The sequence below is a fragment of the Pseudomonas sp. NPDC087346 genome (assembly GCF_044744235.1).
Lineage (GTDB): Bacteria > Pseudomonadota > Gammaproteobacteria > Pseudomonadales > Pseudomonadaceae > Aquipseudomonas.
This window is the reverse complement of the sequence record NZ_JBIUXX010000019.1, coordinates 1-57,671: the sequence shown is the minus strand read 5'-3', so window position 1 is coordinate 57,671 and position 57,671 is coordinate 1. Positions and strand designations below refer to the sequence as shown.

48 protein-coding genes and 3 pseudogenes (1 of these 51 running past the window's edge) are annotated in these 57,671 nt (G+C 57.7%); 29 read left to right on the top strand and 22 right to left on the bottom strand.

All coding sequences use genetic code 11. The features are described from left to right. From aceK to ACIOZM_RS13890, 5 genes are all read left to right on the top strand, one after another. On the top strand, positions 1 to 651 hold the 3' end of the coding sequence (gene aceK / locus ACIOZM_RS13910) for a bifunctional isocitrate dehydrogenase kinase/phosphatase (RefSeq protein ID WP_401214587.1). Its footprint begins 1,071 nt before the window's first position; 651 of the gene's 1,722 nt are visible here — the last part of the coding sequence; the start codon falls outside the window, past its left edge; its stop codon occupies positions 649 to 651. Between the two features lie 164 nt (positions 652 to 815). Then, complete coding sequence (hrpA, locus tag ACIOZM_RS13905; RefSeq protein ID WP_401214584.1) at positions 816 to 4,727, top strand: ATP-dependent RNA helicase HrpA; 3,912 nt, start codon at positions 816 to 818, stop codon at positions 4,725 to 4,727. 328 nt (positions 4,728 to 5,055) lie between these two features. Beyond that, the gene (locus ACIOZM_RS13900; RefSeq protein ID WP_401214581.1) at positions 5,056 to 6,177 is read left to right on the top strand and encodes a beta-ketoacyl-ACP synthase III; all 1,122 of its coding nucleotides are present in this window, start codon (positions 5,056 to 5,058) and stop codon (positions 6,175 to 6,177) included. A 120-nt stretch (positions 6,178 to 6,297) separates the two neighbouring features. After that, on the top strand, positions 6,298 to 6,912 hold the full coding sequence (locus ACIOZM_RS13895) for an RNA polymerase sigma factor (RefSeq protein WP_401214578.1): 615 nt from the start codon (positions 6,298 to 6,300) through the stop codon (positions 6,910 to 6,912). After that, a complete protein-coding gene (locus ACIOZM_RS13890; RefSeq protein WP_401214575.1) occupies positions 6,906 to 7,142 on the top strand; it encodes an anti-sigma factor family protein in 237 nt (78 codons plus the stop codon). The genes ACIOZM_RS13895 and ACIOZM_RS13890 overlap by 7 nt, the downstream gene beginning before the upstream one ends. Before the next feature lie 92 nt (positions 7,143 to 7,234). Here the strand turns inward: ACIOZM_RS13890 and ACIOZM_RS13885 are convergent, their stop codons facing one another. Further along, positions 7,235 to 8,566 (bottom strand): putative porin, encoded by a 1,332-nt coding sequence (locus ACIOZM_RS13885; protein ID WP_401214572.1) that lies wholly within the window; start codon positions 8,564 to 8,566, stop codon positions 7,235 to 7,237. A gap of 282 nt (positions 8,567 to 8,848) precedes the next feature. Between ACIOZM_RS13885 and ACIOZM_RS13880 the strand changes: the two genes are divergently transcribed. Next, entirely contained in the window at positions 8,849 to 9,973 is a 1,125-nt protein-coding gene (locus ACIOZM_RS13880; protein ID WP_401214569.1) for a GNAT family N-acetyltransferase, read from the top strand. A gap of 102 nt (positions 9,974 to 10,075) precedes the next feature. Here the strand turns inward: ACIOZM_RS13880 and aqpZ are convergent, their stop codons facing one another. From aqpZ to ACIOZM_RS13855, 5 genes are all read right to left on the bottom strand, one after another. Continuing rightward, positions 10,076 to 10,777: an aquaporin Z gene (gene aqpZ / locus ACIOZM_RS13875; RefSeq protein WP_401214566.1), complete on the bottom strand. Its 702-nt coding sequence runs from the start codon at positions 10,775 to 10,777 to the stop codon at positions 10,076 to 10,078. Positions 10,778 to 11,067: 290 nt separating this feature from the next. Beyond that, positions 11,068 to 12,900, bottom strand: coding sequence for an ABC transporter ATP-binding protein (locus ACIOZM_RS13870; RefSeq protein ID WP_401214563.1), 1,833 nt, complete (start codon positions 12,898 to 12,900; stop codon positions 11,068 to 11,070). An 87-nt stretch (positions 12,901 to 12,987) separates the two neighbouring features. Next, entirely contained in the window at positions 12,988 to 13,551 is a 564-nt protein-coding gene (locus ACIOZM_RS13865; protein ID WP_401214560.1) for a peptidylprolyl isomerase, read from the bottom strand. 3 nt (positions 13,552 to 13,554) lie between these two features. Beyond that, positions 13,555 to 14,358 (bottom strand): alpha/beta fold hydrolase, encoded by an 804-nt coding sequence (locus ACIOZM_RS13860; RefSeq protein ID WP_401214558.1) that lies wholly within the window; start codon positions 14,356 to 14,358, stop codon positions 13,555 to 13,557. A 14-nt stretch (positions 14,359 to 14,372) separates the two neighbouring features. Next, entirely contained in the window at positions 14,373 to 15,296 is a 924-nt protein-coding gene (locus ACIOZM_RS13855) for a LysR family transcriptional regulator (protein ID WP_401214555.1), read from the bottom strand. A 49-nt stretch (positions 15,297 to 15,345) separates the two neighbouring features. On the opposite strand from ACIOZM_RS13855, the gene ACIOZM_RS13850 reads away from it, so the two are divergent. The 3 genes from ACIOZM_RS13850 to ACIOZM_RS13840 all read left to right on the top strand — a co-directional run bounded on the left by ACIOZM_RS13850 (position 15,346) and on the right by ACIOZM_RS13840 (position 17,706). Then, complete coding sequence (locus ACIOZM_RS13850) at positions 15,346 to 15,660, top strand: 3-phosphoglycerate kinase (RefSeq protein WP_401214552.1); 315 nt, start codon at positions 15,346 to 15,348, stop codon at positions 15,658 to 15,660. A gap of 229 nt (positions 15,661 to 15,889) precedes the next feature. Next, the gene (locus tag ACIOZM_RS13845) at positions 15,890 to 16,489 is read left to right on the top strand and encodes an FMN-dependent NADH-azoreductase (protein ID WP_401214549.1); all 600 of its coding nucleotides are present in this window, start codon (positions 15,890 to 15,892) and stop codon (positions 16,487 to 16,489) included. Between the two features lie 344 nt (positions 16,490 to 16,833). Continuing rightward, positions 16,834 to 17,706 carry a carboxylate/amino acid/amine transporter gene (locus ACIOZM_RS13840; RefSeq protein WP_401214547.1) on the top strand — a complete coding sequence of 291 codons (873 nt, stop codon included), beginning with the start codon at positions 16,834 to 16,836 and terminating at the stop codon, positions 17,704 to 17,706. Here ACIOZM_RS13840 and ACIOZM_RS13835 read toward each other — a convergent pair. Further along, positions 17,660 to 18,556 (bottom strand): LysR substrate-binding domain-containing protein, encoded by an 897-nt coding sequence (locus ACIOZM_RS13835; RefSeq protein ID WP_401214545.1) that lies wholly within the window; start codon positions 18,554 to 18,556, stop codon positions 17,660 to 17,662. The genes ACIOZM_RS13840 and ACIOZM_RS13835 overlap by 47 nt on opposite strands. A gap of 161 nt (positions 18,557 to 18,717) precedes the next feature. Here ACIOZM_RS13835 and ACIOZM_RS13830 point away from each other — a divergent pair, with 161 nt between their 5' ends. After that, positions 18,718 to 19,362, top strand: coding sequence for a hydrolase (locus ACIOZM_RS13830; protein WP_223516257.1), 645 nt, complete (start codon positions 18,718 to 18,720; stop codon positions 19,360 to 19,362). A gap of 126 nt (positions 19,363 to 19,488) precedes the next feature. On the opposite strand, the gene ACIOZM_RS13825 is transcribed toward ACIOZM_RS13830, so the two are convergent. Then, complete coding sequence (locus ACIOZM_RS13825; protein WP_401214542.1) at positions 19,489 to 20,787, bottom strand: mechanosensitive ion channel family protein; 1,299 nt, start codon at positions 20,785 to 20,787, stop codon at positions 19,489 to 19,491. A 191-nt stretch (positions 20,788 to 20,978) separates the two neighbouring features. Between ACIOZM_RS13825 and ACIOZM_RS13820 the strand changes: the two genes are divergently transcribed. Beyond that, a complete protein-coding gene (locus ACIOZM_RS13820; RefSeq protein ID WP_401214540.1) occupies positions 20,979 to 22,319 on the top strand; it encodes a DEAD/DEAH box helicase in 1,341 nt (446 codons plus the stop codon). 54 nt (positions 22,320 to 22,373) lie between these two features. On the opposite strand, the gene ACIOZM_RS13815 is transcribed toward ACIOZM_RS13820, so the two are convergent. The 4 genes from ACIOZM_RS13815 to ACIOZM_RS13800 all read right to left on the bottom strand — a co-directional run bounded on the left by ACIOZM_RS13815 (position 22,374) and on the right by ACIOZM_RS13800 (position 24,463). Then, positions 22,374 to 22,973, bottom strand: a complete 600-nt coding sequence (locus ACIOZM_RS13815; RefSeq protein WP_401214538.1) for a hypothetical protein — start codon at positions 22,971 to 22,973, stop codon at positions 22,374 to 22,376. A 12-nt stretch (positions 22,974 to 22,985) separates the two neighbouring features. Then, positions 22,986 to 23,567 carry a papain-like cysteine protease family protein gene (locus tag ACIOZM_RS13810; RefSeq protein ID WP_401214535.1) on the bottom strand — a complete coding sequence of 194 codons (582 nt, stop codon included), beginning with the start codon at positions 23,565 to 23,567 and terminating at the stop codon, positions 22,986 to 22,988. Positions 23,568 to 23,748: 181 nt separating this feature from the next. Then, positions 23,749 to 24,024, bottom strand: coding sequence for a hypothetical protein (locus tag ACIOZM_RS13805; protein WP_401214532.1), 276 nt, complete (start codon positions 24,022 to 24,024; stop codon positions 23,749 to 23,751). A 202-nt stretch (positions 24,025 to 24,226) separates the two neighbouring features. Continuing rightward, entirely contained in the window at positions 24,227 to 24,463 is a 237-nt protein-coding gene (locus tag ACIOZM_RS13800; protein ID WP_401214531.1) for a hypothetical protein, read from the bottom strand. Here ACIOZM_RS13800 and ACIOZM_RS13795 point away from each other — a divergent pair. The 7 genes and pseudogenes from ACIOZM_RS13795 (at position 24,462) to ACIOZM_RS13765 (ending at position 40,724) form a co-directional block, all read left to right on the top strand. Continuing rightward, positions 24,462 to 37,421 carry a hemagglutinin repeat-containing protein gene (locus ACIOZM_RS13795; RefSeq protein WP_401214529.1) on the top strand — a complete coding sequence of 4,320 codons (12,960 nt, stop codon included), beginning with the start codon at positions 24,462 to 24,464 and terminating at the stop codon, positions 37,419 to 37,421. The genes ACIOZM_RS13800 and ACIOZM_RS13795 overlap by 2 nt on opposite strands. Further along, a complete protein-coding gene (locus ACIOZM_RS13790) occupies positions 37,418 to 37,891 on the top strand; it encodes a hypothetical protein (protein WP_401214527.1) in 474 nt (157 codons plus the stop codon). The genes ACIOZM_RS13795 and ACIOZM_RS13790 overlap by 4 nt, the downstream gene beginning before the upstream one ends. A gap of 116 nt (positions 37,892 to 38,007) precedes the next feature. After that, entirely contained in the window at positions 38,008 to 38,190 is a 183-nt protein-coding gene (locus tag ACIOZM_RS13785) for a hypothetical protein (RefSeq protein WP_401214524.1), read from the top strand. Between the two features lie 15 nt (positions 38,191 to 38,205). Continuing rightward, a pseudogene (locus ACIOZM_RS13780) lies at positions 38,206 to 38,463 on the top strand (hypothetical protein); the annotation flags it as partial. Positions 38,464 to 38,878: 415 nt separating this feature from the next. After that, positions 38,879 to 39,304, top strand: coding sequence for a hypothetical protein (locus tag ACIOZM_RS13775; protein ID WP_401214521.1), 426 nt, complete (start codon positions 38,879 to 38,881; stop codon positions 39,302 to 39,304). A 289-nt stretch (positions 39,305 to 39,593) separates the two neighbouring features. After that, positions 39,594 to 40,013, top strand: coding sequence for a hypothetical protein (locus ACIOZM_RS13770; protein WP_401214518.1), 420 nt, complete (start codon positions 39,594 to 39,596; stop codon positions 40,011 to 40,013). 408 nt (positions 40,014 to 40,421) lie between these two features. Further along, positions 40,422 to 40,724, top strand: a complete 303-nt coding sequence (locus ACIOZM_RS13765) for a hypothetical protein (RefSeq protein ID WP_095050112.1) — start codon at positions 40,422 to 40,424, stop codon at positions 40,722 to 40,724. An 80-nt stretch (positions 40,725 to 40,804) separates the two neighbouring features. Here the strand turns inward: ACIOZM_RS13765 and ACIOZM_RS13760 are convergent. Continuing rightward, a pseudogene (locus ACIOZM_RS13760) lies at positions 40,805 to 41,254 on the bottom strand (DUF899 family protein); the annotation flags it as partial. 186 nt (positions 41,255 to 41,440) lie between these two features. Here ACIOZM_RS13760 and ACIOZM_RS13755 point away from each other — a divergent pair. Beyond that, the gene (locus tag ACIOZM_RS13755; protein ID WP_401214515.1) at positions 41,441 to 41,785 is read left to right on the top strand and encodes a DNA/RNA non-specific endonuclease; all 345 of its coding nucleotides are present in this window, start codon (positions 41,441 to 41,443) and stop codon (positions 41,783 to 41,785) included. Then, entirely contained in the window at positions 41,785 to 42,087 is a 303-nt protein-coding gene (locus tag ACIOZM_RS13750) for a hypothetical protein (RefSeq protein WP_401214513.1), read from the top strand. Before ACIOZM_RS13755 ends, ACIOZM_RS13750 begins: the two co-directional genes overlap by 1 nt. 79 nt (positions 42,088 to 42,166) lie before the next feature. Here ACIOZM_RS13750 and ACIOZM_RS13745 read toward each other — a convergent pair whose 3' ends face one another. Continuing rightward, on the bottom strand, positions 42,167 to 42,913 hold the full coding sequence (locus tag ACIOZM_RS13745) for a DUF899 domain-containing protein (protein ID WP_401214511.1): 747 nt from the start codon (positions 42,911 to 42,913) through the stop codon (positions 42,167 to 42,169). A gap of 174 nt (positions 42,914 to 43,087) precedes the next feature. Between ACIOZM_RS13745 and ACIOZM_RS13740 the strand changes: the two genes are divergently transcribed. Next, positions 43,088 to 43,480, top strand: a complete 393-nt coding sequence (locus ACIOZM_RS13740) for a transcriptional regulator (protein WP_401214508.1) — start codon at positions 43,088 to 43,090, stop codon at positions 43,478 to 43,480. 115 nt (positions 43,481 to 43,595) lie between these two features. Here the strand turns inward: ACIOZM_RS13740 and ACIOZM_RS13735 are convergent, their stop codons facing one another. The 3 genes from ACIOZM_RS13735 to ACIOZM_RS13725 all read right to left on the bottom strand — a co-directional run bounded on the left by ACIOZM_RS13735 (position 43,596) and on the right by ACIOZM_RS13725 (position 45,664). Further along, positions 43,596 to 44,465 (bottom strand): DUF6279 family lipoprotein, encoded by an 870-nt coding sequence (locus tag ACIOZM_RS13735; RefSeq protein WP_401214503.1) that lies wholly within the window; start codon positions 44,463 to 44,465, stop codon positions 43,596 to 43,598. A gap of 77 nt (positions 44,466 to 44,542) precedes the next feature. After that, on the bottom strand, positions 44,543 to 45,259 hold the full coding sequence (locus tag ACIOZM_RS13730) for a TorF family putative porin (protein WP_401214500.1): 717 nt from the start codon (positions 45,257 to 45,259) through the stop codon (positions 44,543 to 44,545). A 216-nt stretch (positions 45,260 to 45,475) separates the two neighbouring features. Next, on the bottom strand, positions 45,476 to 45,664 hold the full coding sequence (locus ACIOZM_RS13725) for a hypothetical protein (protein WP_016985943.1): 189 nt from the start codon (positions 45,662 to 45,664) through the stop codon (positions 45,476 to 45,478). Between the two features lie 350 nt (positions 45,665 to 46,014). Here ACIOZM_RS13725 and ACIOZM_RS13720 point away from each other — a divergent pair, with 350 nt between their 5' ends. The 3 genes from ACIOZM_RS13720 to ACIOZM_RS13710 all read left to right on the top strand — a co-directional run bounded on the left by ACIOZM_RS13720 (position 46,015) and on the right by ACIOZM_RS13710 (position 48,532). Beyond that, entirely contained in the window at positions 46,015 to 46,851 is an 837-nt protein-coding gene (locus tag ACIOZM_RS13720) for a S1 RNA-binding domain-containing protein (protein ID WP_401214497.1), read from the top strand. 45 nt (positions 46,852 to 46,896) lie between these two features. After that, positions 46,897 to 47,301, top strand: coding sequence for a DUF2177 family protein (locus ACIOZM_RS13715; protein ID WP_401214496.1), 405 nt, complete (start codon positions 46,897 to 46,899; stop codon positions 47,299 to 47,301). Between the two features lie 298 nt (positions 47,302 to 47,599). After that, positions 47,600 to 48,532, top strand: a complete 933-nt coding sequence (locus ACIOZM_RS13710) for a DMT family transporter (RefSeq protein WP_401214494.1) — start codon at positions 47,600 to 47,602, stop codon at positions 48,530 to 48,532. On the opposite strand, the gene ACIOZM_RS13705 is transcribed toward ACIOZM_RS13710, so the two are convergent. After that, a complete protein-coding gene (locus tag ACIOZM_RS13705) occupies positions 48,477 to 49,658 on the bottom strand; it encodes an MFS transporter (RefSeq protein ID WP_401214491.1) in 1,182 nt (393 codons plus the stop codon). The genes ACIOZM_RS13710 and ACIOZM_RS13705 overlap by 56 nt on opposite strands. Positions 49,659 to 49,762: 104 nt before the next feature. Between ACIOZM_RS13705 and ACIOZM_RS13700 the strand changes: the two genes are divergently transcribed. Beyond that, positions 49,763 to 50,656 carry a LysR substrate-binding domain-containing protein gene (locus ACIOZM_RS13700; RefSeq protein WP_401214490.1) on the top strand — a complete coding sequence of 298 codons (894 nt, stop codon included), beginning with the start codon at positions 49,763 to 49,765 and terminating at the stop codon, positions 50,654 to 50,656. 142 nt (positions 50,657 to 50,798) lie between these two features. Then, positions 50,799 to 50,927, top strand: a complete 129-nt coding sequence (locus ACIOZM_RS13695; RefSeq protein ID WP_256222727.1) for a PA1414 family protein — start codon at positions 50,799 to 50,801, stop codon at positions 50,925 to 50,927. A gap of 104 nt (positions 50,928 to 51,031) precedes the next feature. On the opposite strand, the gene ACIOZM_RS13690 is transcribed toward ACIOZM_RS13695, so the two are convergent. The 4 genes and pseudogenes from ACIOZM_RS13690 to ACIOZM_RS13675 form a co-directional block, all read right to left on the bottom strand. Then, positions 51,032 to 51,280 carry an acyl carrier protein gene (locus ACIOZM_RS13690; protein ID WP_401214486.1) on the bottom strand — a complete coding sequence of 83 codons (249 nt, stop codon included), beginning with the start codon at positions 51,278 to 51,280 and terminating at the stop codon, positions 51,032 to 51,034. 42 nt (positions 51,281 to 51,322) lie between these two features. Beyond that, positions 51,323 to 52,048, bottom strand: coding sequence for an MBL fold metallo-hydrolase (locus ACIOZM_RS13685; protein ID WP_401214484.1), 726 nt, complete (start codon positions 52,046 to 52,048; stop codon positions 51,323 to 51,325). 86 nt (positions 52,049 to 52,134) lie between these two features. Continuing rightward, the gene (locus ACIOZM_RS13680; protein WP_401214481.1) at positions 52,135 to 53,514 is read right to left on the bottom strand and encodes a sodium:solute symporter; all 1,380 of its coding nucleotides are present in this window, start codon (positions 53,512 to 53,514) and stop codon (positions 52,135 to 52,137) included. 151 nt (positions 53,515 to 53,665) lie between these two features. Beyond that, a pseudogene (locus tag ACIOZM_RS13675) lies at positions 53,666 to 55,087 on the bottom strand (purine-cytosine permease family protein); the annotation flags it as partial. 390 nt (positions 55,088 to 55,477) lie between these two features. Here ACIOZM_RS13675 and ACIOZM_RS13670 point away from each other — a divergent pair. The 3 genes from ACIOZM_RS13670 to lipB all read left to right on the top strand — a co-directional run bounded on the left by ACIOZM_RS13670 (position 55,478) and on the right by lipB (position 57,641). After that, complete coding sequence (locus tag ACIOZM_RS13670; RefSeq protein ID WP_401214478.1) at positions 55,478 to 56,635, top strand: D-alanyl-D-alanine carboxypeptidase family protein; 1,158 nt, start codon at positions 55,478 to 55,480, stop codon at positions 56,633 to 56,635. An 86-nt stretch (positions 56,636 to 56,721) separates the two neighbouring features. Next, complete coding sequence (locus ACIOZM_RS13665; RefSeq protein WP_401214476.1) at positions 56,722 to 56,997, top strand: DUF493 domain-containing protein; 276 nt, start codon at positions 56,722 to 56,724, stop codon at positions 56,995 to 56,997. Then, positions 56,997 to 57,641 carry a lipoyl(octanoyl) transferase LipB gene (gene lipB / locus ACIOZM_RS13660; RefSeq protein ID WP_401214474.1) on the top strand — a complete coding sequence of 215 codons (645 nt, stop codon included), beginning with the start codon at positions 56,997 to 56,999 and terminating at the stop codon, positions 57,639 to 57,641. Before ACIOZM_RS13665 ends, lipB begins: the two co-directional genes overlap by 1 nt. The last annotated feature ends 30 nt before the right edge of the window (positions 57,642 to 57,671 follow it).

The following is a 57,671-nucleotide window of genomic DNA, read 5'->3' as shown; positions in this document are numbered from 1 at the left end:
AAATACCGATTGGTGAAAAGCGTCGACCGGGTAGGGCGCATGGCCGATACCCAGGAGTTCGCCGATTTCCGTTTTCCGCTGAGCAAGTTCGATCCGGCGTGCTTGGAGGAATTGCTGGAAGTGGCGCCGTCCACGGTCTCGGTGGAGGGCGAAACCGTGTTGATCCGCCACTGCTGGACCGAGCGCCGGATGACCCCGCTCAACCTGTATCTGGAAAACGCCAACGAAGCCCAGGTGCGCGAAGCACTGGAGGATTACGGTCTGGCAATCAAACAACTGGCGGCGGCGAACATCTTTCCCGGCGACATGCTGCTGAAAAACTTCGGTGTCACCCGGCACGGGCGCGTGGTGTTCTATGACTACGACGAAATCTGCTTTCTGACTGAGGCCAACTTCCGCCACATCCCGACGCCACGTACCCCGGAAGATGAAATGGCTTCCGAGCCATGGTATTCAATCGGGCCGCTGGACGTGTTCCCGGAGGAGTTCCCACCGTTCCTGTTTGCCGACTCGGGGCAGCGCAAGTTGTTCGATCAGTTGCACGGCGAGTTGTACAACGCCGATTACTGGAAAAGCCTGCAAGAGGCGATTCGCGCCGGAAAAATCATCGACGTCTTCCCGTATCGGCGCAAAGGGCTGGATAACGAATAACCCTGTAGGCGTTGCCGAAGGCTGCGATCCTTTGACTTTGTTTTTATAAAATCACATCAAAAGATCGCAGCCTGCGGCAGCTCCTACAGGGGAAGCAGGCCAATTCAGGGCAAATCTGCGACAATCGCCCCCCTGCGCCACTAGACGACTGAATTGCGTACCTGATGACCGACGAATCGCCCTCCATCGACAAACTGTTGAAAAACCTCGATCACGCCATGCTTGCCGACCGTCACCGGCTGCGGCGGCAGTTGCTTGAGCTGCGCAAGAAACCCGACGAGGCCAAACTGGCCCAATGGGTGGTGCGCATGCAGGCGTCCTGCGATCAGGTACTGGCGCGCAAGGCCAGCCTGCCGGTGATTCGTTACGACGACAGCCTGCCGATCGCCGCCAAACGCGACGAAATCAAGGCTGCGCTGGAAAAGCATCAGGTGCTGATCATCGCCGGCGAAACCGGCTCGGGTAAAACCACCCAGTTGCCAAAGATCTGCCTGGAAATCGGCCGTGGCCAACATGGTTTGATCGGTCATACCCAACCTCGACGGATTGCCGCACGCAGCGTTGCCAGCCGGGTTGCCGAAGAGCTCGGCACGCCGCTGGGTTCGCTGGTCGGCTATCAGGTGCGCTTCGAAGATCAGAGCGATTCCAACACCCTGATCAAACTGATGACCGACGGCATTCTGCTGGCGGAAACCCAGAACGACCGCTATCTCGAACGCTACGACACGATCATCGTCGACGAAGCCCACGAACGCAGCCTGAACATCGATTTCCTGCTCGGTTATCTGAAAACCCTGCTGCCGCGCCGTCCCGATCTGAAAGTCATCATCACTTCGGCGACCATCGATCTGGAGCGCTTTTCCAAGCACTTCGACGACGCGCCGATTGTTGAAGTGTCCGGGCGTACCTTTCCGGTCGATACCTGGTATCGGCCGCTGACGCTGGAGCAGGACGAAGAGGGCAACCGCGTCGAAGATGACCTGACCGTGGATCAGGCGATTCTCGCGACCCTCGACGAAATCGCCGATTTTGAACGCAGCGAACGACGCAGCCCCGGCGATGTGCTGGTATTCCTGCCCGGCGAACGAGAGATTCGCGACGCCGCCGACATGCTGCGCAAGGCGCAAATCAAACACACCGAAATTCTGCCGCTGTACGCCCGTTTGTCGCCGGCCGAGCAGCAGCGGATTTTCCAGTCGCACCCGGGCCGCCGCGTGGTTTTGGCGACCAACGTTGCCGAAACCTCGCTGACCGTGCCGGGTATCCGTTACGTGATCGACAGCGGTACGGCGCGCATCAGTCGTTACAGCTATCGCGCGAAAGTGCAGCGCTTGCCCATCGAAGCGATTTCCCAGGCCAGCGCCAATCAGCGTAAAGGTCGCTGCGGCCGGGTCGAGCCGGGCATCTGCATTCGTTTATATAGCGAAGAAGATTTCATCGGTCGGCCGGAATTCACCGACCCGGAAATTCTGCGTACCAACCTCGCGGCAGTTATTTTGCAGATGCTGCATTTGCGCCTCGGCGAGATCACCGCATTCCCGTTTATCGAACCGCCGGACGGCAAGGCGATCAGCGACGGTTTTAACCTGCTGCAAGAGTTGTCGGCGGTTGATCGCAACAGCCAGTTGACCCCGCTCGGCCGCCAACTGGCGCGTCTGCCGGTGGACCCGCGCATGGGCCGCATGCTGCTGGAAGCGGCGAAGCTCGGCAGTTTGCAGGAAGTGTTGATCGTCGCCAGTGCGATGTCGATTCAGGACCCGCGCGAGCGTCCGCCGGAGCGGCAACAAGCCGCTGATCAGGCCCACGCACAATGGAAGGATATCGACTCGGACTTCGCCGGGCTGGTCAATCTGTGGCGCGGTTTTGAAGAACAGCGCCAGGCGCTGACCGCCAGTCCACTGCGCAACTGGTGCCGCAAGAATTTCCTCAATTACCTGCGTCTGCGCGAGTGGCGGGATTCCCATCGCCAGTTGAGCCTGATCTGCCGCGACATGCAGTTGAGCATCAATAAAGAGCCGGCGGATTATCCGAAACTGCACAAAGCGGTGCTGGTCGGTCTGCTCAGCCAGATCGGTCAGAAAACCGAGGACGGCGATTACCTCGGCGCCCGTCAGCGGCGTTTCTGGATTCATCCGTCATCGGGCATCGGCAAGAAGCGCCCGCAATGGATCATGGCCGCCGAACTGGTGGAAACCACCAAGCTGTATGCGCGGATGGTCGCCAAGATTGACGCCGACTGGATCGAGCCGCTGGCCGGGCATCTGATCAAGAAAAACCACTTCGAACCGCACTGGGAGAAGAAGCGCGGCCAGGTTGTAGCGTTCGAGCAAATCACTCTGTTCGGCCTGATCGTGGTCGGCCGTCGGCCGGTGCATTACGGCCCGGTGGACCCGGTGGTCTCGCGTGAATTGTTTATCCGCGAAGGTCTGGTGCGCGGCGAGATTCAGTCCAAAGCCAAATGCCTGACCGAGAATACGCTGCTGCTGGAACAGCTCGACGAGCTGGAAGCCAAGGCCCGTCGCCGCGATATTCTGGCCGACGAAGAAACCTTGTATGCGTTCTACGACGCACGCTTGCCGGCGGAGATTCACCAGACGGCGACGTTCGACAGTTGGTATCGCGTCAACAGCCAGAAAGACCCGCAACTGCTGATCATGCGCGAAGAAGACGTGCTGGCCCGCGAGGCCAGTGAAGTCACCGCGCAGCATTATCCGGACACCCTGCATATCGGTGATCTGGAGCTGGCCCTGTCTTATCATTTCGAACCCAATCACCCGCGTGATGGCGTGACCCTGCGCGTACCGGCACCGCTGTTGCCGATGTTGCCGCCGGAGCGTCTGGAATGGCTGGTGCCGGGGATGATCGAGGCCAAGTGCATTGCGCTGGTGCGTAACCTGCCGAAGGCCTTGCGCAAAAACTTCGTGCCGGTGCCGGACTTTATCAAAGCCGCTCTGCAACGCATGACGTTTGCCGAGGGCTCGTTGCCGCAAGCGCTGGGGCGTGAATTGTTGCGCATGACCGGAGCGCGGGTCAGCGATGAAGCCTGGGCCGAAGCCGAGCAGCAGGTCGAAGGGCATCTGCGGATGAACCTGGAAATCGTCGACGGCCAGGGCAAGTTCCTTGGCGAAGGACGCGATCTGGCCGAGTTGACCGCACGTTTCGCCGAAGCCAGTCAGGCTGCTCTGGCGGTGCCGCAAACGGCGAAAAGTCAGCAGCCGGTGGAGGCCAAGGTCTTCGCTCCGGTCGCGGAAAAGACTCAGCAGAAGATCGCCGGGCTGTCGATGACGGTGTATCCGGCGCTGGTGGAAGAGGGCGGCACGGTCAAGGAAGGACGTTTCTCGACCCCGGCCGAAGCCGAGTTCCAGCATCGCCGCGCCTTGCAGCGTCTGTTGATGCAGCAATTGGCGGAGCCGGCCAAGTTCCTGCGTACCAAGTTGCCGGGTATCACCGAGCTGGGCCTGTTGTATCGCGAACTGGGTCGGGTCGATGCGCTGGTCGAAGACATTCTGCTGGCCAGCCTCGACAGCTGCATTCTTGAAGGCGAAGACCCGTTGCCGCGCGATGGTGCGGGGCTTGCCGCACTGGCCGAACGCAAGCGCGGCAGTTGGACCGAGCACGCCGAGCGCGTGGCGCGGCTGACGCTGGAGATTCTCAAGCTCTGGCATGGTCTGCAAAAACGCTTCAAGGGCAAGATCGACCTCGCGCAAGCGGTGGCACTGAACGACATCAAGCTGCAACTGAGCAATCTGGTTTACCCGGGATTTGTCCGGGAAACGCCGATGCAGTGGCTTAAGGAGCTGCCGCGTTATCTGAAAGCGGTCGAGCAGCGTTTCGAAAAGCTCGGCGCACAGGTGCAGAAGGATCGCGTCTGGAGCGGCGAACTGGCCGGTCTCTGGAGCCAATACCAGACCCGCGCCGCCAAACACGCGCAGGAAGGCAAGCGCGACCCGCAGCTTGAGTTGTACCGCTGGTGGCTGGAGGAATACCGGGTTTCGCTGTTCGCCCAGCAGTTGGGGACTAAAATTCCGATCTCCGACAAGCGTCTTAACAAGCAGTGGACGCAAGTCGAGCCCTAAACCTGAACTGTACACACCCATGTAGGAGCTGCGGCACGCTGCGATCTTTTGACTTTGTTTTTTAAGGTCAAGATCAAAAGATCGCAGCGTGCCGCAGCTCCTACCGGGTCTGGATGATTGCGGTTGCTCTTGAGAAAGGGGCCAAAACCTTGGGTTTATGGCAAACTTCGCGACCATAAACGCCGGTTTCGCGACCCAGAGCCCTCGGCCAGGTTTGCGCAACGGAATAAAGCGATGTCAGGTCCGCGTCCCCCAAGGGGAATCGACCCTTTATGTGTTGGTACGTCGGTGCCAGCGCTTTCTGCCTGAACAGATTAGAGAAACGACCATGCATAACGTCGTCATCAGCGGCACCGGCCTGTACACCCCGGCCAACAGCATCTCCAATGAAGAGCTGGTGCAGTCTTTCAATACCTACGTCGCGCAGTTCAACGCCGACAACGCCGACGCCATCGCCAGCGGCGAAGTCCAGGCTTTGACCGAATCCAGCGCTGCGTTCATCGAAAAAGCCTCGGGTATCAAGAGCCGCTTTGTCATGGACAAGGACGGCATTCTCGACCCTGCGCGCATGGCGCCACGTCTGCCAGAGCGTTCCAACGACGAATGGTCGGTGCTTTGCCAGATGGCCATCGGCGCTGCCGAACAGGCTTTGCAGCGCGCCGGCAAGACCGCCGCTGACATCGACGGTGTGATCGTCGCCTGCTCGAACCTGCAACGCGCCTATCCGGCCATCGCCATCGAAGTCCAGGAAGCGCTGGGCATTCAGGGTTTCGGTTTCGACATGAACGTTGCCTGCTCGTCGGCAACCTTCGGCATTCAGGCTGCGGCCAACAGCGTGCAACTGGGCCAGGCCCGGGCGATCCTGATGGTCAACCCGGAAGTCTGCACCGGTCACCTGAACTTCCGTGACCGCGACAGCCACTTCATCTTCGGTGACGCCGCGACTGCGGTGATCATCGAGCGTGCTGATCTGGCTACTTCCAAGCACCAGTTCGATATCGTCAGCACCAAACTGCTGACCAAGTTCTCCAACAACATCCGCAACAACTTCGGTTTCCTCAATCGTGCGGCGGAAGAGGGCATCGGTGCCCGCGACAAACTGTTCGTGCAGGAAGGCCGCAAGGTGTTCAAGGATGTCTGCCCGATGGTCGCCGAGCTGATCGCTGCGCATCTGGAGGAGAACAAGCTCAACGTCGGTGACGTGAAGCGCTTCTGGCTGCACCAGGCGAACCTGAGTATGAACCACCTGATCGTGCGCAAACTGCTCGGTCGCGAAGCTACCGAAGAAGAAGCCCCGGTGATTCTCGACACCTACGCCAACACCAGCTCTGCGGGTTCGGTGATTGCATTCCACAAGCATCAGGACGATCTGGCCAGCGGTTCGCTGGCGGTACTGAGCTCGTTCGGCGCCGGTTACTCGATCGGTAGCGTGATCCTGCGTAAACACTGAGTTTGCCCTGAAAAGATCGCAGCCTGCGGCAGCTCCTACACTTGCGGTTTGAATCCGCACTTGTAGGCGCTGCCGCAGGCTGTGATCTTTTGCTTTCGACCATCTGAAAACGAGGCATCAATGGCCGCTACGGATGACACCCAATTGCTCGAACGCCTGTTATTGGGCGAGCAGAAGGCTTTCAAGGAATTGGTCAGTACCTACCAGAGCGCCATGCGCGCCGTGGCCTACGCCATCGTCGGTCAACGTCACGTCGAAGAAGTGGTGCAGGATGCCTGGCTATCGGTGGTTCGGCATATTGGTAGCTTCGAAGGTCGCTCCAGCCTCAAGACCTGGCTGCTGACCATCACCGCCAACTCGGCCAAGAGTCGCTACAAGCAAAACCGCCGTGAAGTGCTGATGGATGACCTGCCTTCGCCCCACGGCACCATCGATGACGATCGCTTTTCCCCTGGTGACGGCCATTGGCTGGTGGCGCCGTTCGCCTGGCATCAGGACACGCCTGAAGCGTTGCTCACCGAAAGCGAATTACGCGAATGCCTCGAACACACCTTGCTCGGTTTGTCGGAACTGCAAAGCAGTGTTTTGCTGTTGCGCGAACGTCAGGGGCTGGAACTGGAAGAGATCTGTAATCTTCTGGAGATCTCGCTCTCCAATGTCCGTGTGCTGCTGCATCGTGCGCGGCTGAAAGTCTTCGCCACGGTGGAGCATTTTGAGGAGACCGGCGAATGCTGACCTGCAAGGAACAAGTGGCGCGTTCCAGTGATTATCTCGATGGCCAATTGAGCTTTCGCGAGAAACTGCTGGTGCGTCATCACCTGATGTTTTGCCCCAACTGCCGACGTTTTATCCGCCAGATGCGCCTGATGCAGGCGACATTGAAGGCGATGCCGGAAAAACCCGAAGAGGGCGTTGAAGCGCTGGCTGAACGCTTGGCCGAGCAACGGCGCAAGGATCGATCCTGAGCAAACACGGTTCAGTGGAATAGCCCGGCGCGGATGAAACGAACGGATGATGGGGATCGTCCCGCCCGCGCCAGGCTATAAGGTGAAGCGTTTTAGAACTTCGCTTCTGCGTCCAGTTGCAGGGTGTTGATGTCGGAGTCGGTCTTCTTCAGGCTGGCGTTGGTGTAGTCCGAGTTCGCCATGAAGTAGGTCGCGCCGAGGGTGAAGTTCTTGTCCAGCTCGTAGCTGACTTTCAACTTGCTGCCACGGGAACCGGTGTAGCCGTTGGCGAAGTCGGAGTCGGTGAAGGCACCCACCACCGCGTTACGCTGTACGTCACGATAGTTGTAATCGATGCCGAAGCCATAAACCTTGGTCTTCACGCCGGCCAGCCAGCCAGTGTCCTGATCGTTGCTGGCGTCTTTGTTGTTGACGTACTGACCGTAGATCGACAGCGGTACTGGCAGGTTGGCGACGTCCAGTTGACCGAAGCCTTCATACAGTTTGAAGGTTTCGTTCGGGCTGTTGCCGTTGACGGCCAATGCGCAAGGAGCAGTAGCGGTGCCGCTGGTAGGGCAGGCGCTGTCCTTGTCGTTGTCGTAGGAATAGAGACTGCCGCCCACGGTCAGTTTCAGGCTGTCGGTCAGTGCAAAGCGACCGCCCAATTGGCCAGCGTACAGACGCAGGTCGTGTTTGAACTGCACACCTTCGCCGTCAACGTTGTCCTTCAGGGTGTAGTGACCGGCGCTACCGAACAGCTCGGTGCTGCCGTTCAACGGATATTTGTAAGTGACGGCCAGACCTTCCGGGTTGATGTCGCTGTCCCAGATGATGTCGCCCATGCTGACCCACGGCTGGTTCATCTTGCCGCCGATCAGGTGCAGGTTTTTAATCGCGTCAGGGTGGTAGTCGACGTAACCCAGGTCGAGCCAGATCTGCTTCTTGTCGAAGTAGTTGTTCAAGTCCTGGTTGGTGGAGCGTGCGTCGTCGCTGCTGCCGGTGGCGATACGGATGCCGGTGTCGACTTGCGGGTTGATCTCGCTGTAAGCACCCAGACGGGCACGAATGCGCTGACGATCCTGGTCCTTGCTGTTCGGCACGCCATCGTTGTGCACGGTTTCTTCACGGAAGCGCACATCACCCTTGAACTGGGTCTTGGCAGCCCAGGCCAGTTTTTGATCGAAAAGGCTTTGTTCGTCGTTTTTCTTCGCGACCGCCGCGACTTGTTGATTGGTCTCTTGCTGCGCCTGCTGCGCGATTTGCTGGTCCTTCTGATCCTTCGCCAGTTCAGTTTGCAGCTCTACGTACTGCGCCTGGGAAATCGAACCGTTAGCCTTGAGCATGTCGAGCAGTTTGGCGTCGACTGCGGCACTGGCCGGAACACTCATGGCCAGCAACAGGCCACCGCACAGGGCCGCCGCAGTTTTCGTGGAAGCAAGACGCATAGCAATCTCCGAAGATGAGAGGGGATGGCTGAACCATCCAGGGCACAACCGACGGTTGAAGGTCGGAAAACAGTGTCCGGGTAGAACCCGGCGCTCTAAAAACAGGCGCCAGTATCGCGATGGTTTATGACAGAGCAGTGGCTAAGTGATGTCATCTCGGTGACGATACAAAGTCGTCCTGAACTATTGATTTAGAGCGCTGTCGTCCGATTGCGGGTGTGCAATGCACAGCGATAGGCGATACTCGCGGGGCTTTGAAGCCCGGAAGTGGAGAGTCATTTGATGCCGTTGCAACGCCTGCAAAGTCTGTCGGAAATTGCCCCGTCGACCTGGGACGCCCTGGTGCCCGAGACTCAGCCATTTCTGCGGCATGCCTTTCTTGGCTCACTCGAAGACAGCGGCAGCGTTGGCCCGCACACGGGCTGGCAAGCAGAGCATTTGCTGCATTTCGAAGACGACCGATTGATCGCGGCGTTGCCCGCTTATCGCAAGTGGCATTCCTACGGCGAGTACGTGTTCGATCATGGCTGGGCTGACGCCTGCGCCCGCGCCGGCATTGATTACTACCCGAAACTATTGAGCGGCGTACCGTTCAGTCCGGTCAGCGGTCCCCGGTTATTGGCGGCCAATGTCGAGGACGGTTTCGAGCTGCTGAAAAGCCTGCCGGGCTACCTTGAAATCGAAGAGCTCTCCAGCGCTCACATCAACTTCACCGACCCGTTCACCGACGCCGCGATGGCCGAACAGCCAGGCTGGTTGCAGCGCATTGGTTGTCAGTATCACTGGCAGAATCGCGGTTATCGCGACTTCCAGGATTTCCTTGATGTCCTCAGCTCACGCAAGCGCAAACAGATGCGCAAAGAGCGTGAGCAAGTGGCCGGGCAGGGCTTCGAGTTTGAATGGCTGGAAGGGCGCGAGCTGGACGAGTCGCAGTGGGATTTTGTCTACGCCTGCTACGCCAACACCTACGCGGTGCGTCGGCAGACGCCGTATCTGACACGGGAGTTTTTCAGCCTGTTGGCTGAGCGCATGCCGGAGTCGATTCGTGTGGTGCTGGCCAAGCAAGGCTCACGGCCGGTGGCGATGGCTTTCAGTCTGGTGGGCGGTGACAGTTTTTATGGTCGCTATTGGGGTTGTCTGGCCGAGTTCGATCGACTGCACTTCGAGACCTGTTTCTATCAGGGCATGGACTATGCGATCGCTCACGGGTTTCAGCGTTTCGATGCCGGTGCTCAGGGCGAACACAAACTGATTCGCGGCTTCGAACCGGTGATTACCCATTCGTGGCATTACTTGCGCCATCCCGGGTTGAAAGCAGCGGTCAAAGACTTCCTGCACCAGGAGCGTGCTGGTGTGCTGGCCTATGCCGAAGAGGCAAAAAGCGCCTTGCCCTACCGCCAAACCTAGATCCCCCTGTAGGAGCTGCCGAAGGCTGCGATCTTTTGACTTTGCTTTTAAAACACAAGATCAAAAGATCGCAGCCTTCGGCAGCTCCTACAGGGATCTCCTCTAGCTTGAGGTATCTTCCTTGCCCAGCCAGCGATAGATCCCGCCGCCGACCACCGCACCCAATAGCGGCGCCACCCAGAACATCCACAACTGCGCGATAGCCCAGCCACCAACCATCAGCGCCGGACCGGTGCTGCGGGCCGGGTTGACCGAGGTATTGGTGACCGGAATCGAGATCAGGTGGATGAGCGTCAGGCCCAGGCCGATGGCGATGGGCGCGAGGCCCGGTGGAGCACGTTTGTCAGTGGCGCCGAGGATGATGATGACGAACATCGCGGTCATCACCAGCTCTGTGACAAACCCCGCCCCCATCGAATATTTACCGGGTGAATGCTCGCCATAGCCGTTGGACGCCAGGCCGGCGGCAATGTCGAAACCCTCCTTGCCGCTGGCGATATGAGCGATCAGCGCTGCCGCGAGAATCGCCCCAAGCACTTGGGCGATGATGTAGGCGGGCAGTTCTTTTGCGGGGAATCGACCCCCAACGAACAGACCGACCGAAACGGCCGGATTCAGATGGCATCCGCTGATGTGGCCAATGGCAAATGCCATGGTCAGCACCGTCAGACCAAACGCCAGGGCCACCCCCAGCACCCCGATTCCCAGCGGTGAAGACGCGGCGATCACCGCGCTGCCACAACCACCCAAAACCAACCAGAACGTACCCAACAACTCAGTAACTGAACGTTTGAACAGAGACATGAGAGAGTCCTTGATAGGCGTGCTATCGAGACTGCATCGAGTTGTGCTTCCTTGCAGAATTACGACAGGTTCATCTCCAGAACCTTGGCTGAGTACAGCAGGGTTTCTGTGGATTTCCAGCATGCACAAAAAACCGCCAGAGCCCGTGGTTAATGGGCTGGGGCGGTTTTCGATGATCCCTGTGGGAGTGAGCCTGCTCGCGATAGCGGTGGGTCTGACAGCAATGTTGGTGACTGACACTCCCTCATCGCGAGCAGGCTCACTCCTACAGGTTTGCGGTGGACCGAGCATCAATCGATGCCGACAAAGCCGCCGGTCTGATGCGCCCACAACCGGGAATACAACCCGCCATGCGCGAGCAGTTCAGCGTGGGTGCCGCTTTCGGCAATCTGGCCGTTTTCCAGCACCACCAGCCGATCCATGCGCGCAATGGTCGAGAGGCGGTGGGCGATGGCGATCACGGTTTTGCCCTGCATCAGGGTTTCGAGGCTTTCCTGGATCGCCGCTTCGACTTCAGAGTCCAGTGCCGAGGTCGCTTCGTCCATGATCAGGATCGGTGCGTCCTTGAGCAGCACTCGGGCAATCGCGATGCGCTGGCGCTGGCCGCCGGACAACTTCACCCCGCGCTCGCCGACATGCGCGTCGAAACCTGTGCGGCCCTCGGCGTCGGAAAGCAGCGGAATGAACTCGTCGGCGCGGGCCTTGTGCACCGCCTCCCAGAGTTCGGCGTCGGTAGCGTCGGGCTTGCCATACAACAAGTTATCGCGGATCGAACGGTGCAGCAGCGAGGTGTCCTGAGTGATCATGCCGATCCGCTCACGCAGGCTTTCCTGACCGACTTCGGCGATGTTCTGGCCATCGATCAGAATACGTCCGCCCTCGACGTCATACAGTCGCAGCAGCAGATTGACCAAGGTCGACTTGCCGGCGCCGGACGGGCCGATCAGACCGATTTTCTCCCCCGGTTTGATGTTCAGGTTGAGGTCGCCGATGATGCCTTTCTTCTTGCCGTAGTGAAAATCCACCTGCTCGAAACGCACTTCGCCACGGGCCACCGCCAGCGGTTTCGCCTGCGGGTGATCGGTGACGCTGACCGGTTGCGAGATGGTCTGCAAACCGTCCTGAACCATGCCGATGTTTTCGAAAATACCTGTCACCACCCACATGATCCAGCCGGACATGTTGACGATGCGAATCACCAGACCGGTTGCCAGCGCAATCGCGCCGACAGTTATCAGCGATTGCGTCCACAACCACAGCGCCAGCGCCGTGGTGCCGACGATCAGCAGGCCGTTCATGGCGGTGATCGCCACGTCCATGCTGGTGACCACACGGCCCGCCAGTTGCGACTTGACGGTCTGTTCTTCGATGGCTTCCTTGGCGTAGTGCTGCTCGAAATTGGTGTGGGCGAACAGCTTCAGCGTGGCGATGTTGGTGTAGCCATCGACGATCCGGCCCATCAGTTTCGAACGCGCATCGGACGCCTCGACCGAGCGTTGCTTGACCCGTGGCACGAAGTAATAAAGTGCGCCGATGTAGGCGACGATCCACATCAGTAGCGGGATCATCAGGCGCCAGTCGGCCTCGGCGAACAGCACCAGCGCACTGATCGCGTAGATCAGCACATGCCACAACGCATCCACCGCTTGCACGGCGGAGTCACGCAGCGAGTTGCCGGTCTGCATGATGCGTTGGGCAATGCGCCCGGCGAAATCGTTCTGGAAGAAGTTCAGGCTCTGTTTGAGCACGTAGCTGTGGTTCTGCCAGCGAATCATGCTGGTCATCCCCGGGCTCAGGGTCTGATGCACCAGCAGGTCGTGCAGGCCGAAGAAAATCGGCCGCAGCACTAACGCAACCACGACCATCCAGGTCAGTTCGAGGGCGTGGTCACTGAAGAAATTCGGGTTTGGCGTACCTTGGGTCAGATCGATGATCCGGCTCAGGTAATTGAACAGCGCCACTTCGATCAGCGCGGCGAACAGGCCGACCACCAGCAGGGCGGCAAAACTTGGCCAGACCTGTTTCAGGTAATAGATATAGAAGGGTAGAACCCGATCCGGCGGGGCTGCCGTCGGGGCTTCACGGAATATGTCGATCAGTTGTTCGAAACGGCGATAGAGCATCAGATAATCGCCCGGATACGGGCTCTCCTTTTATCAGTGTGAGCGGCGCGGGATCAGGCCGTCGCCGCTCTATATGCCCTGAAGAACTCAGTCGATGACTTTGGCCGACTTGATAACTACAGGGTCGCTAGGCACGTTTTGCATGCCGCTTTTGGTGGTGGTTGGCGAGTTGACGATGATGTCGACCACGTCCATGCCCTTGACCACTTTGGCGAATACCGCGTAACCGGCATCACGGCCCGGGTCGAGGAAATCGTTGTCCTTCACGTTGATGAAGAACTGGCTGGTGGCCGAGTTTGGATCGGAAGTACGGGCCATCGACAGCGTGCCACGGACGTTATGCAGACCATTGCTGGCTTCGTTCTTGATCGGTGCCTTGGTTTCTTTCTGTTGCATCTGTTGAGTGAAACCGCCGCCCTGCGCCATAAAGCCCGGGATCACGCGGTGAAAGATCGTGTTGTTGTAGAAGCCGCTGTCGACGTATTCAAGGAAGTTCTTGGTACTGATCGGTGCCTTGACCGGATCCAGTTCGAGTTCGATCTGGCCATTGGTGGTGTCCAGCAGCACGTGCGGAGCCTTGGCCGGAGTGGCTGCCATCAGGTTGGCGGCAAACAGCACGGTGCCGGCGGCGAGGGCGAGTTTTTTCAGCATGGGTCAGTGATCCTGAGATTGAATATCGGCTGCGGCGAGAAACTCCAGCAGCGTTTGATTGAAGCGTTGCGGTTGATCGAGCGGGGTGGCGTGGCGTGAATCGGCGATCACCACCAGCCGCGCATCGGGCAGCAGTTTTACATAGGTTTCTTTCAGCGCGACGGGCGTGTAGTCACGGTCGGCGCTGATGACGAGCGTTGGACAGGTTACCCGGGAAAGTCGTTCCTGAACCCCCCAGCCAACAATCGCATCGAAGCTGGCGAGATAAGCACGTTTGTCGTTTTTTGCCCAGCGTTCAGCCATTTTCTGTCGAAGATCAGCTTGTTCCGGCTTGGGGAAAAGCTTGCCACCCAGCGCCTTGCCGATGGTTGCGAGGCTGAGCACGCGCATCAGACTCCAGCGCTTGAACCACTGCCAATAGTCGTCGCGGCTGCGCACTTTGACTTCGGGGGCGCTGTTGACGATGGTCAGGCTCTTGAGCATCTGCGGCTGATCAACGGCGAACTGAAAACCGATCATCCCGCCCATGGACAGGCCGACGTAATGCACCGGACCAAGCTGCAAATGCTCGACCAGCGCAATCAGGTCGGCACTGAAGCCGGCGATGCTGTAGCGCTCGCGGGGTTTGTCCGAACGACCGTGGCCGCGAATGTCCGGGACGATCACCCGGTATTGCGCGGCCAGTGCCGGAATCTGCATTTCCCAGTCCAGCGTGCTCGAACCGAGCCCGTGAACCAGCAGCAACGGCGTACCGTGGCCATATTCCTCGTAGTGCAGGTTGCAACCTTCATGCTCGAAATAGGCCATCGGTGAACTCCGTGTCAGGCTTGTTCAGGGGCGGCGAACGGTGCGTCCAGCGGCAAAGTGTCGAAGGTGCGCAGCAGTTCGATGAGGATCTGCGTGGCCGGGCCCAGTGGTTTGTCCTTGTTCGAATACAGATAGAAGCTCGGGTTGCGGCTGCCGCCCTGATCCAACGGTAGCAGCTTGAGCGAGCCTTCTTTCAGTTCGCGTTCGATCATGTGCCGGGGCAACCATGCAAAGCCCAGACCGCTGCTGACAAAGGTCGCGGCGGTGGCGAGGCTGCCGACGGTCCAGCGCTGTTCGGCGCCGAGCCAGCCGACATCGCGTGGCTGCTGGCGGCCGGAGTCGCGGATCACTACTTGCATCTGGGTTTCCAGGTCCTGGAAGCTCAGTTCGCGGTTGAGCCGATGAAGAGTGTGGTCAGGGTGAGCGACGGCGACAAACTCGACGTCACTCAATTCCGCACCCAGATAGCCGGGAATGCTCAGACCGGTGATGGCCAGATCAGCCACGCCTTCGAGCAAGACTTCTTCGACCCCTGACAACACCTCTTCACGCAAACGTACCCGGCAGCCACGACTCTGCGGCATGAATGCGGTCAGCGCCCGGACGATGCGTGCGCTCGGGTAGGCCGCATCGACCACCAGCCGTACTTCGGCCTCCCAGCCTTGCTCCATGTGGTGGGCGAGGTCTTCAAGTTGGCTGGCCTGTTTCACCAGTTGCCGCGAGCGGCGCAGCAGCACGCCACCGGCTTCGGTGAGCACCGCTTTGCGCCCGTCGATGCGCAGCAAAGGCACGCCGAGCTGATCCTGCATGCGGGCGACGGTGTAGCTCACCGACGATTGCGAACGGTGCAAGGCCTCGGCAGCCTGGGCGAATCCGCCGTGGTCGACCACGGCCTGCAATGTTCGCCATTGATCAAGGGTCACGCGGGGCGCTTTCATCAATAGCTCCTCTTGTCCTAAGCTGGCCGTCCCTCATGGAGACTGCCGAATGAATAGATTCTGTTGTGTGTTGCTGGCGTTGCTGCCGCTGACGGCGTTTGCTTACCCGATTGATGTGCAGAAAAATCTCAACGGGTTGAAGATCGACTACGAAACCTACGACACCGATACCGACATCGGCTCGATCAAGGTCGTCAACTACGGTGATGTCGATGCGGTCTGCAAAGCCGTGTTCAGCAACGGCCCGGAAGCACCACGCACCCGCTCACTGGAGATTCCGGCTGGCAAACATAAAAACGCCACGGCCAAATTTTCCCGCTCGATCATCAAGCTGCGTATCGAGCTGAACTGCACCCCTAAATAAAGATTGTTCCCTGTAGGAGTGAGCCTGCTCGCGATTGCGGAGTGTCAGTCAACCTGGATGTAGCTGAAACACCGCAATCGCGAGCAGGCTCATTCCTACAAAGGGATGGGTTGCATATAAACGAATTATTCGATGCTTTGCAGCAATTATTTGCGCTTTTTCATCGATACGACTCTGTTTAATCTCGACTCCATCGACTTACAACATTCTCGGATGGAGCCTACACAGCATGTCCCACGTTCTGATCATCGAAAGCAGCGCCCGTCAGCAAGACTCGGTTTCCCGCCAGTTGACCCAGACCTTCATCAAACAGTGGAAAGCTGCACACCCGGCTGATCAGATCACCGTGCGTGACCTTGCCGTCAACCCGGTGCCGCATCTGGACAGCAACCTGCTGGGCGGCTGGATGAAACCCGCCGAGCAACGCAACGCCAACGAACAATCCTCGCTGGATCGCTCCAACGAGTTGACCGACGAACTACTGGCCGCCGACGTGCTGGTGATGGCCGCGCCGATGTACAACTTCGCGATCCCGAGCACCCTCAAGGCCTGGCTTGACCATGTGCTGCGTGCCGGCGTGACGTTCAAGTACACCGAAACCGGCCCGCAAGGCCTGCTCAGCGACAAGCGTGCCTACGTGCTCACCGCTCGCGGCGGGATCTACGCTGGCGGCCCGGCGGATCACCAGGAACCGTACCTGCGTCAGGTGATGGGCTTCATTGGCATCCACGACGTGACCTTCATTCACGCCGAAGGCATGAACCTGGGCGGTGATTTCCACGAGAAGGGCCTGAATCAGGCCAACGCCAAACTGTCCCAGGTCGCTTGATATGTTAATCGCCAGATAATCACCGGATGGTCTAGTGACCTGGCGCAACCCCTTCAAGGTTCCACGCGCATCGAACCTCCCTTTGCACTTTTTGCTCCTGAGTGCTGTAGCCCGATTGAACGCATTTGCGAGATCGGGCTTTTTTTTGCCAAAAAATCCCCTGAGCAACACTGGACCCTGTGGGAGCGGGCTTGCCCGCGATTGCGGAGTGTCAGCAAACAAATATTTGTCTGGCACACCCTCATCGCGGGCAAGCCCGCTCCCACAGGGATCCAGGTTGTTGGAAGGTTCGCGGTCTAGCGTAAAACCCGCTATCGTCGCCGCCATTCGAAACAGAGGCGACCATGGGCTATCTACTTTTTGTCACGCTGATCCAGGCGTTTTCCTTCAGTCTGATCGGTGAATACCTGGCAGGTCATGTCGACAGCTACTTCGCCGTGCTGGTGCGCGTGGTGCTGGCCGGGCTGGTGTTTATCCCGCTGACCCGCTGGCGCTCGGTCGAGCCGTCGTTCATGCGCGGCATGCTGATAATCGGTGCGTTGCAGTTCGGCGTGACTTACGTCTGCCTGTACCTGAGCTTCCGTGTGCTGACGGTGCCGGAGGTGCTGCTGTTCACCATCCTCACGCCGCTGCACGTGACGTTGATCGAAGACGCATTGAACCGGCGCTTCAATCCATGGGCACTGGTCGCCGCATTGGTGGCTGTCGGTGGTGCGGCAGTGATTCGTTATGACCGGATCAATCCCGACTTCTTCATGGGCTTCCTGCTGCTGCAACTGGCCAACTTCACTTATGCCGCCGGGCAGGTGATGTACAAGCATCTGGTGGCGAAACACCCAAGCGATCTGCCGCATTACCGGCGTTTCGGTTTCTTCTACCTCGGCGCATTGGCGGTGGCATTGCCGGCGTTTCTGCTGTTCGGTAAAACCAATTTCCTGCCCGAAGCACCGCTGCAGTGGGGCGTACTGGTCTTCCTCGGTCTGGTTTCGACTGCGTTGGGCCTGTACTGGTGGAATAAAGGCGCGTGTCTGGTCAACGGCGGCACGCTGGCGGTGATGAACAATCTGCATGTGCCGGTGGGCTTGCTGCTGAATCTGCTGATCTGGAACCAGCACGAGGAACTGGGAAGGTTGTTCCTCGGCGGCATCGTGATTCTGGCGGCGGTGTGGATCAGTCGGTTGGGCGTACGGCGAGTTGCGCCAGCAGAAACTCGATAAACGCGCGGGTCTTCTGCGGCACCCGCCGCGCTGATGAATACACCGCGTTGATGCTGATCGCCGGGGCTTGCCATTCGCACAGCACCGACACCAGCCGACCTGCCGCCAGCGCCTCTTCGACGATGAAGTCCGGCAGCAGGGCGATGCCCATCCCGGCCTCGGCCGCCTGCGCCAGCAAATCCCCGTTGTTGGCGTGCAACGGCCCGGTGACGTTGACCCGTTGCATCTCTTTGCCGTTGCTCAATTGCAGGCTGACGCCACTTTGCAGATAGCCGTAGTTCAGGCATTTGTGCGTGCGCAGGTCCTGCGGTGAATGCGGAACTCCTTCACGCTCCAGATAGGCGGGGGAGGCGACCATGATTCGCGGTGCTGGCGCCAGTTGCCGGGCAATCATGGTTGAGTCGGGCATGCTCGCAATGCGGATGGTCACGTCAAAGCCTCCGCGCACCGGATCGACCTGCTGATCGCTGAGCACCAGTTGCAACTCGATGTTCGGGTGCAGCTCATGGAACAGCGGAATCAACTTGCCCAGACGCCGCAAGCCGAACGACATCGGCGCGTTCACCCGTAGCACCCCGCGTAACTCACCGATCCCGTCCCGCGCCCGCTGTTCGGCTTCGTCCAGCGCGGCAATCACTTCGCGCGCCGCTTCGAAATACTCCGCGCCGGCCTCGGTCAGATGCAAGCTGCGCGTGGTGCGATGCAGCAGTTGCACGCCGATGGCTTCTTCCAGTGCCTGAATCTGTTTGCTGACTTTCGAGCGCGGCACATCCATGGCCCGGGCTGCGGCGGCAAAGCCGTTCTCGCCAACCGTCACCACGAAGGCGCGCATGCATTCGATGCGATCCATGATTGTCCCTGTTTTAGAATCAATGATTCTCGATTTTATGGAATTGTCCCTTTATCGGCTAGCCCCTAAAGTTACATCCAAGCCGACGACAACGCCGCTGAAGGCAACGTCGACCAACCCATTGCTTACTTCGAAATCATCGACATCAAAAGGAACGCGCCATGTCTATTCGTGAACTGCTGAACCCAACCAACTCCGCTCTGATCCTGATCGACCACCAGCCACAAATGGCCTTCGGCGTGCAGTCGATTGATCGTCAGACCCTGAAGAACAACACCGTGGGCCTGGCCAAAGCGGCGAAGATCTTCAACGTGCCGACCATCTACACCTCGGTCGAAACCGAGAGCTTCAGCGGTTACATCTGGCCTGAGTTGCTGGCGGTTCACCCGGAGCAGAAGCCAATCGAGCGCACCTCGATGAACTCCTGGGAAGACAAGGCGCTGGTTGACGCAGTCAAGGCGACCGGGCGCAAAAAACTGATCATCGCTGCGCTTTGGACCGAGGTCTGCCTGACCTTCCCGGCACTCGAAGCACTGGCTGAAGGTTACGAGGTGTACATCGTCACCGACGCCTCGGGTGGTACCACCAAGGAAGCGCACGACATGTCGGTGCAACGAATGATTCAGGCGGGTGCGGTGCCGGTGACCTGGCAACAAGTGTTGCTCGAATACCAGCGTGACTGGGCGCACAAAGACACTTACGAAGCGGTGATGGAACTGGTGCTGGAACACAGCGGCGCGTACGGCATGGGCGTCGATTACGCCTACACCATGGTGCATAAGGCCCCGCAACGGCAGGCCAAGTAAACCAGAGCGACATCGCAAAATTTGTGGGAGCCAGCCTGCTGGCGATTGCAGTGGGTCAGACACATCAATGTCTGATGACACTACGCAATCGCCAGCAGGCTGGCTCCCACATTTTGATATGTGGGGTTACATCAGGTGTTTTTGTGGTTCGGGGATGTGTGCTGCGCCGAGAACTGCGGGCAGCAAACCTGAACGCAAATCCCCGCCACTCGGCTGCTGATACAGGCTCAAGCCAAACTCCGGCAGCACCGCCAGCAGATAATCGAAAATATCCCCCTGAATCCGCTCGTAATCCGCCCACGCCGTGGTGCGGGTGAAGCAGTAGATTTCCAGCGGAATACCCTGCGCTGTGGTCTGCATCTGGCGCACCATGCAGGTCATGTTCGGCTGAATCTCCGGATGACTCTTCAGATACGCCAGCGCATAAGCGCGGAAGGTGCCGATGTTGGTCATCCGCCGACGGTTGGCCGACATCGCCGCCACATTGCCCTGCGCCTCGTTCCACGCCTTGAGTTCGGCTTTCTTGCGGCCCATGTAATCGGTCAGCAGGTGCACCTGGGAGAGTTTTTCTTCTTCATCATCGCGGATAAAACGCACACCGCTGGCGTCGATGAACAGGCTGCGCTTGATCCTTCGTCCGCCGGATTGCTGCATGCCGCGCCAGTTCTTGAACGACTCGGACATCAGGCGCCAGGTCGGGATCGACACGATGGTTTTATCGAAATTCTGCACCTTGACCGTGTGCAGGGTGATATCGACCACGTCGCCGTCGGCACCGACTTGCGGCATCTCGATCCAGTCACCGACGCGCAGCATGTCGTTGCTGGTCAGTTGCACGCTGGCGACAAACGACAGCAGGGTGTCCTTGTAGACCAACAGAATCACCGCCGACATCGCACCCAGACCCGACAGCAGCAACAATGGCGAACGATCGATCAGGGTGGCGACGATGATGATCGCGCCAAACACGTACAAGACCATTTTCGCCAGTTGCACATAGCCTTTGATCGAGCGGGTGCGGGCGTGTTCGGTGCGCGCGTAGATGTCCAGCAGTGCATTGAGCAGGGCGCTGACCGAGAGCATCAGGAACAGAATGGTGAACGCCAATGCGACGTTGCCGAGGAATAATGTCGTGGTTTTGCTCAGTTCCGGCACCAGATGCAGGCCGAACTGGATTACCAGCGACGGCGTCATTTGCGCCAGACGCTGAAACACCTTGTTGTGGCGAAAATCATTCAGCCAGTGCAAGGCCGGCTGGCGACCGAGCATGCGGCTGGCATGCAGGATCAAATAACGCGCCACTCGTCCGAGTACCAGCGCGATCACCAAAAGCAGGATCAGCGCCAGGCTGGCGTGCAGGATCGGGTGCTCTTCGAGAGCCCCCCAGAGGTCTTGAGCGTTGAGCCAGAGCTGTTTGATATCCATGGGAGAAACGATTCTTCTGTAAGACGCGACGGGCGATTAGAGCATTTAAGACGCCGCGTATTACCGTTGGAGACAAATTGAGCAACAAAAAAGCCACTGATTAGCGCCGTTTGTACAAAGTAACTCGGCCTGAGCGCTCGAAACCGGTAACCTATGCAGCTGTTTTTTTGCATATCTTCGAGGTAGCACCCGTGTTTTCCGAATTCGCCCTGCACGAACGCCTGCTTAAAGCTGTGGCCGAGCTTAAATTTGTCGAGCCTACGCCTGTGCAAGCAGCGGCCATTCCGCTGGCGCTTCAGGGGCGTGACCTGCGGGTGACGGCGCAAACCGGTAGTGGCAAGACTGCCGCTTTCGTCCTGCCGATCCTTAATCGCCTGATCGGCCCGGCCAAGGTTCGCGTCAGCATCAAGACCCTGATCCTGCTGCCGACCCGCGAACTGGCCCAGCAGACCTTGAAAGAAGTTGAGCGCTTTGCGCAGTTCACCTTCATCAAGTCCGGCCTGATCACTGGCGGTGAAGACTTCAAGGTACAAGCCGCGATGTTGCGCAAAGTGCCGGACATCCTGATCGGCACCCCGGGCCGGATGATCGAGCAACTCAACGCCGGCAACCTCGACCTCAAAGAAGTCGAAGTACTGGTGCTGGACGAAGCCGACCGCATGCTCGACATGGGTTTCGCCGAAGACGTGCAGCGTCTGGTTGATGAGTGCCCGAACCGTCAGCAAACCATGCTGTTCTCCGCGACCACCGGCGGTTCCGGTCTGCGCGACATGATCGGCAAGGTGCTGAACAACCCTGAGCACTTGCAGCTCAACGCGGTCAGCCAACTGAACTCGACCACCCGTCAGCAGATCATCACGGCTGACCACAACCAGCACAAAGAACAAATCGTGAACTGGCTGCTGGCCAACGAGACCTATCAGAAAGCGATCATCTTCACTAACACCCGCGCCATGGCCGACCGTATCTACGGCCGTCTGGTGGCTCAGGAATACAAAGCGTTCGTGCTGCACGGCGAGAAAGACCAGAAGGATCGCAAACTGGCGATCGATCGTCTGAAGCAGGGCGGCGTGAAGATTCTGGTAGCTACCGACGTGGCTGCTCGCGGTCTGGACGTTGATGGTCTGGACATGGTGATCAACTTCGACATGCCACGCAGCGGTGACGAATACGTGCACCGTATCGGTCGTACCGGTCGTGCCGGTAACGACGGTCTGGCGATCTCGCTGATCTGCCACGGCGACTGGAACCTGATGTCGAGCATCGAGCGCTACCTCAAGCAGAGCTTCGAGCGTCGCACCGTCAAGGAAGTCAAAGGCACCTATGGCGGGCCGAAAAAGGTCAAGGCCTCGGGTAAAGCTGTCGGCGTGAAGAAGAAAAAGACCGACGCCAAGGGCGACAAGAAGAAAACCGCCGCCAAGACGCCGACCAAGCGCAAGAGCGCCAACCGTCCGAAACCGGATTCTCTGGTGAGCAGCGACGGCATGGCCCCGCTGAAGCGCCGCAAGCCGGCAGAGCCAGCGGCTGAGTAAGTCGTTTCAGGCGCACAAAAAAACCCGGACATTGTCCGGGTTTTTTTTCGTTCATCAGTTGCCTAACTGGCCACTGGTGTCGGCATCGAAGCGTCGTTTCGCCTGGTCGGCCGCCGGTTTCAGTTTAGCGAGCAGTGCCGCCTCGCTGTACACCTGAGCGAGCGCCAGCTCCTTGGGTGTCGGCTCGATCGGGATCAGCAGATCCTCGCCGTCGGCATGCAGCCAGATCGCTACAACGTGCAGCGCGGAAACAAACAGCACGCGCAGTTCGACGGTTTTGCCGTGCAATTGCGGCGATTGCTCCGCGAGTTTCAGCGCACCGACCGTAGCGGCCGCCATGTTCCCGTGGTTCAGCGACGAGAACTCGACATGGCCACGTACTTCGGCCAACTGCGCATCGGCAATCGTCAGGCCATCGGCAAATACCAGGTAATGCCAGTTGCCGATTCTGGCGTCTTTCAGGCCTTTGCCGTTGCTCAGGTCTTCAAGCGTCAGCGAGTAACCACGATAGGCTTCGCTCAGGCTGATCTTGCCGGCAGTCGCGTTGGCGAACTGCCGATTAACGCCAAAGCCCTGGGTTTGCAGCGCGGCTTGCAGGGCCGGACGCAAGGTTTGTACGCCGTTGGAAGGCGCCTTCGGATAAGTCAGTTGCATGATGTTGCCCTCCTAGTTTTTCGCGGTGAAGTAAGTGTGAGTCCAGTTGCCGCCGCCGTTGTACGAACCGGGGAACGAGTTCAGTGCCCGGCTCGAATAGCCGTAGATCGAGTCTGCGATCAGCACGTAGTTGCCGTTGGTGCCATAGACCGTCAGAAAGTGCGCACCACCGCCGTACCAGGCACAGCGTAAACCGACAGGACGGCCCATGCTGATCTGGTTCTGAATGGCCGACATCTGCAACGAACCCTGATTCATCCCGTTGTAACTGCGCGTGGTCTGCAGGGCGGAATCCAGATAGCCGTAGACGTTGCACGGCCCCGGTTGATTGCAGCAATTACGGTCCAGCTGGGTGCTGGCAACGCCGCACTGAGTCCAGTTTCCGGTACCGTAATAATTGCCGACCGAGGCGGAAACGGCGGCCCAGCACCAGTTGGTCTGGGTCTGTTGCTGCATGTTGAAGTTAAGGCTGGCGGCAGCCCGCGCCTCGGCTGGTGCCGCTTCGACCTCGACCAGTTGCGGGTCGAGCAGATGGCCGAGCAGACACCTTGGCAGGGTCTCGCTGGTGAATCGTGTTGCTTCAGTGGTTAACATTTTTTCAATCCTCCATGAATGAAAACAAGCGTCGTGCTTGTGAATGAAACCCTAGATACGAATATGCATTTGTGCAAATAAATAAATGCATTTGTGCATTTTCAGGATCGAAAAAACGCAGCCTGAGGCAGCTACAAACCCTTTTGGAGCTGCCGCAGGCTGCGATCTTTTGAACCTGTGATTAACCCTCGGTTTTCTTCTCGGCGGTATCCAGCTCTTTAAGACGCTGATCGATCAACTGGCACTTGTCCGGCAGATCAGCACTGGCCGTGCCCAGATCCATCTTCTGCAACTCGGCGTTGATCTCTTTGGCCTTGGTCGGATTCTGTTCCGTGAGCTTGGTGACTTCCTTGGCCAGTTGTTCACGTTTGGCGGTAGCTTCTTCCGGCGTGCAGGCCCAGACGGGCAGGGCACAGGCGAGCGTGGCGGCGAGGGTGAGCTTGAGCAGGGTTTTCATGGGGGCGGGCCTCCGTTCCGGTTAAGGCGGGTTAACCGGTTGAGGGTTCGAGGCCTGAAAAAGTTCAGCTTTGCCTCTTGTTCATCGGTGACTGACGGGTCGCGAACTTCGCTGAAAATCAGCTTTTCGGCGAAAACCTGCGTACTAGAGCGGTTGCTGAGTCAGATGTGTAACGGGTTGTTGACGTCAGAATGATGGCAATCTACCATCGCGCCATCACATTGATATCAGTGTGCGATTTCGAGGGATCGATCAGACTTTTCGCAGAAGCATTCTGCGGACGTTTTGCAACGCTTTGGACGTTCTGACCGAAGCGCGCGTATATCCCCTTTTCAAATGTTTTCACTCTACCGGCATGCCTCATCTGGCCGGGTAGGGATTGTTTTGCCTGTCGATTGCCCTGACCACATTCGCCCGTCGCAACGAGATCTTTCAACATGGACGTTCGCCATTACGCCTTCCTCGCTCAGCAGCCTTCTGCTGCCGTGAAAACCCGTGAGTCTTTCTTGGGCATGCCCAAGCGCGGGTTGGCATTTCTATTGGCCAACGTCATGTTCTGGCAACCGATGTGGGCGCAGGCCGACGGCATCGTCGTGGCCAACCCGAACACTTCGCTGGATCGAGCCGGCAACGGCGTGCCGATCATCAACATCGCCACGCCTAACGGCAGTGGGCTGTCGCACAACCAGTTCCACGACTACAACGTCACGGCGCAGGGCCTGATCCTCAACAACGGCTCGACTCAGAATTCCGCCACGCAGTTGGGCGGGCACATCATCGACAACCCGAATCTGAAGAACAGCGGTTCGGCACAGGTGATTCTCAACGAAGTCATCAGCGGCAATCCGAGCCAGTTGCGCGGTTATACCGAAGTGGCGGGGCAGTCGGCGCGGGTGATCGTGGCCAACCCTTACGGCATCACCTGCAACGGCTGCGGTTTCATTAACGCGCCACGGGTGACGCTGACTACCGGTAAACCGGTGCTCGACAACGGTCGACTGGATCGTTTCCAGGTCGATCAGGGCAGCGTCGCTATCGAAGGCGCGGGCCTTAACGCGACCAACGTTGATCGGTTCGAAATCATCACCCGCAGCGCGAAGATCAATGCGCAACTCCAGGCACAGAACCTGACTATTGTCGCCGGTCGCAACGACGTCAACGCGCAAACCCTGAATGCCACCGCCCGGGCCGATGACGGTAGCGCCAAACCGCAATTGGCCATCGACTCCTCGGCCCTCGGCGGCATGTACGCCGGGGCGATCAAACTGGTCGGCACCGAGGCGGGTGTCGGGGTCAAACTCGACGGCAAACTGATCGCCAGCGGCGGTGACATCCAGCTCGATGCCAGCGGCCAACTGAGCATGATTGATACCTCGGCGACTGGCGCGGTGAACGTCAAAGCTGCCAGTCTCGATGCACGCGGGCCGGTGTACGCCGGCACTGCGCTGAACGTGCAGACGCAGGGCAACCTGACCAACCGCCAAACCCTTGCGGCCCGCGACAGCATCAACCTCAGTGCCGGTGGGCAGATTACCAACGCTGGCGCAATCGAGGCCGGCGTCAATGCTGACGGCAGCCGCAACGCCACGGGTGATCTGAGCCTGAGCGCACAAAACCTCGACAACACTGGCAAAAGCCTGGTCGCGAGCCGCAACCTGACGGTCAATACCACGCAAACCTTGAACAACCAGGGCGGCACCCTTAGTGGGCAGGCCACCGCGATCACCGCCGGGACGCTGGATAACCGCAACACCGGCAAGGTGCTGAGCGACACCACGCTGAGCTTGAATGCCGCTCAGGTGTTGAACAATAAAGGTGTCATCAACAGCAACGCAAAGCTCACGGCCAACGTCGGCCAACTCATCAACAGCAACGGCGAACTCACCAGCCAGAGCGACATCGTGCTCAGCGTCACGTCGCTGGATAACGTCGCCGGCCTGATGATGGCCAGCCGTTTGCTCGACATCACCGCGCTCGGCGCAATCAACAACAGCAGCGGCAAGATTGGCGCAAAGCAGACCCTCGCCGTGCGAGCGCAACAACTCGACAACAGCCAGCAAGGCCAGCTGACCAGCGAAGGCACGCTGACCACCCGGGTCAGTGATCAACTGAACAACCAGAACAAAGGCCTGATCCAGGCCAACGGCGCGATGGATGTGCAAGCCACGCGTCTGGATAACCGCGCTGGCAAGATTTCCAGCCTCAGCACCCTGACCGTCAGCAGCGCCCACACCGACAATCGTGGCGGGACGATTCGTGCCGATCAGGCGGCGAAGCTGTTGATCAGTGAGCTGGACAACCGCGACAAGGGCCGACTTGAAAGCAAGACCACGCTGACCTTCGAAGGCAACAAACTGGATAACCGCAACGGCGGTCTGCTCACCTCGACGGGGCTGATGAGCCTCAAGGCCAATGAGGTGGTCAACGATGCCGGACGGATTTCCGCCAAGGGCGATATCAACGCGAACATCGGCAGCCTGAGTCAGCAGGGCGGCGAACTGGTCGCCGAAGGCAACTTGCTGCTGACCGGCAAGACGCTGGATAACCACAAGGACGGCCTCGTCGGATCGCTCAAGACCCTGACCGTCAACGTCGACCAGATCGACAACCGTGGCGGTTCACTTACCAGCCAACTGAATCTGCAGCTCAACGGTTCACGTCTGGACAACAGCGAGGGCGGCAAAGTGTTGTCCGACACCACGCTCGCGCTGAAAGTCGCGCAGATCATCAACGCCACCAACGGCCTGATTTTCAGCAAAGGCGCGAGCACCTTGAGCGGTATCGGTTTGAGCAACGTTGGCGGACGCATTGTCAGTCAGGCCAGTCTGGGACTGAGCTTCGACGAGGCCATGGACAACCAGCAGGGCCTGATCAGCAGCGAAGGCCAGATGACGCTCAACGCCGGCAGCCTCGACAATCGTCTGGGCAAACTGTCGAGCATCGAGTCGATGGCGCTCACCTCCAAAGCCGCCGTGTTGAGTCAGGGTGGCCTGATCGCTTCGCAGAAAGGCCTGACGTTCACCAGCGCCAGCCTCGACAACAGTGACAACGGCGTGATCAGCGCCAAGGCCGACTCGACCCTGACCACCGGAGAATTGAAAAACCGTCAGGGCGGCAGTCTGGCCACCGACGGCACATTGCTGCTGACCACCGCTCACCTCGATAACTCGGGCGGCAGCATCGGCAGTCAGCAGCGGCTCGATGTGTCGGTCACGTCGATGGAGCAGGATGGCGGCAAGCTTTTCAGCAACAGCGACCTGACGCTGGACATGCACAACGGTCTGCTGAACAACCAGCGCGGCAACATTCATACGCCGGGTCAATTGCTGTTGAAAAACCTCAACGAGGTGAACAACAGCGGCGGGGAAATTTCCGCCGCCAAGGCCTGGAGCATCAACGCGCAAAGCCTGAACAACGACGGCGGCAAACTGCTCAGCAACGAAAAACTCACCTTCGTTATCGACCGCGCACTGAGCAACGTCAAAGGCGTGATCGCTGCCGCCAGCCTTGAAAGTCGCAGCGACAGTTTGAACAACACCAGCGGCGAAATCCGCGTGCGGGGCGACGTCGATCTGACGGTGACCAACTCGTTCGACAACCGGGCGGGCGTGGTGATTGCCGACAATGGTCTGGTACTCAAAGCGGCGAGTCTGGATAACCGTCAGGAAGGTCTGCTGGGTTCGACCAACACGCTGAACCTGATCGTCGACCGCATCGATAACCGCACTGGCGAACTGTCGAGCAAGGCCGGTGTGAGCCTGATCGGTGCCTGGCTCGATAACAGCGACAGCGGCTACATGTTGGCCGGCGGCAATCTGGCGCTGACCGTCAATCAAATCATCAACCGCAATAAAGGCCTGCTGTCCGGCGACACCGGGCTGACCCTGACCGGGCAGAGCCTGGAAAACAGCGGCCGTCTGACCACTCAGAAAGATCTCGCGATCAACCTCGCATCGGATCTGAACAACGCTAATGGCAGCATCGTCAGCGAAGGCACCTTGGCGATCACTGCGCAGAGCCTCAACAACAACGCCGGCACTGTCTCCAGCGCCAAAGCACTCACAGTCGACACCCATGGCGCGGTCAGTAATCAGGGCGGCAAACTGCTGACCGATACCGGTTTAACTCTCAACAGCAGCGCACTGGATAACCAGCAAAGTGGTGTGATCAGCAGCAAAGGCAAACTGCGCATCACTACCGGTGAACTCAACAACAGCCAGGCGAGCATCTACGCCGACGACCAGGTCGACATCAGCGCCGGTCAGGTGACCAACAACGCTGGCAGCATAGGCGCCGGCAAGACGCTGGTGGCCAATATCCATGGCCTCGACCAGCAGGGTGGCAAGCTGTTCAGCGGCGCTAATGTGAGCGTCGATCTGAACGGCGGCGCGCTGAATAACCAGGGTGGCGGCATCATCAATGCACCGGGGCAGTTGCTGCTGAAAAACCTCGCCGACGTGAACAACCGTGGCGGCGAAATCTCCAGCGATCAGGCTTTTGAACTGATCGCCCAATCGCTGGACAACAGCGGTGGTCAACTGCTGAGCAACCAGAAACTCACGCTGAAAATCGACAACGCGCTGACCTCGATCAAAGGCAAGATCGCCGCCGCCGCTTTGCAGATTCGCGCAGCGAGTCTGGATAACAGCGGCTCCGGTGTGTTGCTCAGCGACAGCGATATCGAAGTCACCGTCGATGGCCTGCTGAACAACCAAAGCAAGGGCAGCATCAAGGCTGCGCAGCATCTGACCCTCAACAGCAACGGCCTTAACAATCAGGGCGGCACGCTGGTGGGCGTTTCCGGGGTTGCCATCGAACTGAGCAAAACTGCCGCAGACCTGAACAATCAGGACGGCCTGATCAGCAGCAAAGGCGATGTGAGCATTGCCCATCTGCGCGATCTGAATAACCAGGGCGGCGTGATCAACAGCAAAGGCGTGCTAAACATTGCTCCGCTGCATGACTTGAATAACCAGAAGGGCGAAATCTCCAGCGTCCACAGCTTCAGCCTCAACGGCAACTCGCTGGACAACCGTGGCGGCAACCTGATCAGCAACGAACAACTGAGCCTCAGCGCGACGCTGCTGCACAATCAGAGCGGTCTGGTCTCCGGCTGGAACGGCGTGACGGTCACTGGCGGCACGCTCGATAACAGCCTGGAAGGCACGGTTTCCAGTCTGCTCGGCAACACCAGCATCGACCTCAGCGGCGCGCTGATCAACCGCAGCAAAGGCGGAGTCGGCGGCAAGGGCGAGGTGAGCATCAAGGCCGCCAGTCTGGATAACAGCGGCGGCACGGTGACCAGCGGCGGCAAGCAGACCCTGACCCTGATCGGCGGCACGCTCAGCAACACCGCAGGCGGTTTGCTTGAAAGCGGTGATGCGCTGGATATCCGCGCGACAACCCTGGACAACAGCGCCGGCAGAATCACCGGCAAAAAAGCCCTGACCTTCACTGGCACCCAACTGAACAACGACGGCGGCAGCCTGGTCGGCAAGGACAGCGTCACTCTCGACCTGCTCGGCGCGCTGAGCAACGTCAACGGCGCACTCGGCAGCACCGGGCCGCTGATGATCAAACGCGCCGCCAGCGTCGATAACCGTGGCGGTCAACTGATCAGCGAAACCCTGCTGAGCCTGCTGACCCACGGAGATCTGAACAACAGTCAGGGCGGTACGATCTCGGCCAACGATAAGTTGGACCTCACTGCCGACGGCACGCTTTACAACAATGCCGACGGTCTGATCTCCAGCCGCGACGCCGCCGTGACGATCACCGCTGCCGGGCTCAACAACGCCAAAGGCGCGGTGCAAAGCATGACCGCGTTGACCGTCAACGCGGGCAACGGCGCCATCGACAACCAGGGCGGCAAGATCATCGCCCAGAACGGCGACCTGACGCTCACCGCCGCCAGCCTCGACAGCCGTGGTGGTGTGCTGTCGAGCCTCAAAGGTCTGCTGCAAACCCGACTGAGCGGCGTATTGCGCAACGGTCAGGGCGGCAAGATCGAAGGCAGTCGTCTCGACCTGCAAGCGCTGGGCGGCATTTACAGCGACGGCGGACGCATCGCCGCCAACAGCGGCAACATCCTGCTCAACGCTGGTAACAACGCGCTGGACAACAGCGGTGGCGGCATCTACGCCAAAGGCTTCGTGAAAGTCGATGCCGGCTCGATGAACAACAACGCCGGTCAGGTCAGCGGCAGCGCCATCGACCTTGGCCTCAATGGCCAACTCAGCAACCGCGGTGGCCTGATCGAAAGCGCCGGCGCTCTGGCGATCCGTGCCACCTCTCTGGATAACCAGGGCGGCAAACTGCGCGCGCTGGGCACCGCCGGCAAAACCAGTTTCCAGATCGGCAGCCAGTTCGACAACCGCAATGGCCTGGTGGAAACCGCCAACACCGACTTCACCCTCGCAGCGCCAAGCCTGCTCAACGCCGGTGGCTCGATCACCCATGTAGGAGTGGGCGAGTTCGACATCTCCACAGGCAACGTCATCAACGCTGGTGGTTCGCTGGTAACCCGTGGCGGCCTGACGCTGAACGCCGACAGCTGGACCAACAGCAGCGTGATTCAGGCGGGGCGGTTGACGGTCAACGTCGGCAACTTCGTGCAAACCGCCAGCGGACAGTTGCTGGCCTCGAATCAATTGGTCGCACGCGGTGGCAATTGGACTAACGATGGTTTGATTGCCAGTGACGGCGGTATGGACTTCCAGATCGGTGGCGCTTACGGCGGTAATGGTCGGGTGAGCAGCCTGGGCGACATGACCTTTAACGCCGCCCAACTTGGCTTGACCAGTGCTTCGAGCATCGGCAGTGGCGGGCAAGGCACGTTCAATATTGGCGGGCTGCTGAACAACGCTGGTGGTCGACTGACGTCCAATTACGGCCTTTCAATTAACGCCGGTGGCGTGAGCAACACCGGTACCTTGGGCGCTGCACAGGACCTGACGATCAGAACGGCGAGTCTGGTGAATAGCCGCGGGCTGATCTTCAGCGGCGGCAACATGAACCTGCTGGTCAATGACTTCACCAACCAGACTGGCGACGTTTACAGCATTGGCAATTTGACGATTGCCGGGCAAAACGGCGGACGTGCCAACAGCGTCAACAACCTTGCGGCGTCGATCAATGTTGACGGCGATTTTTCGCTGTCGGCCAATAGTTTCAATAACAAGACTGAAGGGGTACTGGGGCAAGACAAACTTATTTCCGGTGATATCACCTATGAGTGTATTGGCCGCGAATGCAAGTGGATCGATTACTACATTGAAGAACACTATGAGTCCGAATCGATCATCAACGGAGAACAGGCTGTTGTATCCGTTGGCGGGAATGTAAACGCAACCGTCGGCAACTTTTCCAACTTCGCCTCATTATTCTCTGCTGGAAAAAATATCAAACTTGATGTGATATCGTTTGATAACACGGGACTGGAGTCTGGAAGCTACACTAAGACGCTTATCTATACTGCCAAGAAACGAGACTTTGAAGGGCTGGTTGATGAAGCCACGGGGCCGATTACCGCTTACGCTCGGAAGAACTCCAAATATGAGCATGAGTATTCGTTCTACACCTGCGGCGGGCAGGATTGGCAGGGATGCTGGCAGGCTCCCATACCACGCGCCGACCAGACTAAAGCAACCCTGAACCCTTATTTCGGTCAAGGGCCTGACGTTCCCGTACCCGCAACATTGCTGGGTTATTCCCCCAAACCTGGGGGCGGTATCACCTTCACAAGCAACGGCGGAGCGTCTGCGATCATCCAGGCCGGGCAATCCGTGGAAGTCAATGCTAAAACGACTATCAAAAACGGTACCTTACAGGCATACACAAACTTCGCCCCCGTAGCAAAGAATTCTCCGCAAACAGGAGTCAATGCCGGAGCGACTATTCCTGTCATCCGCATCAACGCTCAACTACCGCCAGACTTGGCCCAACAACAGGTCAACCCGCTGGCCTTGCCGGGCTTCAGTCTGCCGACCGGCGACAACGGTTTGTTCCGCCTCAGTCGCAAGGACGGCAGCGAACAAACGATCGTAGCCGGCAGGGACTGGACGATCGGTACAGTTGCCGCTACCTCGGCGCAGCGCTCTGACGGCATGCCGGTCAGGAAAGCCTCTGAGTTACAGTTCGACAACAACGATCCGGTTTCGGTAAAAAATCGTGAGCTGGCATTGGCGGGTCGCCCGTCGCTGAATCTCAACGACAAGACCGCCGCCATCAACGTCAATGCTGCCGCTGGCGACGGACCAGTCGGGGTGTTGATGCCCAATCGTGGCAACGTTTCGTTTGAAGTGCCGCGTGTCCAGGGCTTGCCCGACACTAGCGTGCGTTCTAATCCGCACAAATACCTGATCGAAACCAACCCTGCACTGACTAATCTCAAGCAGTTCATGAGTTCGGACTATCTGCTGGGCAAGCTCGGCTACGACCTCGACACCAGCGCCAAGCGCCTGGGCGATGGCTTGTTTGAACAACGCATGGTGCAGCAGGCCGTGGTGGCTCGCACCGGTCAACGATTCATCGACGGCCAGACCTCTGACGAAGCGATGTTCAAGTACCTGATGAACAACGCCGTCGCCAGCAAGGATCAGCTCAACCTGTCGATGGGCGTAACCCTCACTGCACAACAAGTCGCTGCGCTGACCCATGACATCGTCTGGCTCGAAGAGCATGAAGTGAATGGCGAAAAAGTGCTGGTGCCGGTCTTGTACCTGGCGCAAGCGAACAATCGGTTGGCACCTAACGGTGCGCTGATCCAGGGTGGAGACGTGACCCTGATCGCCGGCGGTAACCTCGATAATGCGGGGACGTTACGCGCCTCCAACAACCTGTCGGCCGAAGCTGGCAACAACCTCACCAACACTGGTCTTATCGAAGCCGGCGAGCGCCTGACGCTCAAGGCCGGGAATGACATCATCAACAAATCCGGCGGCATTATCTCCGGCAAGGATGTCAGTCTGACCGCCACTAATGGCGATGTGATCAACCAACGAGACGTGAACAGTGTCGATGTCAGCCGCGGTGGAAATGTGTTCCACCGTGACTACCTGGACAACGCCGCACGGATCGAAGCGGCTAACGACCTGACGATCGAGTCCGGCCAAGACATCAACAACATCGGCGGCGTGCTGCAAAGCGGCCGGGACATGACGCTCGACGCTGATCGTGATGTGAATATCACTTCGGTGCAGAACCGCAGCACCGATGCGCGGGGTGGCAGTTACCTCAACCAGACGATTACCCAGCACGGCGCTGAAGTGACGTCCGGGCGGGACCTGTCGATCAGCGCTGATCGTGACGTGGCGATTGTTGCCAGTCGACTGGATGCCAAGCGCGATCTCAGCGTCGATTCAGGTCATGACATCGTGATCACTTCGGCTGCCGACGAGAGTGATTACGTCTCGCGCAGCAAGAAGCGCGCGAATGAAACCCATAGCATCACGCAACAGTCGTCGGTGCTGAGCGCCGGTCGCGACATTGCCCTGAATGCGGGTAACGATTTGGGCATCATCGCCAGCCGCATCAAGGCTACTGAGGATGTCAGCCTCGATGCGGTCCAGGACATCACTGTTGCCTCGGCAAAGGACGAGAGTTCGTCCTATTACTACAAAAAGAAAGAGGGCTCCTTCGGGCGCAGCAAAACTACCACGACAGAAAGTTATGAGAGCGAGAACGTCGCTTCCGTGATTGAAGCCGGGCGCGATCTGACCGTCAACTCCTCCAAGGACGAAGATGGCGCCGTGAGTCTGGATGGCGGGCGCAATGTCACCATCATCGGTAGTCAATTGAACGCCGGCAAAGACCTCGTCGTCGGTGCGACCAACGATGTGGCTGTGCTTTCCGCTACAGAAGAATCCGGCTCTTACACCAAGAAAACCAAGACTGGTACTTTCGGCCTGTCGAAAAGTGGCAGCAGCCACTTACAGACTGCTGTTACTCAAATCGGTAGCCAGTTGAACGCCGGGCATGATGCCGTGGTACTGGCAGGACGCGATGTTCGTCTGAACGCCAGTGAAGTCAACGCTGACAATGATGCTGAACTACATGCGGGTCTCGTGGACAAGGAGGGTGATATCACCCTGTCGTCTGCGGATGACCAAGCGTACAGCCGAGCCGAGGAATACAAGAAAAAACTGGGTATGTCGCTCAAGGACACCATTGGTGTCTTTGCCGGTACTCCGGGGCTGGGAGCCGATATCACCGTCGGTGCCTCGCACAATGGCGGACGTGAAGTCGTTAGTTCCAATAGCATTGGCAGCCAGGTCAATGCCGGGCACGATGCGATTCTCAATGCATCTCGCGACATCAACGTCATTGGCAGTGGAATCAGTGCCGATAACAGCGTTTCGCTCGATGCCGGCCGCGATGTCAACGTGGTTGCCTCGATCGATCAGCAGCGCAGCAATACTTGGGAGACGGACAAAAGCGTCGGGATCAAACAGACCATCGACAGCAATGCCTTCACCACGTTCGTCGGCAGCGAAACCCTTCAGCATGGCGTCAACAACAAGGGCTACACCGCAGCGGGCAGCTCCATCGATGCGGGGATGAACATCAATGTAAACGCCGGTCGCGACATCAACCAGCAAGGTTCCGATCTGACCGCCGAGAACAACATCCGGCTCAAGGCTGATCGCGACATCAACATCGATGCCAAGGAAGAGGCCAGCGAAGTCACCATCCGTGACAGCATCAAGCGCAACGGTATCACCGTGACCACGGCCTACAACATTGGCAACACCATGGATGGTCTCAAAGGCACTGGCAAAGGTGAGGATGGGGTCAGCAAAGGCTCAAGCGTACTGAAGTCGGTTGATACTCTGGATCAGTTCTTCAGTGGACCCAAATTTGACGGACATATCGGTGGCTCAAGCGTCAGTTCAAGCCAGACTCAGACGTCGGTCACTCAACGTCCGTCGACACTTTCTGCAGGCAATGACATCTCGCTGGACGCTGGCAACAACGTCAATGTCAGCGGTAGCCAGTTCAATGCCGGCCGTGACATCAATGTCAAAGGCAAGGACATCACCTTTGACGTTGCGCATGGCTCGCAAAGCAGTGACGGGCATTCGACCCAAAGCAAGGGTGGTGTCAAAGGTGGCACCACTGGCGGCTTCAAACTGGGCGTGGGTGTCAGCAATGCCGGCACCGTAGACCAATCGACTCAGGGCACCTCGACGGCAACTCAGTTGAACGCCGGTGGCAGCATCAACCTTGACGCGGAAAACGATCTGACCCTGATCGGCACCCGGGCCACAGCTGTACGCGATATTTCCCTCAAGGCTGGCAACGATCTGAACATTCTTTCGGCGCAGAACGCCTATGAGAGTTCGCACGATCGGCGTAGCTGGGGTGCGGAGGGCGGCATCATCGCCGGCAAGGACGGCTTCGGTGTTTATGGTTCGGCGAATATGGGCATCGGCGATCTCAACCGTGAGGGCGTCAAGCAGCAAGAAGCCTATCTGTATGCCGGCAACAAACTGGGCTTCGAAAGCGGTCGCGATACCAATATCGCTGGCGCGACTTTGCGTGGCGACGAAGTCATCGGTGATGTCGGTCGCAACCTGACCGTGACCTCTGTGCCGAACACCGGCAAGGTCGAAGGCAAGGAGTTCGACGCCAGCCTGACGGTCGCGGTGAGCTTCGGTGCAACGGTCAGCGGCTCGCTGGGTTATGGCGAGACCAACGGCAAAACCAACTGGGTCGACAACCAGACCGTTATCAGCGGCAAAAGCAATGTCGACATCCGTACCGAAAACCATACGCAACTCGATGGCTCGGTGATCAGCGCCGACAACGGCAACCTGAAACTCGACACCGATACCCTCGGCTACCGCAACATTACCGGCAAGGATAACGAGCACGGTTATTACCTCAATGTCAGCGGCAGCTATGGCGGAGGCGGTGGCGCCCAGGCCGACAAACCGAACAAGGGCATGGAAGGCGAGAGCAAAAACAGCTGGGCCGTGGAGGGCTACAAGTACGACAAGGATCGTCAGCAGACACTGAATGCCACCGTGGGTGAAGGTCAGATTGTCGTGCGTAACGACAAGGTCACCGGCCAGGATTCCACGGCGGGTCTTAATCGTGATGTGAACAAGTCCTATGAGATCACCAAGGATGAGGAGCATCGCACGACGTTGTATGCGAGCAGTTCTTCCATTGATGCCGTCAGCCATCCGTTAGAGACGCTGGACCGTTGGGGCGAAAGCATTACCAACTTCAAAAAGAACATGCTCAACCAGGCTTTGGCCGGTGCCAGCTTTCTGCAAAATCTGAAACTGGCAATCAATGCTCAGCTAGTTGATATCAGTGAGGTGTCTCCTTCGCTTCGCAAAGAGCTTGGTGATGAGCAGGCATTGGCCGTCACAAAGAACTTTGTTCGACAGGGAAAAGATCCTTCGGATATGGATTCCCTTGACCCCAAAGTGCTTGCTGGACTCAAGCGATTTGCCGATCTGGCAGCCGACTACGATAAGGAAATGGCGAAGGAGGTTGATCAGGGCAACATCATCATGGACCCCAAGAACGACGGTAGTGGGGGAACGAACGTCTTCTATCTCGATACGACCACAGTGAACGAGAAGGTCATTCCCATGGGGCAGGCGGCCCTTTCCGAGCTGGGTGACCTGCTCGTGGTGGCCAATTCATTGCCGGCTGATAAACGTGATCAGCTCAAAACCGTTGCCATTGCAGCTCAAGCTGTAATGGGACCCATGAAATTCATGGTGAGCTTTACTGCAAACGCTCTGATTAATGCTGCAGCAGGTAAGGAAGTTGAAGAGTTAAAAGATGGCGCAGCGATTAAATTGGCAGCTTTCTTTACCGGTAAATCAGAGGAAAGCCTGAGGAAGAGCAACGAGCTTGCAAAGGGTGAGCATGAGAATGGCAACACCGTCAAGTATCCTCTGGAAGGTGATAACTATGTCGTTGCTTCGCGTTTCCTTATCGATGCGGCGTTGGGTGAGTTTAAGTCACTTGGTGTAAAAGTGGGCGGGCGAGTGCTCACGATGACGAACAAAGGACCGACGGGCGGAGGTTCGCCTCATACTCCGTCTGTATTGACCCCCCCGCGAAATGCCGCGAATCTGATTGGAGGCCCCTTGGAGCATGCCACACAAGTCAGCGGTAGATTCAGCCTGTTGGGGCCTAAGGGGGCGACTCTGTATCGTGCTGATAATCGAGGAAATATCACCAGTTATGCGGTATACGATTCGCAAGGCATGATCATCAAACGCGTGGATGTCACGGGTGCCGCTCACGCAGGTGTACCAACGCCTCATGTCATTGAGTATGGTAGAAATACCCTCCCTGATGGATCAGTCAGAGTTCAGTCACCATCCACCAAAGCGCCTCCAAGAAGCGTCAATCCGGAAGAAATACCATGAATGGGATCTACTCAATTCCCCCTGTTACGGACGCCGTAAACTACGAGACCTGGAAAAAACAGTGGACTGAACAAGAGGGGCTGGATGTTTTTTCATATATCAGTGATCAATGTCATCCTGAGCAAATGTTGTTATTTTCGAAGGTGTTTTTCCCAGACTTTTTGACGGTTGGGGGGGGGGTTTTTCTGGAGCGAAATTTTGCTTTTGAAACATTCTCTGCGCGAATGGCTGAGATGAATGATGTTCGCGAAGTAGAGCGGATCATTAATAATGTGCATGTTTATGATCTTTTTGATCAGTGCGCAGATAATGTGTCGGACAGCGTTTTTTTTCAGCTGTGCAATGTAATTGCATTCTCTTGGAGAATGGTGCTGAAAGAGAAATTTCCCGGCCAGAAATTCTCTGTGGAAGTCTCGAATTCAGAAAGTGACTACGGCCCCGTCATTACGTTTTTTCAGGTGGGTGAGTAACTCGCTCATAAGGAAGCTATCAAGGGACAGGCCACGTTTAAATAAACGTGGTCTGTCTCCCAGTTCTCCATGTCGGTACGTACGATAAAGATTTGAATTGGGTGAAGGATTAAATAATGAGCTTTGATATCTTGCTGGAAAAAGAGCCTTCCGAGCACTTTGGAACCCAGGCTTTACGTGGATTGATACGACTGGGTGAGGAAGAGGAAAGCTTCTTTGCTCCGATCTCTTTCTGGGGCAGGCAGGAATACTTGAATAGCTGGTGCTCATCGCTTTGTCTCGGTCTCGAAAGAAGATAGCATTCTGTATTAGTCACTTCAATGCTTGATCCAGAGTCCGCAAATTTCCTGATGGTCTGGGTTTTGTATTTTGTTGGAGAGTCTGTTCACATTCAGAATAGTGTGGTTTTTCTAGACGACGTTGTTCCTGGGTTTAATGTGGACGATGTCAATACTTACGTCGGTCCGCGCGAGGTGGTTAACGAAGATGGAGACAAGATTTCCGAATGGGTCGTACCTCTATCGGAAGTGCACAGTTTCAAAGAAAAATTGAAGAAGGAAGTCGATACTTAAGCGACTAAACGGTCGCTCCGCTAAGCGTAATATGGGGGATGAGGTTGAAGGTTGAGTACAGGCAAACGCCGTCAAGCGCGGTGTCAAACTGCGTGCCGCCTACCGCGCTAAGCCTTTTTCCCCAATCAAAATCAAAAGATCGCAGCCTTCGGCAGCTCCTACAGGGATACGTGCCCACTCTGCAGGACCTGCCGAAGGCTGCGATCTTTTGCTTTTTACTTCGGATAAAGCGGCGGCAACCCACTTTCACCCACCGGATCCTGCACCCGTTCCGCCGCCGGAATCGTGCGGATCGCCCGCCACAAACCCTCACCCTGCCAAGGGAGGGTAAATGGGGACAGACCACGTTTAAAAGTGTGGTCTGTCCCCGGGTTTCTATCCGCGTTTTACACGAAAAGTTTTATGGGTCAATAATATGTATAAAAAATTTGATGAGCTGATTGGTCGGTTTGCGACAGATGAGTTTCCAATCGATTATTGGTCCGATGTCGCAATTGTTGAAGCTTCAGATATGTTGGATAATTTTTCCGATGATGACTGGTCGACTCTTTTGTCGTCTGTAAGAGATAAGAGCGAATACTGGGTTTTACGCATGTGTGAATCAATGGGGGTCGCTGCTGAAGAGCGAGCGCTTTACGTGATACTTGAGGTTATGTCTCGCGAAAGAGAAGAGGTGACGTGTGCGGCGTTGGACGCTATTAGGTCTATGGTTAGCCTCGGCTTGGATGTGTCAAAGTATTCAGGTCCGATTAACGCTACTATTGAAAGTGCGAAAATGACGAAAAGTAATGTGGAGCTATTGTCTGTGCTGAATTTGGAAAAGATGCTTTTGAAGAGGTGATTTTTTTGGTGCGATTTGAGAAGGTATAAAGTTGTTCGGAGACTATTGTCAGTTGGTTAAAGGCCAGTTGTTATCGGTTACGGTGTTAGAGGAAGGGGTAAATGGGGACAGACCACGTTTAGAAGGTACTGCGAAAACGTAGTCTGTCCCCGTTTTATGCCCGTTTTACCCTTCAGATGGATATCGAGGACATCCGGAAAAATTTTGGTAGTAAATATGATGAAGGTATTAAATAAATGTTGGAGTATGCCTCCAAACTAGATCCCAACGATTTCAGGAGGTAGTGCGGGTGGACTTTTCATTCTCGATGTTCGGGGCAGTAGGGCGTTTGAATGGAACTTTGACTAGAGATCAGGTGCGCAGCCTGTTGGGCAACGATTTCAGGGACTTCACGAAAACGACATTTTCCTTGAATACTACCGATGCGTTCAGACTCCACGACTTGCATGTTTTCTACGACGAGCGGGATATTGTGAAAGGTGTGGAGTTTTTCGAGAGAAGTACAGTGTCCTGGCAAGAACACAAGCTGGTGGGCGAAAAGCTTTCCACCTTGCTGGATTTATTTCGTCGCAACGGTGAGCATCCTGATCTGAACGAAGACGGGTTTGACGTTGCAAAATTCGGCATGAGATTTTACGTTCCCGACCTTGATGATGGTGAGGATGCATTGATAACAACTTTGTATATCGTCCTGCGTTCGGAGAGTTAATCCTACGGTTCTGTATGAGCGCCCCTCCTGTGAGGGATACATGTCCAGCGTAAATGGGGACAGACCACGTTTAGAAGGTACCGCGAAAACGTAGTCTGTCCCCGTTTTATACCCTGACGTCGGTGGGCATGCCCAGGCGTGTAGCCAGGGCGGCACTTGCGATGGTTATAATCTCTTTCCGCAAGACAGCAACTTCAACAATTCGGCTTACAAGGTGTTCTATGAAAATAGAATCAAGGAAGCACTTGAAGATCCTTCCAAAACGGTCGGCCTCACGAGAATAAAGTTCAAACGTGAAGAGCCAGGATCTTCTCGGCCTGATTCGTTGCAAGTGTTTTACACGATTGATGGCAAGACCAAGTCTGTAGTGTTTGAGAACGAAGCCCGAAAAATACCGGAGATAATCGAGTGATTACAGATGATCTAGAAATCGTCAAAAAAATTTTTCAGATGGTCCACGAGGGTATTGTTCACGGATACGACGCCTTCCGTTACGAGATAGAGATGGGTGAAGGGTTCATGGAGGCCGAACTGACAGTCGAAAAAGACGGAGTTGAGGTAACGGACGCTGAAATCGATTTCGATGTCTCCGACGTGTATTTTTTGGCAAAAGATTTAAAGGCGAATGCCGTGCAGCGTGGCGAGCCCTGGAAATCTTTTGTCATGTCTTATCGCGACGGTGAGCAAGTGAAGACCAAATTCAATTATTGATTAACCCAAGTCTTTTCAAAAGCGTGACCTTATGTCCGGGAAAACGGACGGCACTCGCCGTCCGTTTTTTCGCATTTGAACTACTTCGTTGCCTGCGCTTCGTGGCAGCAACTCGAAGCGTTTCCCCCTTCATACCGATCATGATGCCGCACCCACTCCATGATCTCCTCCTCATTCCTGCCTTTGGGCGTGAGGTCGAGATAGTTGTAGGTACCGACCAGCATGTCCAGACCACGGGCATAGGTTGAGTAGGTGTGGAAAATATCGCCCTTTGCATTGCGATAAAGCACGCTCAGCCCAGGCATTTCTTCCTCGGCACTGTCAGTCTTTTCGTAGTTGTATGTAGCCTTTCCAGCAGCGACATCTTCAGCCCGCGCGCAAACGCCAAAGTCATAGTTGAAATCGCAACCTTCTGACGACACCCAGTCAAACTTCCAACCCATCCGCCGTTTAAACGCTTGAAACTCGCTGAACGGTGCGTGGGAAACCGCGACCACGGCAATGTCGTGATGCGGCAAATGCAGAAGCCTCACGTCGAGGCGGTGGTAAAAGTCGAGACTGCCAAGTCCGTCAAAGGCAGTCATGAATATGAACTGCTCAACAATCCTGCTGCCAGAAGCCCCAACACCCGTTATGAGCTGGATAATGGCAATACCTTTACGACCAATGGCAAAGGTATGGTGTAAGAGCTGACGTTCACCCCGACCAAAGAGAAGGTGCCTAGGGACTCAAGGCAGACGGCGGCGGGTAAAGAAGGGCGGGATAGCGACGTGGGCGGGCATGCTCAGGGGTGCAGCCAGGGCGGGACCTGCGATCAGTACAATCTCTTCCCACAGGACAAGAACTTCAACAATTCGGCCTACAAAGTGTTCTATGAAAACAGAGTTAGAGAGGCGCTGGACGATCCATCAAAAACAGTTGGTGTAACGACCGTCAGGTTCGTGCGTGAAGACCCAGGGTCAGTCCGTCCTGACGCGATGAGAGTTACTTACATAATTGATGGGAAGGCTAAAACTGTACTCTTTAAAAACGAGCCCCATCAAATTCCGGAGGTTATATAGTGATTACTGAAGATATAAAAATCGTCCAGGAAATCTTCCAGGAAGTCGAAGCCGGTATCGTCCATGGCTACGATGCATTCAGCTACGGTGTGGAGTTGGGTGAGGGATACAGTGAGACGGAGCTGGGTGTTGAGAAGGACGGAGTGGAGGACTGGAACGTCGAGACCGATATGAACGACGCGAAAATTCTGCGTCTTGTAGGCGAATTACAGGCCAACGCAGACAAGCGTGGAGAACCATGGAAGTCATTTGTCATGTCTTATCGCGAAGGCGAGCAAGTGAAAACGAAATTCCAGTATTGATTCACCCAGTCTTTTCAAAAACGTGACCTTATGTCCGGAACAACGGACGGCACTCGCCGTCCGTTTTTTCGCATTTGAACTACTTCGTTGCCTGTGCTTCGTGGCAGCAACTCGAAGCGTTTCCCCCGTCATACCGATCATGATGCCGCACCCACTCCATGATCTCGTCCTCATTTCTGCCCTTGGGCGTGAGGTCGAGATAGTTGTAGGCACCGACCAGCATGTCCAGACCGCGAGCGTAAGTTGAGTAGGTGTGGAAGATGTCGCCCTTTGCATCACGATAAAACACGCTCAGCCCAGGCATTTCTTCCTCGGCACTGTCGGTCTTTTCGTAGTTGTACGTAGCCTTTCCAGCAGCGACATCTTCAGCCCGGGCGCAAACGCCAAAGTCATAGTTGAAATCGCAACCTTCTGACGACACCCAGTCGAACTTCCAGCCCATCCGTCGTTTAAACGCTTGAAACTCGCTGAACGGCGCATGCGAAACCGCAACCACGGCAATATCGTGATGCGCCAGATGCAGATTGGCGCCATCAATGTGGTCGCTGAGGAACGAGCAGCCCGGGCAACCTTCTTCCCAATCCTTGGCAAACATGAAGTGATAAACGATGAGCTGACTGTTTTTGCCAAACATGTCAGCCAGCCTCAGTTCGCCATTCGGTCCCTGGAAGTGGTAGTCCTTGTCGATCCTGACCCAGGGGAGTGCACGGCGTTCGGCACTCAGGCGATCACGCTCCTTGGTGAAGGCTTTCTCATGAAGCAGATGCTGTTTGCGGGCCGCGAGCCACTCTTCGCGCGATACCACCGGATGATTCTCAACGTTCATGATGATTTCTCCTGCGGGTTGAAACCGTCTGTTTCAGACTAGTCGTTTAACCCGCAGGCAAATCGACAGACCGCCGGTCGGTCGGCGCGGGAAATGCGGCTGAACGGCTTCGGCCCACTCCGGTCACAACCTATGAACGCGCCATTAATCACGCGCACCGGAGGTTGAATCAGGATGACGACTTATAACTGGGATTTGATTGAACGCTTGCTGCATGAAGTGCAGAACAGTGCGGGCCACAGCTTCGCCCCGCGCGCTTATGCCGAGGATTATGCGGCGCAGAAAGCCAGCGCCGGAGAGCCGATCGAGAATCTGGATCACCTGAAAACGCTGGCCTGCGAATATGAAAGGCTGCTGCTTTTGCGCGGGTATATCGAGCCGCGTCCGGATGAGGAGGGCAGCACCGGCAACAATTTTATTCTGACCCTGCGTGGTGCGAGCTTGCTGAGCCTGATCGACAGCAGCATTCCCGGCAATGATCATCCGCGTCAGGTATTGGATGAGCAGGAAGATGCGCTGAGTGAGGCTACGTTTGATGAAGTGGCTTCCAAGGCGCAAATCGCCTGAGTTTCTACATGTAGGAGTGAGCCTGCTCGCGATTGCGGTTTTTCAGTGACATCAATGCTGACTGACACACTGCGATCGCGAGCAGGCTCACTCCTACAATGGATCTGTGTTTTTTTCAGGGTTTTTGTGCGGCCTTAAGGCATTTGAGGTCGTTGAAATCTTTGCGTACCCCTTCGATTTTCTTCAACAGCCGCTGCCGCTGTTGCGGTGTGCTTTGCGCCATCAGATCAACCGCCAGCGAACGCGCTTGCGCCTCGGTGTTGGCGTAGGCCACGCGGTAATCCTCTGTCCATAAACTCTCGCGATTGACCAGAAGCGTCTCAATCCTTTGTGGGAATTCTGGGCTGTTGCGTTGCGCGACTGCAGCGCTGAATTGCTGCTGCCAGTGCGCACGGTTAGCGATCCACTGGGTGTTCTGATCGCCCAACGCCGTTGACCAAGCCATCACTCGTTGTTCCTGAGTAGCGCTTAGCGGCCCGAGCCAGTCATTAAGGCGTTTATCCATGCGTGCACCGCGCTCGGCGATCTGCTGGGCAAGCGGTGGTTTCAAATATTCCTTCTGGCGTTTAAGCAGATCTTTGGCGAAGGCGTCATTCATCTCGGCGACTTGTTGGTCATCCAGCCCCTGCAACAACTCGATGGCCGACGGGGTGATTTCCCTGGCGGTTTCGGTAATTGCCTTCTTGGCCTCGGCGGTGCGCGCCTGGAGTGCGGCGTCGGTGACCTGATTGGTTTCGACCATGGTCTGCAAGCGGTCAAGCCAGTCGAGATAGCCCGGCAACTGCGTGGTGCAGTGCCAGGTCAGGTGTTCCTTGAGACGTTCGTTGAACCAGCCTTTTTGCTCGCCGGTCATGTCCAGATAGTCGCTGAGCGTCCAGGGAATGATCACGTCGAGGTTGCGGTAGGCGAGGCCCACGCGGCTGCAAGCGCCGAGGGCGAGGGTGAAAACCAGCAGGGTGGTAATCTGTTTGAACCCGCGAGACATGGGCGAATCCTTGCGTGAGCCTGGCTTCGGAATCTGATTCTTATGTGAGCGCAGGATGGGCCCGGCAGTTCAGACAATCAATAGAACGCGCGTTCGGCCTTGAGTGTGACAAGTCCGTCGCATTGGCTGTTGCGCCCGGAGTAGGCCGAGCAATCGCTGCCGCTCAGATTTGAGTCGCTGTAGATCAGATCGAGGTCGATGCCCATGAACGGCCGGGAAAGCTTTACCGACCAATCGTTGAAACTGCTGACGTAACCGCCGTCCACCGAAACCGGTGAGTTCAACTGATGGGTGGTGTATTTCATGCTGATCCCGATGCCGAACGGCTGATTGCCGCCAAGGTCGGCGAAGAGCGTGCTGTTCTGTTTATCCGGGTCGTTGCTGAAGGCGGCACCGAAACGGCTGCCGAGCAGGGACAGACCACCAAACAGTTCCTGGCTGTCGAGTGTTTCCACTTTGGGATAGCTGTAGTGGATCATGCCGATTTCGTAGCCGAGGTTTTGATCGAAGGGTTGTTTAAAGCCTGCGTAGGAATCGATTTCGAGGTTTTTGCCCGGTGTGATGCCCATGCTCGGTGCGTACTGACCGACATAAAGACCGCTGTCGTGGCTGAGATCGAGGCCGCCGTGAAAGGAGCCGACCGCCGATGGCTTCACCAGACCCTGAGCCATGCTGCGGCTGGGCGTGGTGCCGAGTTTGAGGTCGAAGTCACCGAGTTCGCGTTGAAAAACCTGCGCGTGCGCGGCCGAACAAGCCATCAGGCCCGCGAGCAATAAACAGGAAGGTTTGAGCATGCGTCACTCCATGAACAGCGAGGGCAAACCTGCCAGCCTGCTGAAACGCTTGATCTAGACGCGTGCAAGGATACCGGCGAATGATCGGCATTGATGGCCGTTCGTCGATTTCTAAAGAATGATTGTTTATTTGTTTAAAACGAGGAGGGTGTTGCGCGGGTGCCAGTCCAGGCGCTTCGAAGCTCAAAGCGCCTCAGGACGGGTGTATAACCGGTATTACTTTTTGCCCAGGCTGATCTGCTTGGACGGGCCGAACGTCTGGCCGCTGACGCCTTTGGCAATTTGCTGGATCTCGCCGCCGGACTTGAGGAACGCTGCGATCTGATCGTTGATCGATTCGCTGGTTTCAACGGCTGGAGCTGGCTTTGCTTTGCTGGTGGATGCTTTTACACGCATGGCGGCCATTAACCTGTAGAAAAGTAACTCGGCCAGGCATCGTACAGGAAATACTTGACAATTGCTTGGTAAATATCCCCGGGAATAACCCAGTGCGCCAGTGTATTAATCTCGATTGAATACTCGAAACAGGTCGCTAACTCACTGTTTTAAATAACAACATTTATGCAGGTTGGCGAAATTCGTACCACTGGAAATTGCCCGGCAGGACGTGTTGCGGTCTGACGAGCGGCTGCCGAGCGGCGCGCAGATCAGCAAACCCGAGGCTTCGCGCAGAATTTCTCGCGTTGGCGTCGCTCGCGGCGAACGGGGCCGGCAAAAACGGGTAGAATGCCGCCCACGCAATGAGGGTATTGGAAATGGCTTTAGTCGGGCGCTACAACAGTTTGCAAGTGGTTAAACACACTAACTTCGGTTTATATCTGGACGGCGGTGCGGACGGCGAAATTCTGCTGCCCAATCGTTATATCCCCAAAGATATTCCAAGCGAAGATGAAGACTGGCTCAATGTTTTTGTTTATCTGGACAGCGAAGATAAACTTCTCGCCACCACTGAAAAGCCAAAAGTTCAGGTCGGTGAATTTGCCAGTTTGAAAGTTGTTGAAGTCAACAGCATCGGTGTGTTCCTCGATTGGGGGCTGCCGAAAGATCTGTTGCTGCCGTACTCCGAAGAAAAGCGTCAGATGACTGCCGGTGAATATTGCGTGGTGCATGTCTATCTCGACAAACACACCCGCCGCATCACCGCCACTGCGCGTCTGGATCGCTATCTCGACAAGACTCCGGCTACCTACAGCGCGGGTCAGGAAGTTGATCTGCTGGTTGCCGAAGCCACCGATATGGGCTTCAAGGCGATCATCAACAACAAGCATTGGGGCCTGATTCACAAGAACGAAATCTTCAAATTCATGCGTGCCGGCATGCAGGAGAAGGGCTTCATCAAGGAAGTGCGCGCCGACGGCAAGGTCAGCCTGAGCCTGCAACCGGTAGGACAGGAAGCGGCCAGCAGCCTGAGCTCGAAAATCCTCTCCAAGCTGCGTGACAACAACGGCACTTTGCCGGTCAGCGACAAGAGCGATCCGGCGCTGATCAGCAGCCTGTTTGGCGTCAGCAAGGGCAACTTCAAGAAGGCCATCGGTTCGCTGTACAAGGACGGCAAGATCGTCATTCACGCGGATCGCATTGAACTAAGCTGAGTCTTGCGTGGCCCATGTTGCATGGGCACACAAGAGGTCGGGCAAATGAAAAAAGCGCTGATAGCCTACGTCGCCACGCTGGTGATGTTTCTTTTGCTCGACGGGCTCTGGCTCGGGGTGCTGATGGCGCCCACTTATCGCGAACTGCTCGGTTCGTTGATGCTCGAAAAACCGTTGCTGGTTCCGGCAGCGGTTTTTTATTGCCTGTACGTTTTTGGCTGTGTGGTGTTTGTGGTGTTGCCGGCCATGAGTTGGCAGCGGGCGGCGAAAATGGGCGCGCTGTTGGGGCTGGTGGCGTATGGCACGTATGACCTGACCAACTGGGCGACGTTGCGTGGCTGGTCGGTGCAGGTGACGTTGATGGATTGGGCTTGGGGGACGTTTGCCACGGCGGTGGCGTGTACCGTCGGGTTTTGTGTGGCTCGGCGGTTTTGCGTTTCGAACCGTTGATTTGTGTTGCTCTGACCGGCCTCATCGCTGGCAAGCCAGACTCCCACAGGGTTTCGTGCCGAACATAGGATGTGTAGACACTATGTAACCCTGTGGGAGCTGGCTTGCCAGCGATTGGCGGCGCAGCCGACAGCCATTCACCGTTGACGCAACGGAAGAATTAAATGTCTTTTCCAGACGGCTTTTTCTGCCGCACTGGTTAATAATCGACGCCATCACTATTCGCCCCGGACATTGATCCTGGGCTTTGTTTCGACCATTGGATGGCTGCCATGTTGTGTGTGTTCGAGGTGTTGCGGTGAGTGTCAGTCGGCGCAATGCCGACAGCTTTGCCCTGCAAGTGATGATTGGCCTGTGCCTGATCTGGGGCGTGCAGCAGGTGATGATCAAATGGGCGGCGCCGGACATCGCGCCGGTCATGCAGGCCGCCGCACGCTCGGGCATTTCCGCATTGCTGGTCGGACTGCTGCTGTGCTGGAAGGGCGGTTGGGATCAGGTCGGTAGCACCTGGCGTGGCGGCTTGCTGGCCGGTGCGTTGTTCGGTCTGGAGTTCTTCTTCATCTCCGAAGGCTTGCAACTGACCACCGCCGCGCACATGTCGGTGTTCCTCTATACCGCGCCGATTTTTACCGCGCTGGGCGTGCATTTCCTGCTGCCGAGCGAGCGTTTGCGGCCGGTGCAATGGCTGGGAATTTTCCTCGCGTTTGTCGGCATTGCGATTGCGTTTGCCGGTGGCGTTTCCTGGGACAACCTCGACCGGCGCATGTTACTAGGCGATGCCCTCGGCGTACTGGCCGGCGCCAGTTGGGGCGCAACCACCGTGGTCGTGCGCGCCTCGCGATTGTCGGAAGCACCGGTGACCTTGACCCTGTTCTATCAGTTGATCGTCGGTTTTGTCGGGCTGCTGGCAATTGCCTTGCTCAGTGGCCAGATCACCCACGTCAACCTGACCACCGTCGCGGTGGCCAGCGTGTTGTTCCAGGGACTGGTGGTGTCGTTCTTCAGTTACCTGACCTGGTTCTGGCTGTTGCGTCGTTATCTGGCGGCCAACCTTGCAGTGTTTTCCTTCATGACGCCACTGTTCGGCGTGACCTTCGGCGTGGTGTTGCTCGGCGAGGAGTTGAGCCTGAACTTCATCATCGGCGCCGTGCTGGTGTTGCTCGGCATCACGTTCGTCAGCGCCGAGCAGTGGGTGCGTCGGCGTTTACGCAAAGCCCTCGGTCAGCAGTAGGCGACTGGATCGCCAGGCCGCCGGCAATCAGCAAACCACTGCCGGCGATCACCAGCGCTGGTTGCAGGCCGCCGCTGAAATGGCTGCTCAGCGCTGCCAGCAATGGCCCGCTGAGTTGGCCGATGGCGAAGCATGCGGTGAGCAGCCCAGCGTTGCGCTGGGTGGCGTGGGGCGCCAGTTCGCGGGAGCGCTGCATCACCAGTTGCATGCAGGCCAGAAACGGCGTGCCGCATAAAAGTACCCCCAGCGCCAGACCCCAGCCACTGCCGAGCAGGCAGGCAAACACCCCGGCCGCTTGCAGCCACAGCGTTGCCATCAGCCAGTGACGCGTAGTGTCCGGATCATGCCGACGCAGGCTCACTAAAAACACGCCGATGGCGGCACCGAGTCCGAAGCACGGCCAGAACAGATCGGCCTGCCATTGCCCGTGAAACTGCGCGTTGGCCATCTGCGAGAGAAACGTCGCCGGAATGATGTAGCCGACGCCGTACAAGGCATACACCAACGCCAATCGAGGGATGCCACGATTCGAAGGGCTGGCTTCATGAGACACAGGCACAGCGCCGATAATCGGTTGCGGCAGAATCCGCCAGATCCCCAGCAACATCAGCAACGCCACCGCCGCGTAAATCAGCCACAGCGTGGCGGACGTCTGGTTCAACAGATGTGAGACCAGCGCCAGCAACCCGGTGAGAAAAATCCCCAGCCCCGGCCCGGCAAACACCAGCGCGCCCAACCGTGGGCGACCCGCTGCCGCCGCCAGCGGTTGGCTCAGCGTGGTGATCATCACCAATACCCACGCACTCGCCACCCCGGTGCCGAAACGCAGCAGCAGATGCGACCAGAAACCGTTGGCCCAGAACGACGCCAGCGTCAGCAGCACGCACAGCCACAACCCGCCATGCAAGCGGCGCTGAACCTGCTCGGGACGGCGCGCAAACATCGCATCCACCGCGCCGATCAGGTAGCCGAGGTAGTTGGCGGCCGCAATCAGACCGGCGGCAGTCAGGTCAATCTGCCCTTCGCTGAGCAGGTGCGGCAACTGCGGCGTGAGGGCGAAACGCCCGATGCCCATGGCGAGCATCAAGGCGACAAAACTGGCGGACAAGCGAATCAGCGGCGACATGGTCTGGATTCCATCGAAGGAGCAATGACCGTCAGGCTAGAACTGATTGACTTTCATTAAAATTGAATAATAGTGAGTAACTTGTTCTGTTATGGAGAATAGCTGTGGAGTTCAGCCAACTGCGGATTTTCCAGGCCGTGGCCGAGGAGGGCTCGATCACTCGCGCCGCCGAGCGCCTGCATCGGGTGCCATCCAATCTTTCGACGCGCCTTAAACAACTCGAAGAGCAATTGGGCGTCGAACTTTTCGTTCGCGAGCGTCAGCGTTTGCAGTTGTCACCTGCGGGAAAAGTCCTGCTGGACTACACCGGCAAACTGTTCGCTTTGCGCGATCAGGCCAGTGCCGCGGTAATGGGTGGGCAACCGGCCGGAGATTTTGTGCTGGGCACGCTGTACAGCACTGCCGCGATCCATTTGCCGGCGTTGCTGGCGCGTTATCACAAGCAGTATCCGGCGGTGAATCTGCAAGTGCAGTCCGGTCCGAGTGGCGAGTTGCTTGAAGGTTTGCTCACCGGCCGTCTCGATGCGGCGTTGGTGGATGGCCCGCCGCAACTGGCCGGGCTCGATGGCGTGCCGCTGTGCAACGAGCGACTGGTGCTGATTACCGAGGCCGATCATCCGCCGGTTCGCAGTGCCAAAGAAGTCGAGGGGAGGGCGGTGTTTACCTTCCGCCATGGCTGCGCTTACCGGGCGCGTCTGGAGTCGTGGTTCGTGCATTACCAGGCGGCGATGGGCCGGGCGATGGAGATTGAATCCTATCAAGGCATGCTGGCCTGCGTGATCGCTGGCAGTGGCGTGGCGCTGATGTCGGAGTCGATGCTCGCCAGTCTGCCGGGACGGGAAAGCGTTGCGGTGCATGCGTTGGCCGAGCCATTCGCCAGTGCGACAACATGGCTCATGTGGCGCAAAGGCATGGTCGGGGCCAACCTCAATGCGTGGATTGAACAGCAGCAAGCGCTCTATCCCGTGGCCGTGAATGAAACCCGGCAAACGGCTTGAACCAAAGGATCTGAATTCTGTTCCATTCAGTAACAGATCATTGCGGATTTCGCCGAGCATTGCGTAGGACTTCGGACTATTATCAGTGCGAAGCGGCCTCAGAATTCCGGCCGCTCAGCACCACCCTGAAGGGGGCATGACGATGAAAGAGAAAATTCAAAACTGGCTGCATGATTTGGGTGTCGCCCTCGGCTTGATCGAACCGCCTATGCAACCGATCCCGATTCGTACCGATGACGAGCAACGCCGGCGTCAGCCGCGTCGCCGGTAAACGCCATTGCCACCTGCTGAGCGGGGGTGATGTGGTTGGCGAGGATTTATTGTTGTGAGGGGATAAATCTCCTCATCACAGGGGCGTGCCATGCGCTACCCCTCTCAATGTCGCCCTATCTCCAACAAAAACCGGCTCAAGTCATTCGCGGTCTTTGCGGTCTTGAGCATGCGATCTTCTTCGGCGGTGAATGCCGTCAGTCCGAATTCATCTTCCAGATGGAAGATCAAATCCTCGATATCCGCCTTCTCAAGCCCCAACTGCGCCAGGCTGGTGTGATCGTTGAATTCGCGGTTTTCCAGCAGGCGTCGGATGAACCTGTGGACTGCGGCACGCACGGCGGCTCTTCTCATGGCAGATATTTCAGTGGTTGTCTCGACTGAGTACAGCAGGCCTCACGAATGTCGGCGCAACCACTGGTCAATCATTCCGCGCAAATGCTCACCGGAAAAACTGCCGAAGTGCCCGCCATGCACCGTGCGGATCGGCAACGCCTGCAAGCGCCGCAGACTTGCGGCGTAATCCTCCAGATTGGAGTGGTAGGCGTCTTCGATCAGTGGCCCGTCATAGATGATGTCGCCGCTGAACAGCGTTTCGCTCGCCGCCTCGTACAAACTGATCCCGCCCGGTGAGTGCCCCGGCGTGTGCAGTACCTGCAGCGCGCGATTGCCCAGATCCAGCACATCTCCATCCTCGACAAAACCGGTGGCCGGCGCGGATTTGACCCGGTATTCGGCGTAGCACAGCGGACAATCCGGGTGCGCTTCGAACATATCGTCGCCAACGAAAGCGCGGCTCAAATCATTCTCGCCGTCCGGTGCCGCAAGAATGTCCGCCTCGGTCGGATGCACCAGACGTTCGGCGAACTCGTGATGACCGGCAATGTGGTCGAAGTGGCAATGGCTGGCCACCGCCACCAGCGGCCGCTCGGTGAGCCACGGCAATTGCTCGCGCAGGCTGACCAGCCCGGAGCCGCTGTCGAGCAGCAGATCCTTGTCGCGGCCCTGAATGTGCCAGAGATTGCAGCGGTAGAACGGGCGGATGTACGGCTCGTGGATCAGGCGGATGCCATCGCTCAGGGTTTGCACTTCGAACCACTGATCGCGGGAAACAATCTTCATCAACGGTTTTCTCCAGACGAAAAAAAACGGGTGTGGCAACCGACGCCACACCCGTCGAAGAAAGCATCAAGTCGTTACATCAAAGCTTAGATCGCGCTCGCCACGGTCGCCGGGCGGCGGGAAAAAAGACTCACCACCACGAAACTCACCAGACCCACAGCCAGGCTGTAGTAGATCGGGGTATTGGCGTCCAGACCGTCCTTGACCATGAACAGCAGGGCGGTGGCGAAGCCCATACCCATGCTGGCGATGGCGCCGGCGGTGGTTGCGCGTTTCCAGAAGATCGCGCCCATCAGCGGGATCAACATGCCGCCCACCAACAGGTTGTAGGCCAGCGTCAGCGCGCTGATCACGTCGTTAACCACCAGAGCGATACCCAGCACCACGATGCCGGTCAGCAAGGTGAACAGACGGTTGATGCGCAGGCTCGACGGTTTGCCGCCACGCAGTTTCGGCAGTAGGTCTTCGGTCAACGTCGTCGCGGCAGCCAACAGGCCGGCGCTGGCGGTGGACATCATTGCAGCCAGTGCAGCGGCGATCACCAGACCACGGATGCCGTCCGGCAGCGACAGTTTGACGATGGCGGCGAAGGCGTTGTTGACGTTGTCCAGATCCGGGATCAGTACGTGTGCAGCCATGCCGATCAGGGCGCAGGCCAGACCGTAAAGGATGCAGTAGAGACCGGCGAAGCTGCCGGCGTACTTGGCGACTTTTTCATTCTTGACGGTGAACACCCGTTGCCAGATGTCCTGACCGATCAGGATGCCGAAGAAGTAGATCATGAAGTAGGTGATGATCGTGTCCCAGCCGATGGTGGTGAAGTTGAAGGCGGCTGCCGGCAGCTTCAGCACCAGTTCGTCCCAACCGCCAACGCGGTACAGGCAGATTGGCAACAGGATGAACATCAGGCCCACGGTCTTGATCACGAACTGGACGATGTCGGTCAGGGTCAGCGACCACATGCCGCCGATGGCCGAGTAGATCACTACCACGCCACCGCCGAGCAACACCGATACCCAGAACGGCAGGCCGAACAGCACTTGCAGCACGGTGCCGATCGCCAGGATCGAGGTCACGCCGATCATCAGTGCGTACGCCAGCATGATCACCGCACTCGCCGAGCGCGCCATCGGGTTGTAGCGTTTTTCCAGCACCTGGGTAACGGTGTAGATCTTCAGTTTCAGCAGCGGCTTGGCGAGGAACAGGTTCAGCGCAACGATGCCGCAACCCAGTGCCGCGCACAGCCAGAAGCCGGAGATGCCATGCACATAACCCAGACGCACGGTGCCGACGGTGGACGCGCCACCCAGTACGGTCGCGGCCATGGTGCCCATGTACAAGGTCGGGCCGAGGTTACGACCGGCGACCAAAAAGTCTTCGTTGGTCTTGGCCTTGCGCATGCCGTAGTAGCCGAGTATCAGCATCGCGGCGGCGTAGATGAGTACGACGAATAAATCCAAAGCCATGATGGCGTGTCTCCGATTGTCTTTTTTATGTGAGGCCAAAATCATTCCCTTGTAGGAGCGAGCCTGCTCGCGATAGCGGTCTGTCAGGCACATCTATATTGGATGTGCCGCAGTCATCGCGAGCAGGCTCACTCCTACAGGGGGATTTGCGTCAGGCTGCCTGACGCAGTTCAGGTTTTACTGTGGCTTCGCTCCGTGCATCCTGCGGGCCGAACACATCGCGCGGTTCCGGGAACAGGCTCAGCAGTGTCAGATACACCACCGACGCCAGGCCCAGAGTCACCGGCAAACTGATGTCGATCCCGCCCGCCATCTCACCCAGCGGGCCGACGAACTGCCCCGGCAAATTGACGAAGCACAAACCGACCGCAGCGCTCGGAATCCATGCCCCCAGACCGCGCCAGTTCCAGCCGTGGGTGAACCAGTAGCGTCCGCCTTGCTCGCCGCGAGTGAACACTTGCAGGTCATCCGGGCAGTAGAAGCCGCGACGCACCAGCAGACCGATGATCATGATCACCATCCATGGCGTGGTGCAGGTGATGATCAGCACGGCGAAGGTCGACACGCTCTGTACAAGGTTTGCCGCAAAGCGCCCGATGAAGATGAAGGCAATCGACAGCACGCCGATCAGCAACGTCGCCTTGACCCGCGACAACACGCGAGGGAACACGCTCGACATATCCAGCCCGGTGCCGTACAGCGACGTGGTGCCGGTGGACATGCCGCCGATCACTGCAATCAGGCACACCGGCAGGAAGAACCAGCTCGGTGATACCGCCAGCAGACCGCCGACGTAGTTGTTCGCCGCGATGTAGTCCGGTGCCTTGATCGCGACGATGGTCGCGGTGGTCAGGCCGAACAGGAACGGGATGAATGTCGCGATCTGCGAGATCACCACCGCCGCCATGATCCGGCCTTTTGGCGTTTCGCGCGGGATGTAGCGCGACCAGTCACCGAGGAACGCACCGAACGAAATCGGGTTGCTCATGGCTACCAGTGCCGCACCGATGAACGCCGCCCAGAAGCCCGGTTGACCGAGGTTGACGGTACCGGCGTAGTGCACGTCGAAAGGACCGGCGAAGGCAAAGATGCCCAGCAGGAACAACAGACTGGCGCTCCACACCGCGATCTTGTTCACCCACAGCAAAAAGCGGAAGCCGTAGATGCACACGGTCAGCACCAGAATCGCGAACAGACCGTAGGCCAGGCCCAGGGTCAGGTCGGTTTCCGGCAAACCGATCAGGCGTTTCGCACCACCGATCAACGCATCTCCCGAACTCCACACCGAGAGCGAGAAAAAGGCGATGGCGGTCAACAGCGACAAAAACGAACCGACGATCCGCCCGTGCACGCCGAAGTGTGCACCGGAAGACACGGCATTGTTGGTGCCGTTGATCGGGCCGAACAGGCCCATCGGTGCGAGGATCAGCGAGCCGAGCAGCACGCCCGACACAATTGCCCAGACGCCGGCCTGAAAAGACAGACCGAACAGCACCGGGAAACTGCCGAGCACGGCGGTGGCGAAGGTATTGGAACCACCGAAGATCATCCGGAACAAGTCCGTCGGGCCTGCGGTGGGGGGGGGGTGTAGCGGGCGGGGGGGGGGGGGGGGTGTGTTTTTATTGCGACGGTCCTGCCGCCGGCGCGGCCCCCCCCCACCCCCCCCCCACCACCCCCCGGCCCCCCCCCCCCACCCCGGGTCACCCGACCACCACGCCCACCGATAAACCCGGTGCCGCCCCAGGCCCAACCTCGGTTCGCCAAGCGTCGTCACAGAGTAAAACGTAGGACTTGATTGACGGTTCACCAGCGATTGGGGGGTGGACCAGGTTGTTGGCTCGTCGAAGAATAAAAGCCCGCAAAGGGTACTGGAGTGAGCAACTGAACACGCGACAGCCCATTAGAAGGCTGTCTGATTAGTTTTGCCTCAGGGCAAGTTTCCATTAGCGATTTCGAGAGACGGATGAACATCACCACCTTTGCCAAACGTTTGTGCCTGCTAGTCCCGCTGCTCATCTCGCCAGCCGCCTTCGCGGTCGAGATGATGCCGTCGCCACCGCAACTGGCCGCCAAAGCCTACGTACTCATGGACGCCAGCAGCGGCAACGTGCTGGTCGAGAACAACGGTGACCAGCGCCTGCCACCGGCCAGCCTGACCAAGCTGATGACCGCGTACATCGCTACGCTGGAAATCCGTCGTGGCCAGATCGGTGAAAACGACCCGGTGACCGTCAGCGAGAACGCCTGGCGCACCGGCGGTTCGCGGATGTTCATCAAAGTCGGCTCGCAGGTGACTGTCAGCGACTTGCTGCACGGCATCATCATTCAGTCCGGCAACGACGCCAGCGTCGCACTGTCCGAGCACATCGCCGGCAGCGAAGACGCTTTCGCCGACCTGATGAACAAGACTGTGGCTGATCTGGGCATGACCAATACCCACTTCATGAACCCGACCGGCCTGCCGAACCCGGAGCACTATTCTTCGGCTCACGACATGTCGATTCTGGCTCGCGCAATCATCCACGAAGACCCGGCTCACTACGCGATCTACTCGCAGAAAGAGTTCTTCTGGAACGGTATCAAGCAGCCTAACCGCAACCTGCTGCTGTGGCGTGACAAGACCGTTGACGGTCTGAAAACCGGTCACACCGACGAAGCCGGCTATTGCATGGTGTCTTCGGCTGTACGTGATGGCATGCGTCTGATTGCTGTGGTGTTCGGCACCAACAGCGAAGTGGCTCGCGCCGCCGAGACCCAAAAGCTGCTGACTTACGGTTTCCGCTTCTTCGAAACCCAGACCTTCTATCAGAAGGGCACCGAACTGGCGCAAGCGCCGGTCTGGAAAGGCACCACCAATCAAGTCAAGGCCGGCCTGGCTGAAGACCTGACCATGACCCTGCCAAAAGGCCAGCTGAAAAAGCTCGCTGCCAGCATGACCATGAACCCGCAACTGACCGCGCCAATCGCCAAGGGCGACGTGATCGGTAAAGTCGAAGTGAAACTGGACGACAAGGTAGTGCACAGCGCTGACCTGATCGCTCTGGACTCTGTCGAGGAGGGTGGTATCTTCCGTCGCATGTGGGATAGCATCCGTCTATTCTTCTACGGCTTGTTCAACTGATTCAGCGTTGACCCGCATGGCCCCGTTCCGATCCGGAACGGGGCCATGTTCGTTGCCAAGGCTTACGCTTACGAGGCCGTTACGCCATGACCGATACAGCAGACAAGGCGCCGAAGATCGAATTCCCAGTGACTGATTATCCGGTTAAGGTGATCAGCGATACGGGTGTCGGCAACAAGGACAAGATCATCGAAATCGTCAAGAAACACGCGACGATCAATGATGAGCGCGTTGATGAGCGCCAAAGCACCAACGGCAAGTACACCACCATTCAGTTGCACATCGTCGCGACCGGGCAGGAACAGCTGTACGACATCAACAGCGAACTGCGAGCTACCGGTTTCGTGCACATGGTGTTGTGATGTCTGGCACGCTGGGCTTTCGCGAGCTCGGCCAGATGGCTTACGAGCCGGTCTGGCATGCCATGCAACGCTTCACCAACGAACGCGGCACTGATGCCGCCGACGAAATCTGGCTGGTCGAGCACCCTCCGGTGTTTACCCAGGGCCAGGCAGGCAAGGCCGAACACTTGCTGTTACCGGGGGATATCCCGGTGGTGCAGGTCGATCGCGGCGGGCAGGTGACCTATCACGGTCCCGGCCAGTTGGTGGCCTACCTGTTGCTGGACGTACGCAAGCTGGGTTTCGGCGTGCGTGACCTGGTCACTCGCATGGAGGCGTGCCTGATCGAACTGCTGGCCAGCTACGGTGTGACCGCAGCGGCCAAGCCAGACGCTCCCGGCGTTTACGTCGATGGAGCGAAAATCGCTTCTCTGGGTTTGCGGATTCGCCACGGTTGCTCCTTTCATGGCCTGGCCCTGAACGTGGATATGAACCTGGAACCGTTTCGACGGATTAATCCCTGCGGCTATGCCGGGCTGGCGATGACCCAGCTGAGCGATCACGCAGGATCGATTGAATTTGCCGAGTTAAGTGCCCGGCTGCGCGCGCAGCTCGTCAAACACCTCGACTATGCTGAGCAGACGACCCTGACGGTAGGAATCTAATCATATGACTACTGATGAAGAGCAAACAAT

Bases quoted from the DNA above. Each gene is read 5' to 3' on its own strand.
- hrpA (WP_401214584.1), top strand. From the start codon at position 816: ATGACCGACGAATCGCCCTCCATCGACAAACTGTTGAAAAACCTCGAT.
- ACIOZM_RS13900 (WP_401214581.1), top strand. From the start codon at position 5,056: ATGCATAACGTCGTCATCAGCGGCACCGGCCTGTACACCCCGGCCAAC.
- ACIOZM_RS13895 (WP_401214578.1), top strand. From the start codon at position 6,298: ATGGCCGCTACGGATGACACCCAATTGCTCGAACGCCTGTTATTGGGC.
- ACIOZM_RS13890 (WP_401214575.1), top strand. From the start codon at position 6,906: ATGCTGACCTGCAAGGAACAAGTGGCGCGTTCCAGTGATTATCTCGAT.
- ACIOZM_RS13885 (WP_401214572.1), bottom strand. From the start codon at position 8,566: ATGCGTCTTGCTTCCACGAAAACTGCGGCGGCCCTGTGCGGTGGCCTG.
- ACIOZM_RS13880 (WP_401214569.1), top strand. From the start codon at position 8,849: ATGCCGTTGCAACGCCTGCAAAGTCTGTCGGAAATTGCCCCGTCGACC.
- aqpZ (WP_401214566.1), bottom strand. From the start codon at position 10,777: ATGTCTCTGTTCAAACGTTCAGTTACTGAGTTGTTGGGTACGTTCTGG.
- ACIOZM_RS13870 (WP_401214563.1), bottom strand. From the start codon at position 12,900: ATGCTCTATCGCCGTTTCGAACAACTGATCGACATATTCCGTGAAGCC.
- ACIOZM_RS13865 (WP_401214560.1), bottom strand. From the start codon at position 13,551: ATGCTGAAAAAACTCGCCCTCGCCGCCGGCACCGTGCTGTTTGCCGCC.
- ACIOZM_RS13860 (WP_401214558.1), bottom strand. From the start codon at position 14,358: ATGGCCTATTTCGAGCATGAAGGTTGCAACCTGCACTACGAGGAATAT.
- ACIOZM_RS13855 (WP_401214555.1), bottom strand. From the start codon at position 15,296: ATGAAAGCGCCCCGCGTGACCCTTGATCAATGGCGAACATTGCAGGCC.
- ACIOZM_RS13850 (WP_401214552.1), top strand. From the start codon at position 15,346: ATGAATAGATTCTGTTGTGTGTTGCTGGCGTTGCTGCCGCTGACGGCG.
- ACIOZM_RS13845 (WP_401214549.1), top strand. From the start codon at position 15,890: ATGTCCCACGTTCTGATCATCGAAAGCAGCGCCCGTCAGCAAGACTCG.
- ACIOZM_RS13840 (WP_401214547.1), top strand. From the start codon at position 16,834: ATGGGCTATCTACTTTTTGTCACGCTGATCCAGGCGTTTTCCTTCAGT.
- ACIOZM_RS13835 (WP_401214545.1), bottom strand. From the start codon at position 18,556: ATGGATCGCATCGAATGCATGCGCGCCTTCGTGGTGACGGTTGGCGAG.
- ACIOZM_RS13830 (WP_223516257.1), top strand. From the start codon at position 18,718: ATGTCTATTCGTGAACTGCTGAACCCAACCAACTCCGCTCTGATCCTG.
- ACIOZM_RS13825 (WP_401214542.1), bottom strand. From the start codon at position 20,787: ATGGATATCAAACAGCTCTGGCTCAACGCTCAAGACCTCTGGGGGGCT.
- ACIOZM_RS13815 (WP_401214538.1), bottom strand. From the start codon at position 22,973: ATGCAACTGACTTATCCGAAGGCGCCTTCCAACGGCGTACAAACCTTG.
- ACIOZM_RS13810 (WP_401214535.1), bottom strand. From the start codon at position 23,567: ATGTTAACCACTGAAGCAACACGATTCACCAGCGAGACCCTGCCAAGG.
- ACIOZM_RS13805 (WP_401214532.1), bottom strand. From the start codon at position 24,024: ATGAAAACCCTGCTCAAGCTCACCCTCGCCGCCACGCTCGCCTGTGCC.
- ACIOZM_RS13795 (WP_401214529.1), top strand. From the start codon at position 24,462: ATGGACGTTCGCCATTACGCCTTCCTCGCTCAGCAGCCTTCTGCTGCC.
- ACIOZM_RS13800 (WP_401214531.1), bottom strand. From the start codon at position 24,463: ATGTTGAAAGATCTCGTTGCGACGGGCGAATGTGGTCAGGGCAATCGA.
- ACIOZM_RS13790 (WP_401214527.1), top strand. From the start codon at position 37,418: ATGAATGGGATCTACTCAATTCCCCCTGTTACGGACGCCGTAAACTAC.
- ACIOZM_RS13785 (WP_401214524.1), top strand. From the start codon at position 38,008: ATGAGCTTTGATATCTTGCTGGAAAAAGAGCCTTCCGAGCACTTTGGA.
- ACIOZM_RS13775 (WP_401214521.1), top strand. From the start codon at position 38,879: ATGTATAAAAAATTTGATGAGCTGATTGGTCGGTTTGCGACAGATGAG.
- ACIOZM_RS13745 (WP_401214511.1), bottom strand. From the start codon at position 42,913: ATGAACGTTGAGAATCATCCGGTGGTATCGCGCGAAGAGTGGCTCGCG.
- ACIOZM_RS13740 (WP_401214508.1), top strand. From the start codon at position 43,088: ATGACGACTTATAACTGGGATTTGATTGAACGCTTGCTGCATGAAGTG.
- ACIOZM_RS13735 (WP_401214503.1), bottom strand. From the start codon at position 44,465: ATGTCTCGCGGGTTCAAACAGATTACCACCCTGCTGGTTTTCACCCTC.
- ACIOZM_RS13730 (WP_401214500.1), bottom strand. From the start codon at position 45,259: ATGCTCAAACCTTCCTGTTTATTGCTCGCGGGCCTGATGGCTTGTTCG.
- ACIOZM_RS13725 (WP_016985943.1), bottom strand. From the start codon at position 45,664: ATGGCCGCCATGCGTGTAAAAGCATCCACCAGCAAAGCAAAGCCAGCT.
- ACIOZM_RS13720 (WP_401214497.1), top strand. From the start codon at position 46,015: ATGGCTTTAGTCGGGCGCTACAACAGTTTGCAAGTGGTTAAACACACT.
- ACIOZM_RS13715 (WP_401214496.1), top strand. From the start codon at position 46,897: ATGAAAAAAGCGCTGATAGCCTACGTCGCCACGCTGGTGATGTTTCTT.
- ACIOZM_RS13705 (WP_401214491.1), bottom strand. From the start codon at position 49,658: ATGTCGCCGCTGATTCGCTTGTCCGCCAGTTTTGTCGCCTTGATGCTC.
- ACIOZM_RS13695 (WP_256222727.1), top strand. From the start codon at position 50,799: ATGAAAGAGAAAATTCAAAACTGGCTGCATGATTTGGGTGTCGCCCTC.
- ACIOZM_RS13690 (WP_401214486.1), bottom strand. From the start codon at position 51,280: ATGAGAAGAGCCGCCGTGCGTGCCGCAGTCCACAGGTTCATCCGACGC.
- ACIOZM_RS13685 (WP_401214484.1), bottom strand. From the start codon at position 52,048: ATGAAGATTGTTTCCCGCGATCAGTGGTTCGAAGTGCAAACCCTGAGC.
- ACIOZM_RS13680 (WP_401214481.1), bottom strand. From the start codon at position 53,514: ATGGCTTTGGATTTATTCGTCGTACTCATCTACGCCGCCGCGATGCTG.
- ACIOZM_RS13670 (WP_401214478.1), top strand. From the start codon at position 55,478: ATGAACATCACCACCTTTGCCAAACGTTTGTGCCTGCTAGTCCCGCTG.
- ACIOZM_RS13665 (WP_401214476.1), top strand. From the start codon at position 56,722: ATGACCGATACAGCAGACAAGGCGCCGAAGATCGAATTCCCAGTGACT.
- lipB (WP_401214474.1), top strand. From the start codon at position 56,997: ATGTCTGGCACGCTGGGCTTTCGCGAGCTCGGCCAGATGGCTTACGAG.